The 57671-nt window shown below is 36.5% G+C and carries 60 protein-coding genes and 2 pseudogenes (1 of these 62 running past the window's edge); 34 read left to right on the top strand and 28 right to left on the bottom strand.

The window, feature by feature from the left end:
* The 4 genes from TE34_RS14340 to TE34_RS14325 all read left to right on the top strand — a co-directional run.
* Positions 1 to 286 carry the 3' end of a Cof-type HAD-IIB family hydrolase gene (locus TE34_RS14340; RefSeq protein WP_047985500.1) on the top strand. It extends 581 nt beyond the left edge of the window, so only the last 286 of its 867 coding nucleotides appear in the window; its start codon lies beyond the left edge, outside the window; the stop codon is at positions 284 to 286.
* Between the two features lie 34 nt (positions 287 to 320).
* Complete coding sequence (locus TE34_RS14335; protein ID WP_047985499.1) at positions 321 to 632, top strand: HAD family hydrolase; 312 nt, start codon at positions 321 to 323, stop codon at positions 630 to 632.
* A 148-nt stretch (positions 633 to 780) separates the two neighbouring features.
* Positions 781 to 1551 (top strand): hypothetical protein, encoded by a 771-nt coding sequence (locus TE34_RS14330; protein WP_047985498.1) that lies wholly within the window; start codon positions 781 to 783, stop codon positions 1549 to 1551.
* Positions 1552 to 1568: 17 nt separating this feature from the next.
* Entirely contained in the window at positions 1569 to 2033 is a 465-nt protein-coding gene (locus tag TE34_RS14325; RefSeq protein WP_047985497.1) for a hypothetical protein, read from the top strand.
* 71 nt (positions 2034 to 2104) lie between these two features.
* Here TE34_RS14325 and TE34_RS14320 read toward each other — a convergent pair whose 3' ends face one another.
* A complete protein-coding gene (locus TE34_RS14320; protein WP_047985496.1) occupies positions 2105 to 2518 on the bottom strand; it encodes a DUF4395 domain-containing protein in 414 nt (137 codons plus the stop codon).
* A 196-nt stretch (positions 2519 to 2714) separates the two neighbouring features.
* Between TE34_RS14320 and TE34_RS14315 the strand changes: the two genes are divergently transcribed.
* On the top strand, positions 2715 to 3029 hold the full coding sequence (locus tag TE34_RS14315) for a hypothetical protein (RefSeq protein WP_053075093.1): 315 nt from the start codon (positions 2715 to 2717) through the stop codon (positions 3027 to 3029).
* 72 nt (positions 3030 to 3101) lie between these two features.
* Here the strand turns inward: TE34_RS14315 and TE34_RS14310 are convergent, their stop codons facing one another.
* Positions 3102 to 3863, bottom strand: coding sequence for an SDR family oxidoreductase (locus TE34_RS14310; protein ID WP_047985495.1), 762 nt, complete (start codon positions 3861 to 3863; stop codon positions 3102 to 3104).
* A 155-nt stretch (positions 3864 to 4018) separates the two neighbouring features.
* On the opposite strand from TE34_RS14310, the gene TE34_RS14305 reads away from it, so the two are divergent.
* A complete protein-coding gene (locus TE34_RS14305; protein ID WP_053075092.1) occupies positions 4019 to 4609 on the top strand; it encodes a TetR/AcrR family transcriptional regulator in 591 nt (196 codons plus the stop codon).
* Between the two features lie 175 nt (positions 4610 to 4784).
* Positions 4785 to 6248 carry a methyl-accepting chemotaxis protein gene (locus tag TE34_RS14300; RefSeq protein WP_047985494.1) on the top strand — a complete coding sequence of 488 codons (1464 nt, stop codon included), beginning with the start codon at positions 4785 to 4787 and terminating at the stop codon, positions 6246 to 6248.
* A 71-nt stretch (positions 6249 to 6319) separates the two neighbouring features.
* Here the strand turns inward: TE34_RS14300 and TE34_RS14295 are convergent, their stop codons facing one another.
* Both TE34_RS14295 and TE34_RS14290 read right to left on the bottom strand, forming a co-directional pair.
* Complete coding sequence (locus TE34_RS14295; protein ID WP_047985493.1) at positions 6320 to 8572, bottom strand: EAL domain-containing protein; 2253 nt, start codon at positions 8570 to 8572, stop codon at positions 6320 to 6322.
* A gap of 88 nt (positions 8573 to 8660) precedes the next feature.
* Positions 8661 to 8972, bottom strand: coding sequence for a hypothetical protein (locus tag TE34_RS14290; RefSeq protein ID WP_047985492.1), 312 nt, complete (start codon positions 8970 to 8972; stop codon positions 8661 to 8663).
* Positions 8973 to 9080: 108 nt separating this feature from the next.
* Between TE34_RS14290 and TE34_RS14285 the strand changes: the two genes are divergently transcribed.
* Positions 9081 to 9950, top strand: a complete 870-nt coding sequence (locus TE34_RS14285) for an alpha/beta hydrolase (RefSeq protein ID WP_047985491.1) — start codon at positions 9081 to 9083, stop codon at positions 9948 to 9950.
* Positions 9951 to 10203: 253 nt separating this feature from the next.
* On the opposite strand, the gene TE34_RS14280 is transcribed toward TE34_RS14285, so the two are convergent.
* Together TE34_RS14280 and TE34_RS14275 are read right to left on the bottom strand one after the other, a co-directional pair.
* On the bottom strand, positions 10204 to 10983 hold the full coding sequence (locus TE34_RS14280; protein ID WP_047985490.1) for an ABC transporter substrate-binding protein: 780 nt from the start codon (positions 10981 to 10983) through the stop codon (positions 10204 to 10206).
* A gap of 8 nt (positions 10984 to 10991) precedes the next feature.
* A complete protein-coding gene (locus TE34_RS14275; RefSeq protein ID WP_047985489.1) occupies positions 10992 to 11861 on the bottom strand; it encodes a LysR family transcriptional regulator in 870 nt (289 codons plus the stop codon).
* Between the two features lie 178 nt (positions 11862 to 12039).
* On the opposite strand from TE34_RS14275, the gene TE34_RS14270 reads away from it, so the two are divergent.
* The gene (locus TE34_RS14270) at positions 12040 to 12918 is read left to right on the top strand and encodes a DMT family transporter (RefSeq protein ID WP_047985488.1); all 879 of its coding nucleotides are present in this window, start codon (positions 12040 to 12042) and stop codon (positions 12916 to 12918) included.
* A gap of 107 nt (positions 12919 to 13025) precedes the next feature.
* On the opposite strand, the gene TE34_RS14265 is transcribed toward TE34_RS14270, so the two are convergent.
* A complete protein-coding gene (locus tag TE34_RS14265; RefSeq protein WP_047985487.1) occupies positions 13026 to 13397 on the bottom strand; it encodes a VOC family protein in 372 nt (123 codons plus the stop codon).
* Between the two features lie 160 nt (positions 13398 to 13557).
* On the opposite strand from TE34_RS14265, the gene TE34_RS14260 reads away from it, so the two are divergent.
* A complete protein-coding gene (locus tag TE34_RS14260) occupies positions 13558 to 14475 on the top strand; it encodes a glycerophosphodiester phosphodiesterase (RefSeq protein WP_236687164.1) in 918 nt (305 codons plus the stop codon).
* Positions 14476 to 14772: 297 nt separating this feature from the next.
* Here TE34_RS14260 and TE34_RS21745 read toward each other — a convergent pair.
* The 4 genes and pseudogenes from TE34_RS21745 to TE34_RS14245 form a co-directional block, all read right to left on the bottom strand.
* Positions 14773 to 14865, bottom strand: a pseudogene (locus TE34_RS21745) (HRDC domain-containing protein); the annotation flags it as partial.
* Positions 14866 to 15228: 363 nt separating this feature from the next.
* Positions 15229 to 15759: a hypothetical protein gene (locus TE34_RS14255; RefSeq protein WP_047985486.1), complete on the bottom strand. Its 531-nt coding sequence runs from the start codon at positions 15757 to 15759 to the stop codon at positions 15229 to 15231.
* Positions 15760 to 16008: 249 nt separating this feature from the next.
* Entirely contained in the window at positions 16009 to 17127 is a 1119-nt protein-coding gene (locus TE34_RS14250; protein ID WP_157037641.1) for a hypothetical protein, read from the bottom strand.
* An 87-nt stretch (positions 17128 to 17214) separates the two neighbouring features.
* Entirely contained in the window at positions 17215 to 18420 is a 1206-nt protein-coding gene (locus TE34_RS14245; protein ID WP_053075089.1) for a DNA cytosine methyltransferase, read from the bottom strand.
* A gap of 287 nt (positions 18421 to 18707) precedes the next feature.
* Here TE34_RS14245 and dcm point away from each other — a divergent pair, with 287 nt between their 5' ends.
* The 5 genes from dcm to TE34_RS14225 all read left to right on the top strand — a co-directional run bounded on the left by dcm (position 18708) and on the right by TE34_RS14225 (position 23407).
* Complete coding sequence (gene dcm / locus TE34_RS14240; protein ID WP_047985484.1) at positions 18708 to 19961, top strand: DNA (cytosine-5-)-methyltransferase; 1254 nt, start codon at positions 18708 to 18710, stop codon at positions 19959 to 19961.
* A 59-nt stretch (positions 19962 to 20020) separates the two neighbouring features.
* Positions 20021 to 21400 (top strand): Sau3AI family type II restriction endonuclease, encoded by a 1380-nt coding sequence (locus tag TE34_RS14235; RefSeq protein ID WP_047985483.1) that lies wholly within the window; start codon positions 20021 to 20023, stop codon positions 21398 to 21400.
* Between the two features lie 72 nt (positions 21401 to 21472).
* Entirely contained in the window at positions 21473 to 21628 is a 156-nt protein-coding gene (locus tag TE34_RS21510) for a hypothetical protein (protein WP_236687163.1), read from the top strand.
* A gap of 8 nt (positions 21629 to 21636) precedes the next feature.
* Complete coding sequence (locus tag TE34_RS14230; protein WP_236687162.1) at positions 21637 to 22365, top strand: glycerol kinase; 729 nt, start codon at positions 21637 to 21639, stop codon at positions 22363 to 22365.
* A 457-nt stretch (positions 22366 to 22822) separates the two neighbouring features.
* Complete coding sequence (locus TE34_RS14225; protein WP_047985482.1) at positions 22823 to 23407, top strand: hypothetical protein; 585 nt, start codon at positions 22823 to 22825, stop codon at positions 23405 to 23407.
* A gap of 132 nt (positions 23408 to 23539) precedes the next feature.
* Here TE34_RS14225 and arr read toward each other — a convergent pair whose 3' ends face one another.
* A complete protein-coding gene (arr, locus tag TE34_RS14220; protein WP_047985481.1) occupies positions 23540 to 23956 on the bottom strand; it encodes an NAD(+)--rifampin ADP-ribosyltransferase in 417 nt (138 codons plus the stop codon).
* Positions 23957 to 24070: 114 nt separating this feature from the next.
* Entirely contained in the window at positions 24071 to 26335 is a 2265-nt protein-coding gene (locus tag TE34_RS14215; protein WP_047985480.1) for an ATP-dependent DNA helicase, read from the bottom strand.
* Between the two features lie 259 nt (positions 26336 to 26594).
* Between TE34_RS14215 and TE34_RS14210 the strand changes: the two genes are divergently transcribed.
* The 4 genes from TE34_RS14210 (at position 26595) to TE34_RS14195 (ending at position 29827) form a co-directional block, all read left to right on the top strand.
* Positions 26595 to 26876: a hypothetical protein gene (locus TE34_RS14210; protein ID WP_236687161.1), complete on the top strand. Its 282-nt coding sequence runs from the start codon at positions 26595 to 26597 to the stop codon at positions 26874 to 26876.
* A 120-nt stretch (positions 26877 to 26996) separates the two neighbouring features.
* Entirely contained in the window at positions 26997 to 27866 is an 870-nt protein-coding gene (locus tag TE34_RS14205; protein WP_047985478.1) for an RpnC/YadD family protein, read from the top strand.
* Positions 27867 to 27996: 130 nt separating this feature from the next.
* Entirely contained in the window at positions 27997 to 28989 is a 993-nt protein-coding gene (locus TE34_RS14200) for a hypothetical protein (RefSeq protein ID WP_047985477.1), read from the top strand.
* Between the two features lie 22 nt (positions 28990 to 29011).
* Positions 29012 to 29827 (top strand): nuclease-related domain-containing protein, encoded by an 816-nt coding sequence (locus TE34_RS14195; protein WP_047985476.1) that lies wholly within the window; start codon positions 29012 to 29014, stop codon positions 29825 to 29827.
* A gap of 64 nt (positions 29828 to 29891) precedes the next feature.
* On the opposite strand, the gene TE34_RS14190 is transcribed toward TE34_RS14195, so the two are convergent.
* Positions 29892 to 30674, bottom strand: coding sequence for a metal-dependent hydrolase (locus tag TE34_RS14190; RefSeq protein ID WP_053075088.1), 783 nt, complete (start codon positions 30672 to 30674; stop codon positions 29892 to 29894).
* A 151-nt stretch (positions 30675 to 30825) separates the two neighbouring features.
* Entirely contained in the window at positions 30826 to 31950 is a 1125-nt protein-coding gene (locus TE34_RS14185) for a CAP domain-containing protein (protein WP_053075087.1), read from the bottom strand.
* Positions 31951 to 32145: 195 nt separating this feature from the next.
* On the opposite strand from TE34_RS14185, the gene TE34_RS14180 reads away from it, so the two are divergent.
* Positions 32146 to 32685, top strand: coding sequence for a sigma-70 family RNA polymerase sigma factor (locus TE34_RS14180; protein ID WP_047985475.1), 540 nt, complete (start codon positions 32146 to 32148; stop codon positions 32683 to 32685).
* On the top strand, positions 32660 to 33982 hold the full coding sequence (locus TE34_RS14175) for a DUF4179 domain-containing protein (protein WP_047985474.1): 1323 nt from the start codon (positions 32660 to 32662) through the stop codon (positions 33980 to 33982). The genes TE34_RS14180 and TE34_RS14175 overlap by 26 nt, the downstream gene beginning before the upstream one ends.
* Before the next feature lie 115 nt (positions 33983 to 34097).
* Here the strand turns inward: TE34_RS14175 and TE34_RS14170 are convergent, their stop codons facing one another.
* Entirely contained in the window at positions 34098 to 34778 is a 681-nt protein-coding gene (locus TE34_RS14170) for a plasmid pRiA4b ORF-3 family protein (protein WP_047985473.1), read from the bottom strand.
* 148 nt (positions 34779 to 34926) lie between these two features.
* Between TE34_RS14170 and TE34_RS14165 the strand changes: the two genes are divergently transcribed.
* Positions 34927 to 35685, top strand: coding sequence for an AAA family ATPase (locus TE34_RS14165; protein WP_047985472.1), 759 nt, complete (start codon positions 34927 to 34929; stop codon positions 35683 to 35685).
* A gap of 42 nt (positions 35686 to 35727) precedes the next feature.
* On the opposite strand, the gene TE34_RS14160 is transcribed toward TE34_RS14165, so the two are convergent.
* The 3 genes from TE34_RS14160 to TE34_RS14150 all read right to left on the bottom strand — a co-directional run bounded on the left by TE34_RS14160 (position 35728) and on the right by TE34_RS14150 (position 39076).
* Entirely contained in the window at positions 35728 to 36672 is a 945-nt protein-coding gene (locus TE34_RS14160) for a hypothetical protein (RefSeq protein WP_047985471.1), read from the bottom strand.
* Positions 36665 to 37204 carry a sigma-70 family RNA polymerase sigma factor gene (locus tag TE34_RS14155; RefSeq protein WP_047985470.1) on the bottom strand — a complete coding sequence of 180 codons (540 nt, stop codon included), beginning with the start codon at positions 37202 to 37204 and terminating at the stop codon, positions 36665 to 36667. The genes TE34_RS14160 and TE34_RS14155 overlap by 8 nt, the downstream gene beginning before the upstream one ends.
* 105 nt (positions 37205 to 37309) lie before the next feature.
* Positions 37310 to 39076 carry a beta/alpha barrel domain-containing protein gene (locus tag TE34_RS14150; protein ID WP_047985469.1) on the bottom strand — a complete coding sequence of 589 codons (1767 nt, stop codon included), beginning with the start codon at positions 39074 to 39076 and terminating at the stop codon, positions 37310 to 37312.
* A gap of 138 nt (positions 39077 to 39214) precedes the next feature.
* Here TE34_RS14150 and TE34_RS21695 point away from each other — a divergent pair, with 138 nt between their 5' ends.
* Positions 39215 to 39328 (top strand): RAxF-45 family protein, encoded by a 114-nt coding sequence (locus tag TE34_RS21695; RefSeq protein WP_330218317.1) that lies wholly within the window; start codon positions 39215 to 39217, stop codon positions 39326 to 39328.
* Positions 39329 to 39484: 156 nt separating this feature from the next.
* A complete protein-coding gene (abc-f, locus tag TE34_RS14145) occupies positions 39485 to 41353 on the top strand; it encodes a ribosomal protection-like ABC-F family protein (protein WP_047985468.1) in 1869 nt (622 codons plus the stop codon).
* Positions 41354 to 41382: 29 nt separating this feature from the next.
* Here abc-f and TE34_RS14140 read toward each other — a convergent pair whose 3' ends face one another.
* Together TE34_RS14140 and TE34_RS21740 are read right to left on the bottom strand one after the other, a co-directional pair.
* Complete coding sequence (locus TE34_RS14140) at positions 41383 to 41622, bottom strand: formate/nitrite transporter family protein (protein ID WP_047985467.1); 240 nt, start codon at positions 41620 to 41622, stop codon at positions 41383 to 41385.
* Positions 41619 to 41888: pseudogene (locus TE34_RS21740) on the bottom strand (formate/nitrite transporter family protein); the annotation flags it as partial. The gene TE34_RS14140 and the pseudogene TE34_RS21740, both read right to left, overlap by 4 nt.
* A gap of 194 nt (positions 41889 to 42082) precedes the next feature.
* Between TE34_RS21740 and TE34_RS14130 the strand changes: the two are divergent.
* The 3 genes from TE34_RS14130 to TE34_RS14120 all read left to right on the top strand — a co-directional run bounded on the left by TE34_RS14130 (position 42083) and on the right by TE34_RS14120 (position 43805).
* Positions 42083 to 42373 carry a hypothetical protein gene (locus TE34_RS14130; protein ID WP_047985465.1) on the top strand — a complete coding sequence of 97 codons (291 nt, stop codon included), beginning with the start codon at positions 42083 to 42085 and terminating at the stop codon, positions 42371 to 42373.
* 136 nt (positions 42374 to 42509) lie between these two features.
* Complete coding sequence (locus TE34_RS14125) at positions 42510 to 42758, top strand: hypothetical protein (protein WP_047985464.1); 249 nt, start codon at positions 42510 to 42512, stop codon at positions 42756 to 42758.
* Positions 42759 to 42824: 66 nt separating this feature from the next.
* Entirely contained in the window at positions 42825 to 43805 is a 981-nt protein-coding gene (locus TE34_RS14120) for a quinone oxidoreductase family protein (RefSeq protein WP_047985463.1), read from the top strand.
* A gap of 253 nt (positions 43806 to 44058) precedes the next feature.
* Here the strand turns inward: TE34_RS14120 and TE34_RS14115 are convergent, their stop codons facing one another.
* A complete protein-coding gene (locus TE34_RS14115; protein WP_047985462.1) occupies positions 44059 to 44418 on the bottom strand; it encodes a hypothetical protein in 360 nt (119 codons plus the stop codon).
* Between the two features lie 157 nt (positions 44419 to 44575).
* Between TE34_RS14115 and TE34_RS14110 the strand changes: the two genes are divergently transcribed.
* From TE34_RS14110 to TE34_RS14100, 3 genes are all read left to right on the top strand, one after another.
* The gene (locus TE34_RS14110) at positions 44576 to 45040 is read left to right on the top strand and encodes a YkvA family protein (RefSeq protein WP_084710721.1); all 465 of its coding nucleotides are present in this window, start codon (positions 44576 to 44578) and stop codon (positions 45038 to 45040) included.
* Between the two features lie 38 nt (positions 45041 to 45078).
* The gene (locus tag TE34_RS14105; protein WP_047985461.1) at positions 45079 to 45630 is read left to right on the top strand and encodes a hypothetical protein; all 552 of its coding nucleotides are present in this window, start codon (positions 45079 to 45081) and stop codon (positions 45628 to 45630) included.
* 65 nt (positions 45631 to 45695) lie between these two features.
* Positions 45696 to 46118 (top strand): hypothetical protein, encoded by a 423-nt coding sequence (locus tag TE34_RS14100; protein WP_047985460.1) that lies wholly within the window; start codon positions 45696 to 45698, stop codon positions 46116 to 46118.
* Between the two features lie 462 nt (positions 46119 to 46580).
* Here TE34_RS14100 and TE34_RS14095 read toward each other — a convergent pair whose 3' ends face one another.
* Together TE34_RS14095 and TE34_RS14090 are read right to left on the bottom strand one after the other, a co-directional pair.
* A complete protein-coding gene (locus TE34_RS14095) occupies positions 46581 to 46889 on the bottom strand; it encodes a DUF3892 domain-containing protein (protein ID WP_047985459.1) in 309 nt (102 codons plus the stop codon).
* A 12-nt stretch (positions 46890 to 46901) separates the two neighbouring features.
* Entirely contained in the window at positions 46902 to 47090 is a 189-nt protein-coding gene (locus TE34_RS14090; protein ID WP_236687160.1) for a gamma-type small acid-soluble spore protein, read from the bottom strand.
* Positions 47091 to 47184: 94 nt separating this feature from the next.
* On the opposite strand from TE34_RS14090, the gene TE34_RS14085 reads away from it, so the two are divergent.
* Complete coding sequence (locus TE34_RS14085) at positions 47185 to 48063, top strand: DMT family transporter (protein ID WP_047985458.1); 879 nt, start codon at positions 47185 to 47187, stop codon at positions 48061 to 48063.
* Between the two features lie 258 nt (positions 48064 to 48321).
* Here the strand turns inward: TE34_RS14085 and TE34_RS14080 are convergent, their stop codons facing one another.
* Entirely contained in the window at positions 48322 to 49407 is a 1086-nt protein-coding gene (locus TE34_RS14080) for a putative glycoside hydrolase (protein WP_162200026.1), read from the bottom strand.
* 310 nt (positions 49408 to 49717) lie between these two features.
* Between TE34_RS14080 and TE34_RS14075 the strand changes: the two genes are divergently transcribed.
* Positions 49718 to 50686: a cation diffusion facilitator family transporter gene (locus TE34_RS14075; RefSeq protein ID WP_157037639.1), complete on the top strand. Its 969-nt coding sequence runs from the start codon at positions 49718 to 49720 to the stop codon at positions 50684 to 50686.
* A 9-nt stretch (positions 50687 to 50695) separates the two neighbouring features.
* Here the strand turns inward: TE34_RS14075 and TE34_RS14070 are convergent, their stop codons facing one another.
* Positions 50696 to 52696, bottom strand: a complete 2001-nt coding sequence (locus tag TE34_RS14070; RefSeq protein WP_047985456.1) for a putative bifunctional diguanylate cyclase/phosphodiesterase — start codon at positions 52694 to 52696, stop codon at positions 50696 to 50698.
* A gap of 341 nt (positions 52697 to 53037) precedes the next feature.
* On the opposite strand from TE34_RS14070, the gene TE34_RS14065 reads away from it, so the two are divergent.
* Positions 53038 to 54708 (top strand): sensor domain-containing diguanylate cyclase, encoded by a 1671-nt coding sequence (locus TE34_RS14065; protein WP_047985455.1) that lies wholly within the window; start codon positions 53038 to 53040, stop codon positions 54706 to 54708.
* A gap of 34 nt (positions 54709 to 54742) precedes the next feature.
* Here the strand turns inward: TE34_RS14065 and TE34_RS21630 are convergent, their stop codons facing one another.
* Complete coding sequence (locus TE34_RS21630) at positions 54743 to 54877, bottom strand: hypothetical protein (protein WP_269083188.1); 135 nt, start codon at positions 54875 to 54877, stop codon at positions 54743 to 54745.
* Between the two features lie 69 nt (positions 54878 to 54946).
* On the bottom strand, positions 54947 to 56059 hold the full coding sequence (locus tag TE34_RS14060; RefSeq protein WP_047985454.1) for an NAD(P)/FAD-dependent oxidoreductase: 1113 nt from the start codon (positions 56057 to 56059) through the stop codon (positions 54947 to 54949).
* Between the two features lie 169 nt (positions 56060 to 56228).
* Between TE34_RS14060 and TE34_RS14055 the strand changes: the two genes are divergently transcribed.
* Positions 56229 to 57161 carry a manganese-dependent inorganic pyrophosphatase gene (locus TE34_RS14055; protein WP_047985453.1) on the top strand — a complete coding sequence of 311 codons (933 nt, stop codon included), beginning with the start codon at positions 56229 to 56231 and terminating at the stop codon, positions 57159 to 57161.
* Positions 57162 to 57671 lie beyond the last annotated feature (510 nt).

Raw genomic sequence — 57671 nt, 5'->3', positions numbered from 1 at the left:
TATGGATATCATGCATCATCAAGCTAGTAAAGGCAATGCACTAAAATATATGGCGGAATATTTTAATATTCCCCACAAAGATACAGTTGCAATTGGAGATGAAGTTAATGATATTACCATGTTTAATATGGCAGGATTATCTATTGCTATGGGCAATGCTAGTGAGCAAGTGAAAAAGCATAGTGACGTTGTAACATTGACTAATGACGAACATGGTGTTGCTTATGCAATAAATAATTATGTGCTAAATGAAAAATATAGTTTTTATGAAAATGATAATTTATAAACTATTTAGTTGGTAATTCTATATAGAAAAACAAATGTTATCTCCATTCTTTGAATCAGCGTATTTTGTTGCATCAGAAGTTGCTTGGATAGACATTGTCAATGTGAATATTCATAAGGGTACTACAGTTGAACACTTACAAGATCTATTAGATGTTACTCCAGAGGAAACAATGGTATTCGGTGAAGGCTATAATGATATCAAGCTGATGACCCACAATAAGTATAGTTTCGCTGTTCGTAATGCAGTTCAGGAAGTGAAAGATGCTGCCATTTTCAAAACCCGTTCCAATGAGGAAGATGCGGTATTAAAAACGATTATTCAAATGCTAGCTTTACAAGATTAAGTTTTAATATCCTAATATGTTAATTGATTAATATCCCTTTGAAATTGGATATTCCAACTAAAAATGTAAATCCTATAGATAGGTAATATTGTGGTGAAAGTCACAGTACAACTAATCTATAGGATTTTTTGAATATGGGGTATTCGTATTGAGAAATTATACTAATAACAATACTGCTAGGAGATACATTGCGCACGTTAGTCAACTTGGGACTACACAACTACATTTGCGAAACCCATATATTATTGCATGGTGGTCGCTAGCCTATCCAGGATTTGGACATCTCTTACTTTCAAAGTACTTGAGAGGGATGGCCTTGTTTTTATGGGAAATGGTCATTAATTTAAATGCAAATATAAACGAGGCAATTGTTTTATCTTTTATAGGAGATTTTGAACAGGCGAAACTAGTTGTGGATACTAGGTGGTTAATGTTGTATATCCCAACGTACTTTTTTGCTACCTGGGATAGCTATCGAACGGCCGTTGATATGAATAAAATAACACTTCTGGCACAAAGAGAAAATCATCGCTTCAACTCTTTCGTTCTTGGCCCCATGGAGATAAACTATTTAGATAGAAGGAAACCTCTAACGGCATTATTATGGTCGTCTATCATGCCAGGGCTGGGACAACTATATATACATCGAATTATAATTGCTGGTTTCATACTAATATGGATGATCGTAATTGCTTATTTCTCTCACTTTGCAGAAGCAATGAACTATATGTTTATGGGTGAAATACAAAAGGCAACAAATGTATTGGATAAAAAATGGCTCTTGTTTTTACCTTCCATTTACGGATTTGCCATGTATGATGCGTATGTGAATACGGTTGAAAATAACAAACTTTATATTAGAGAACAGCGTGACTATTTTCGTGATAACTATCAACATCCTAGTTTTAGGGTGAAATGAAATTGGGGTAACAACACATGCAAGTGTTTTCTATCTTTGAACATTCGCCTTCAATTGAATTAGCGATTACTAAGTTAGAACAAGAGGGTGTAGAGAAGCGTAATATATTTGTAGTACCGATCGAAGAGTCCAATGAGTCTTTAAAGGTTTTCGATTCGATTCATGATGCAGATGGATTTTCATTTTTAGATAAATCAATGGCATTAGCGGTGGCACTTGGGGTTGTGGGAACGAGTCTGGGTTTCATCTTGGAATGGGGACCCATTATTTGGGGATTAATTGCGGCGTTTATAGGTTTTTCAATCGGTTTTATATGGGATATGTGCGTGATCAAATTTACTAAAAGCGGCAAACGAACAGAAAGAAGAATACTCCCTGTCGTTATTTTAATCGTAGAATGCGAAAAAGAAAATGTTAAAAATATAGAGTTCATCCTAAGAGAAAATTCAGCAATAGGTGTTACTACTCCTAATTATAAATGAAGTAAATTAGAATAGACTTTAATATGAAAACTCCAAAGCAATTCTGCATCGGAGTTTTTTTAGTAGGTGTATTATTGTTCTGCTTTCGTACGCTGATAACGCCACATCATAAACCGATAACGTATAAAACAACCAACACAAAAGCCGCAAAGTGCAATGGTGGATGCAGCTAGAACCATAATCGCAAATGAGTAAGCAAGAATCGTCATATTTACATAAAAGAAAATTAAAGATAGACCAATGCAACTAGTCGCTATCCACTGATTAAAAAGCTGTTGCTGTTTGTCTTCTTGTTTATACTGATTAGGTTTCTTCTTCAAAAACGACTTACTAAACTGGATAATTGGATTTTGCTTTGTAATTAACGTATATACCCCAATGACAAACGGTACGACCATAATCATGGGGTGGATTAGTAAACCTAGAAGTACTGTTATAGCAATAAACGCTTGATTTATTTGAACAAGTGGTTTTGGAATGCTCATGATAAAATCTCCCTTCCATTAATACCTATTATACATAGTAGTTTACTCGGAATAAAGAGAAAAGTTTCCACCTGAAGATGTTTTAGCATAGGATTTCCCTGAATTGGGACATTGCCCAGTACATTTATGACTATTTTCCATAGGCTATAGTGTAACAGGTTTAAGGCAGAAGACCAGATGGAAAAGGAGAATTCAAATGCAACATTTTAGAAATAATTTACCGATAAACCATCATCAAGACGAGAGATTTATAGGTCCATTGGCTGCAGGACTTATTGGAGCAGGAATAGGTTATATTGGTGGAGAATTATTTGACGGTCCTCATGGGTATGGTCCGGGATTCTGGGGATATGGTCCAGGCTATGGTGGATATCCAGGATATCCAGGCTACCCAGGATACGGTGGGTATGGCCCAGGATATCCAGGATACGGATACAATAATTTCCCAGGCTATCAAGGTTATCCAAGTGGATATGGCTATCAATCCGGATTTAAACCAGGTCCATATTAAAAAACACAGTAATCATTCCTTAGAAAAAGGGCGGTTCCTATTTGGGTTCCGCCCTTCCTGTTTACCTATTTATTAAAATGCCGCAGTCCAACCACCATCAGCAGTTATAACTGTACCATTGACAAAGCTTGACTCATCAGAAGCTAAGAATAGTGCAACTTGTGCAATATCATCAGGTTGTCCAATACTTGGAATAACACCTTGTACAACTTTTGCACGTTCCATACCGAACGGATTAATATTTTTCATTGATGCAGAAATGTTAGTTGCTACTGCACCTGGAGCGATCGCGTTACAACGGATTCCTTTTTGTGCATACATAAAACCAGTGTTTTTCGTTAAACCAATCACGGCATGTTTAGAAGCACCATATGTCGCACCAGCGTGAGCACCGTTTAATCCACCAGTTGAAGCGGTATTAATAATGTTTCCTTTACCTTTTTCTAAGAAAATAGGAAGGGCTTTACGCATAGCACGCATCACACCTTTTGTGTTTACGTCAAAAATCAAATCCCAACGCTCGTCTAGAATATCCCCAACCGGTTCAAATCCATCCATAATACCAGCATTATTTACCAAAATATCTAATGTTCCATATTCAGAAACTGCTGTGTCGATCATGTTATCAATATCTTCTTGTTTTGCTACGTTTACTTGAACAGCCTTGGCAACGCCACCGTTTGCAGTGATGCCGTTTACGACTTCTTCTGCACCTTCTATATTAAGGTCAGCAACAATTACTTTCGCACCTTCACTAGCATACAGTTCTGCAATAGCTTTACCCATTCCAGATGCAGCTCCGGTTACGACTGCTACTTTGTCTTGTAATTTCATCTTATTACCTCCTAGTGAAATTATAAAGATACTATACACGTGTACAATAAAATTGTAAGATAAAGAGAGAATTTCTACAAACAACGGAAAACAAGAAACTGTTCAATATTAGACGGAAATTGGAAAAAGTGTTCAATAAAGTGGGGGTGAAAATTTTGAAACAAGACTTGCGGGTTATTAAAACTCAAGAAAGTATTAGACAGGCACTATTAATTTTGTTAAAAACGAAGCCCTTGGATTCTATATCAGTAGCTGAATTATGCCGATTAGCTAAAATAAATCGAGGAACTTTTTATTCGCACTATAAAGATGTACATGGCGTATTTAAGCATTACGTAGAAGTGATTGTCTCCGATTTTAAGAAAGCCTATGAGCAGCCTTATTACCGGACAGGTTTTCGAATTCAGCATATTCGTCCAGAAATGATTAAAATATTTGATCATGTTAAGCGGTATAAGAAATTCTATCAGATTATTTTCGACGAGAAGATTCCGTTGATGTATTATAATCTACTATTTGATACGGTACGGACGTTTATGATGGAATCTATTCAAGAAAACCATCTGAAAACAGACAGCGAGATTCAAATAGAATACTTAACTAGCTATCAGGCTAATGCAATTCTCGGTTTGTTAATAGAGTGGTATCGCAGGGACTTTGAAACCCCAACAGAGGAAATGAATGAGCAACTGATTATGATATTATCCATGAGTAGTTCTTTCAGGAATCAGACATCAATTTCATAGTATTGGAAATACAAGAGGTAATTACCAATATAGTGTTGGTGATTGCTTCTTTTTCATAAGGAGACAAATAATTGTGTTGCAATTTTTGTCGTTTTTTGACAAAAAAACAATATTCATTTTGCATTTTTCTGCTAAAATTAAAGTTGTATATAGTACATATTAGGGGAGAATGTAAATGTCCATCCAAGAGTTAAACATCCAAACATTGAGAAAGAAAAATAGAACCGTATTAATTATGCTGATCATATCGACGGTTTTGGCTACAGTTGTTGAGGTTGGTTTAGACAAACCTTTAAATGTTATCTTGACGATAGCGATAGGTGGCTTCTTACTTTGTGCCACAATTGCCATTTTACATTTTAGTAAGCGTTTAACAAAGCTGATCCCATATATATCGATTGTTGGATTAATCTTTATTGTAGGAGCTATCATGTTAATTAGCCCTTCCGATAATAATCTACCATTAGTCTACTTTCTGTTAATTTGTTCAGCACTATTTATGAACCTCGTTTTATTTACCATAGGAACGATAAGTGGTCTAGGAATACTCGTCGTCGCGTTTTTGTATAATGGAGATATTTACACTACTGAAATTGGTACGTTTTTATTGATTTATTCATTAGCTGTTATCGTTTTATATGTCCAACAAAAAATTATGATCAATCTTGAAAAGAATCTCGAATCCCTGTCAGTGACGATGGGCGAAAAATTAGAAGAGGAGTCTAATAGACGGTTAGTCTTATCAGAGAACTCCGAAGTAATTGCACATAATATGCTACAGGTAGATGAGCAATCAGAAGCAGAGAAAATTGCATTTCATGAAATAAATGATGCCCTGCAAGAGGTAGCTTCTGGAACGCAAATTCAAGCAGATACGATAACGAATATCATGCAAGCAATTGAAAGCACTACGAACCAAGTAGCATCTATGAATGTTAGAGTAAATCAGATTAGTGATTATAGTAGTAAAATGACTGGAGAGATTGACGAGGGACGCTCTCAGTCACAAGTGTTAAGTGAGCAAATGGATGAATTTAAAGAATTTATTCGATTAACTGAAAACAATATGAACCAGTTAAGTGAGAATATTGAGTCTTCGCTAGGCTCTATTCAAGCTATTCAAGCGATCACTTCTCAAACGAATTTACTTGCTTTAAATGCATCGATTGAAGCAGCAAGAGCTGGGGAAGCAGGGAAAGGGTTCTCGGTTGTTGCTGAGGAAATACGAAAACTCGCGGAAACTACGGACAAAACAGCCGAACAAATTTCCATGACGTTAAACCAAGTGCATTTGAACAACGTGGAGACACAAGGGCAGATGAATGTGGTCGCAAGTAAGATGGATGAGAATATAGAAGGAACGAAGAAGAATCAGTCTATCTTTGACTCTATTCAACAATCTATCCTGCATTTGAAACAAGAGGTCCAGTCATTTGAGACGGTTGCAAAAACGATAGATGAGGAAACGGAATCTATTGAAAAAGCGATTAATGAATTTGCTTCCATCATACAAGAGGCTTCTGCGTCGCTTGAGGAAGTTTCTGCAACTGTTCAGTCACAGACTAATAATAAAGAACAACTTGCTCAATTAATACAAGAAACAAATAAAGCCACACAGAACTTGGCTAATCTAGTTTAATTGCGAAACAAGAGAAGAAGTAATCGAATCTCCAAGTAATAGGAGCGATTACTTCTTTTTCATTTCAAGCACTACTTCTTACATAAAACCTTTTCCAATGCTTCAGCTGGCAGTGGCTTACCAAATAAATAACCTTGACCATAAATAGTTCGATTACTAATCTCAAGCAGAGTAGTTAGTTGTTCTTCTGTTTCTATTCCCTCAATTACGACATTCAAATCTAGATTATTACCTATATCCATGATCGTTTTTACCATGGCGATATCTTTATCCTTCAAAACCTTAATAAATGATCGATCAATTTTAATTACTTGAATGGGCAAGTCTTTTAGGACAGAAAGGGAAGAATAGCCAGTTCCAAAGTCATCAATCGATGAGCGAATCCCCATATTACGAAGTTCATTCAAAATTCTGGTAGAATCCTTAAAATTTTGCATAATGCTTTCAGTAATTTCTAACTCTATATCTTTCGGATTAACTTCTGTCTCTTCCAATACTTTCTTCACAATTTTCAAGAAGTCCCCATGTTGAAACTGGCGTGCAGAAACATTGACACACATTAATAGATTTGAGTAGCCATTTTTATTCCAAGTATTTAACTGTTTAAAAGCTTTGTAGAGTACCCACTCCCCAATTTGGACAACATGACCAGTTTCTTCTGCAAGAGGGATAAACTCATCTGGTGGTATATCACCCAATATAGGATGTTTCCAGCGTAATAACGCTTCGACCCCAATAATTTCTCTTGATTGTAATTTTACTTTCGGCTGATAATGAAGTAGTAACTCATTATTGGCGAGTGCTTGGCTTAAGTCATTTTCTATCTGCATTTTTCTAGCCATTTTTTCATTTAATTCACTACTATACAGTTCATATTGATTTCTACCCTTGTTTTTGGCAAGATACATGGAAGTATCCGCATTCTTCAATAAAATTTCACTAGTATTTCCATTGTCAGGATAAATACTAATGCCAATGCTAGGCGTGATGGAGATTTGATAGTTATGAACAGATAATACTTTGGAAAAATTTTTTAAAATAGTATTTGCGACAGTCGTACAAATTTCCTCCGTTGCATCTTGAAGTATAATAATAAACTCGTCTCCCCCAACCCGGTATACACGATTATTTGGAGAAATAGATTGCTTTAATCGTACCGAGCATTCCTGTAACAGCCTATCACCAATTCCGTGTCCAAGGGTATCATTAATATTCTTAAATCGATCAAAATCCAGTAACATAATTGCGAATTTCTTCTGATGTTCCTCTGAAAATTGAATTAGACTCTTAATATCGAGTAAATAACTGGATCTGTTAAACAAGCCGGTAAGCTTATCGTGATAGGCATGATACCACAGATCATGTAATAGCTCACGGTGCTGCTTCATAACAAAAATCTGTCTAATAACAATGACGATGATGGAAGAGACAAGCCCGATAATTAGCGCATTCCATCTCCACCCGTTACCCTGCATCACGAGAAAGGCTAGGAAAATAACACTTAAGTTCAAAAATAAACCATTGTCTCCTTGTTGTGGGTAGGAATTTGAACTCCATTTTTTTTCTTCCTCATACTTATCGACATAGATGTTAGAAAACGCGAGGAATAAAATAGCTAGGGTCCATAAAGGATCAATCCAACTACCATTTTCATATTGACCACTGATTAATAAATAAATATATAACGTATCAGTAATAATCTGGGTCAAAAAACCGAGCGATAGAAAAAGAAATGCTTTATTTTCCACAGTATAACGAGTCATATAAAATATGTTAATGGATATAAAACCAATCCCGATATCGAGAATTGGATATAGTATAAAAAATGCTGCAAAGGATTGATGCTCTGCCGAAAGGGCAATAATCGGATTAATTAAATAATGAAAACTAATCGAAACTGCAGCTATCATAAAAATTGAAATATTAAATCGAAACGGTGCCATGGAAAGCGATTTGTATAATCTTTTTAGTTTATAGATTAAGGAAGCAAGAAAGAAAATATATACGGTAATCCAAATAATAAACGATAGATCAGGATAGTCTTTCTCTCCATTTATTAATAAATTCAGAAGCCAAATCAAATTAGATAAGAGATGAAGAAAAATTCCTAAAGTCAATAGTAAAATAAAGACGCGATGTTCCCATGATAAAATACGATAAGGTCTAATAAACGAACTTAGAGCAACCCCTGCACCAATAACAGGAAATAATGCAGCCCCAAATACATGTAACCAAGAATCATTAGTAAAGAACCATAGCCATCCATAGAAGGCAGTAAGGTATAAAATTATAAATATAATGGTATTTCTTTTTCGTTTCTGCATGACAGTTCCACCACTCTTTGGAAAGGTACTTAATAGTTAGTATCTAAGAAAAGAGTGTAGGTATACTTTAAAATGCGATATTAGCCATCTATTCAGTACCTTTGATTTCTTCTTCTGAAACGGATTGACCATTAATCTTCAAGTTTTTATGAAAGACAATCTTACCTTCGACTAAATCCTTCTCCGTTAATATACTAGGAATCGCATACTCCACAAGTTTTCCTTCGATATCATAGAAAAGATAGCCCTCTTTTTCATCGTGGATAAAGGAATTAATTTTCATATTTGGCGTGATAAGTAGAGTGATTTTCTCTTGCTCATTCCAAATGATTTTGATGATGACTTTTTTCTTTAATTTCTTTTCAACGAGTGCTTTCCATTCTAATAATGAGATTTCCATAGTTGTTTCCTCCAGACTTTTTCGGTATTCATAGTTTACCACGAAAATTGTAATACTATCTCTAACCATCAGGAGATTGGCAGTATCTCTAATTAGGGGGACTGTACAATGGAACATATTCATATTTCTGCGAGTGACGGATTAGCATTATCAGTCGTTTTGTTTGAAGCAATAGATACGAAAGCGCTTGTACAAATCATACACGGAGCTAATGAACATAAGGAACGGTACTATGATTTTATTGAGTTCCTAACAGCGAATGGATTAACGGTTATTATATCGGATACTCGTGGGCATGGTGCATCTATTAGTGAGCAGTATCCATTAGGCTACATGAACGGTGTGGATGAAATAATTGATGACCAACTGCGCATTACGAAATATATAAAGAGGCGATTTCCAAATAAGGATCTATATTTATTTGGTCATTCTTTAGGCTCTTTACTTGCGAGAATTTATATACAGGAGCATGATGATGAAGTAAAAAAGTTAGTATTAAGTGGAACGCCTAACTATGTTCCGGGGGTTACATTTGCCTATTTGATTGGGAAAGTCATTACTCTTTTCTCTGGTAAACATGGGTATAGTAAACTAATTCAAAATATGGGTGGTAATAGCCAGGATGATTCATGGCTTAGTGCTAACCAGGAAAACATTAAGAATTATCGAAAGGATCCATTATGCAACTATGCCTATCAAAATAATGCTACAGTAACCGTGTTTCAAGCGGATCGGGCGATGCATAGCTATCATAAATACAAGTGTAAGAACCCGGATTTAGCCATTCTTAGTATCGTCGGCGCTGGGGATCCGATTACTGGTGGGGAAAAAGGGTTGAAGGATTCGTTTGATTCATTGCGGAAAGAGGGTTATAGAAATATAACGAGTAAGGTATATTCCGGAATGAAGCATGAGGTGTTGAATGAGGTGGAGAAGCAGATTGTTTATCGGGATGTTTTGGAATTTTTGATAGGTTGATTATGCTTTATCGGCGTTGACACTATATAAATTAAAATCTATACTAATAAATAAGAAAAAGGTACTTAGTAGCTGGAACTACTAAGTACCACAACTACAAGCCGCATAAAGAGCATGTTGACCTTAAGAAGTAATCGCTAAAAAGAAGTAATCGCTACCAGTCGAGAGGGGCGGTTACTTCTTTTTATATAGAAGGACGACGATAGTTACAATTAGTGTTAATCCGGCTATTAGCGAATAGCTAAATCCTCATTTATATCTCTGGAAAAGTCTCTCTAAAATAAGCAGTAGCCTCTACCATTCTAGCCCCATACCAAAACATTTCACCATCGACGATAACTGGCTTTACATTCGGCAACATCTCTTGAAATTCTTCCAAATGCTTCTCACGGAAAGGATATGGTTCTGTAGCTAATAAGATATAATCAAGCTCAGCTTGTTGGAAGTCTTCTTCTGTTACTACTGGGTATCTTCCTTCATAGGTTACAAACGGATTAGCGAAGCCCATTTCTTGTAGTAGTGACTGGATATACGTATCTTTTCCTACTACCATGTATGGACGCTGCCAGATCACATATGCTGCTCGCTTGCCGTGGACATTTGGCAGCATGGAAAACGCATGTTGTATGTCCGCGACTAGTTTAGTAGATTCCTCTTCAAACTCCGTTAACATTCCTACGTCCTCAATCATCCGATAAACATCAGCGATCTTTTTCACTTCAAAAACAAAGACAGGATAGTACTGTTCTAACGTTTCTACGATTTCTTTCGTATTTTCTTCTTTCTCGGCAATAATTAAGTCAGGTTTCAGCTCATGGATTCGATCGAGCTTAATTTCTTTCGTTCCACCAATGTTCACAGCCTGTTTCACCTTATCTTTCGGATGGATACAAAACCGAGTTCTACCAATGATTTTGTCCTCCAGTCCTAAATGGTACATCGTATCTGTGATGGCGGGGACGAGGGAGATGATCCGTTTCGGTGGGTTTGGTAAGGTGACCGTTCTACCTAGGTGGTCTTGTATATTTAACATAGGAAAAATCACTCCTTCTTTCTATAAGATAAATATTCCAAAAACCTATTGGCCGAAAGTGAAAGGGATTGTTGGTCTCTCATCCCAATACCAATATTTCGAAAAGCAGGAACCTCAAGCTCTTTTGTGATGATTTGGTAAGGAACTCTTTGTAAAATCAATTCTGGTAGAATACTAATACCAAGCCCGTTTTCCACCATAGACATAATGGCATAATCATCCCATGTTGTAAAATGTACTGATGGGGAAATCTGATGCTTCTCGAAAATCTCAGAGATTTCAGCTTTTCCGCCTTTTTCTAATAGCATAAATGAATTATTCAATAATTCATTGATAGGAAACTTTTCGCAATTTGCAAATGGATGATCTGTAGGAAGCACTACCAACAAACGATCTTTCTCCAACAATATCGTTTCGATTTCTGTCCTTGTCGGTATTCGTAAAAATCCAAAGTCAACACGTCCTTCGATAATCCATGTTTCAATTTCGGTATAATCCCCTAAAAGTAGTTCAAAATCGATATTCGGATAGTCCTTTTGAAAGAATTTAATAATATTCGGCAACCAATGGGTAGCGACGCTTGAGAATGTCCCAATCCGAATCATTCCAGATTGTAAGTCTTTTAAGTCCTCTACTTGCCTCATCAGCATGTCGTGCTCATTACAAATTCGTTGTAACTGGGGCAGTAACTTTAAGCCATCTGATGTTAAGCTGATACCAGCACGACCTCTCTCAAAAAGAGGTATTCCCCAATCTGATTCTATATCGTTTATCATTCGACTTATACCAGACTGTGTATAGTTTAATGCATCAGCCGCTCTTGTGAAGCTACCGTATTCTGCTGCTTTTACAAAGGCCATATATTTTTGGATATTCACCAAACTTCCTCCATTGCATTCCAATTTGTCATATATACCATGAGAAACATTCAATTTTGTAATACCTACCTATATGCTATGCTATTTCTACCTGAATAAGCAAGTTTGAAGAGTTGCCTGTCATTCCCCGAAATTCGTCGAAGCGGAGACAGTTTACCAGTAGAAGTGGAGGAAGACCATGAGAAAAACCTATTTAAAATATATACTTGCTTTGCTACTCTTTGGCTCTAATGGAATAGTTGCAAGTTACATTCTATTAAGTAGTTATGAAATCGTATATTTACGGACAATGATTGGTAGCATATTCCTGATCATCGTGTTTGTATTAATGAAGGAGAAGGTACAGTTTTGGAAAAATAAACCACATTTCTTATATTTAGTATTTTCAGGTGTAGCGATGGGGGCAAGCTGGATCTTTTTATTTGAGGCATACACACAAATTGGTGTAAGTATTGCCACTCTTGCCTATTATTGTGGACCTGTCATTGTCATGATCCTCTCACCATTTCTGTTTAAGGAGAAAATGACAAGCGCCAAACTACTAGGATTTCTTGCAGTGATAATCGGAATGCTTTGTGTAAACGGGCAAGCATTTTCTCAAGGAAGAATTTCTTTGGGATTGATTTTCGGAATATTAGCAGCAGTCATGTATTTCATTATGGTCGTTTTTAATAAAAAGGCTACAAGCATTAAGGGACTTGAAAATGCTACATGCCAATTGTTCATTAGCTTTATAACGGTTGCAATATTTATGAGCTTTAAGCAAGGTTTTACTGTCCATATTATGGAGGGAAATTTACTTCCTGTATTAATACTAGGTGTTGTAAATACTGGAATTGGATGCTATTTATACTTTTCTTCCATTGGCCATCTGCCTGTTCAGTCTGTATCCATCCTTGGATATTTAGAACCTCTCTCGGCATTGATTTTCTCTGCTGCAATTCTAGGGGAGACGTTAAATCTTGTGCAAATAGTTGGGGCTGTGTTGATTTTGGGGGGAGCAGCTTATGGGGAATTGTTTCGGGGAGGAAATCAAGTAAAGAATGCAGCAGTATAAAATTGGAAGAAAAATGGGGCAGGTTTCTTAGTTGGATTAAGCCTACCTATCCTTCCAAAAAAAGAGCCTTTCAACTTATTATTATGATAAGTGAAAGGCTCTTTTTGCTATCTGTGTTGATCAACTAAAATTGGATTGCCGTCTGGGTCTACTATGGTGAAGTGACCAGGTCCTTCTGTTGTTTCATCTGCTTCTTGTTCAAACGTGATGCCTTTTGCTTTCAGTTCCTTCTGTAGGTCTCGGACATCGGTGAAAGGATCCACGTTTTCTGCATTTTGGTTCCAACCAGGGTTAAAAGTTAACATGTTCTTTTCAAACATTCCTTGGAAAAGTCCAATGACAGTTGACCCGTTTTTCAGAATTAACCAGTTTTGATTGATATCTCCGCCTAATGTTTCGAATCCAAGTGCTTCGTAAAATTCTTTGGACTTTTGGATGTCTTTGACATTGAGGCTCATGGAGAATGCGCCTAGGTTCATTGATTCGTCCTCCTTGATAGATTAAATGTTATGTAGATTATTATAGTTGTTACTATTATACCAAAGTTGTAATGATACGATACTTATTATGTTAAAATTAAGAAAATATGAATTAAAGCAAAAGGGAATATAGATGTCCATTGTCCCGGGAGGTTATCAAGTGGCTGCAAAAGCGAAAAGAAAAAAAGTATGGCGAGTAATTGGTTTTGTTTTAGGTATCATTCTTCTTATTTGGCTGGTTATCAGGTTCTTTCCAGTAGCGGAAAGTAAGGACTTACATAAGTTTGCTAGTGATAGACCGCTCGTCATTGCTCATGGTGGAGGAAATCACCTAGCACCATCCAACACACTAGCCGCATTCACGAATGCCTATGAGCTAGGTGTCGATGTGCTAGAGTTTGATATTCATATGACAAAGGATGGGCACTTGGTATCGATTCATGACCCAACCGTTGACCGCACGACAGACGGTACAGGTAGAGTGAATGAGATGACATTGGAAGAGGTACAAGCACTAGATGCAGCTGCAACATTCAAAGACTTGAATGGTGAATATAGCTTCCGTGGTAAAGGGGTTTACATTCCAACAGTGGATGAGATCTTTTCAACGATTAATGATCCGGAAATGCTGTATACCATTGAAATCAAGGACTCGAATGACCCTGAGCTGTATCAAACGATGAGTGAGAAATTGTGGAAACTTATTCAGCACTATGGCTTAGAAGAGAATGTCATAATTGCTGCTTTTGACCAGGCGATTATTGATATGGTAATTGAAGTATCCGAGGGAGAGGCACTTGTGAGTGGTGGGCGGGATGAGATTACGAAGTTCGTAGTTTTCCATAAGCTATTCTTGAACGGATTATACCAACAAAATGTTCATGCCCTACAAATTCCTACAGAGGATAGCGATATTAACCTGATGGATGGTAAGTTAATTCGTGGTGCGCAGAATAGGGGGATGGATGTGCATTATTGGACGATTAATGACCCGGAAACGATGAAGGAATTGATCGAGATAGGAGCGGATGGTATCATGACGGACCGGCCGGATTTGTTGATGGAGTTGTTGGATTAGAAGGCATAAAGTTAATTTTAAAGCTAATGAAAGGCAGCTGCGGTCAGACCTTAAACCGGAACTAGAACAAACTATCTAATCCAAAGTAGGCATCTATTTGGACAAGGTCTAACTACCTTGACAGTATAGAAGTGGAAATTTAAACTAATAATAAGAAAATAGGTACCTAGTAGCGGTAACTACTAAGTACCACAACTACAGACCGCATAAAGAGCGGTTGGCCAATTTGAAGTATAATTAAAAAAGAAGTAATCGCACACCATTGGACCTGGGGCGGTTACTTCTTTTATTCTACCCTTAACCATTTATTACCTCTAAAATATCCTTACCAAATTTTTCAGCTTTTTTGGGACCTATGCCTTCAACTTCTAGTAAATCTTGAATTGTACTAGGTTGTTATTCTTAAATGGCCTCTAATGTTTTATTATAGTAAAAACATAATATGTTTTAACGGCCATCTCTCTCGAACGATTATTTCTAAGGTTTTGTAGCTTTTTTCTTTGTTCTTCTATAGAAGTAATATTTTTTGACTCTACTGAGGCTTTAGATAGCTTTCCTCAATGAAAGGTATGTCTATATTATTTCATAACCATAACATGCCTTAATTCGTTGCTTAGGTAACTTTTTATCTAATCATGGCGAATAATTCTAGATTTAATATTCTTAGGTGCTTTAAGGGTTAATTATTATTATATTAAAGATTATGAAACTCTATATGGAAATTATTACCCTAATCCTGAGTGATAGGTTTTTTTATTTGAGTAAATATAGCAGTAATGAATTCTTCCAAGTTAAATTAAAGTATTCACTAGCGAAGTTCAATTCTAGTAAGAAATGTTCTAAGGCATAATTCAACTCATTAACTGTACGGTTATTTATACGGAATTCGATTAGGATACTTTCTAACTTGTCCATTAGTTGTTTATCTCTCTTACTAAGCATATACTTTCCTTTTTCTTTCATCAGGAACTTATTAATTTTTACCAGAGCATTATCTATTGGCATTGAGAACTTCACTTGTAAAAGGACATAATTCACTAGATTTTTTAACATAATATTGGAATCAACTTTTGTGGAAATAGTGAGTTTTATTACTGCATAAATCAGCAATTGGTACAAGACAAAATAAAACGCTGCATAAGATATATACGTAGGTGTTAATATTTCACCAACCCATTGAAAATACTCTCCGGAAATTAATTTTGAATGAATCATGGAAAACAGTACAATAGATAATAAAACTTCTAATATATAAATAATACTTTGCAAAATCACCTTAATCATAGCGCCATGCCCCCTTACACAATAAACCAATACTAATTCAATTATACTACAAACTTATCGATAAAATTAGTGATGGGCAAATGTGAAAAGGGTGTATGAAGTCCAAAGCGTTTATCTATTTAAATAGGTACCCAAGAAATTCTTTGGGCTGGACTAGTACAAACACATGGATTTTTCTGATATTGAAATGCCTTGAGATATGCTACCGAATTAGGAAATACGGAGTATCTAGTTGGAAACTAACCACGCTTAAGATACTCCGTTGTATATATTAATAATCCGATTCTTTAAGCTTTTAAAGGAGATTTCATTATCAAATGATTGGTTAAGCCCTGTATTAACAACATAAATATAACCCTCTTTAGTGTAGATGTATGATTTTTCTTTATTTTTAGCTAAATATGTTTCTATTGTATTCGACTTTGCAATTAAGCAAATAAGTTGATAATCCTTAGAGGTTATATGGGTATTATTATTAGGATGGGCTCTGGTAAAGTGTTGTTGAGGAGTAAGGAGTATAAGGTTTTCTAATTTAGCTGCAATTGTGGGATACTCACTTTGTGAAAATATATGATGCACCTGAGTTGCTTCACCTAAAGCAAATTCGTCGTTTACTTCACTTGAATTATGCATTCTTTTTATGATTTTTTTAGCTTTTTCAATATGATATTTTGTTAAGACTGCGCTATGTCTTTTTTCATCACTATATGATTTTCTAGTAACATTCTTTTCTTTGTTTTTATCACGGAAGTTTATTCTGTTGTAGCGAAGATCTGAGAAGGTAATTACTTTTGTAGAGAGGTTACCTAGAACGGTTCCGTGTATTTCATTTTTAGCTGCATATGGATTTAAAACTTTAGTAAAAATCCTGCTCGCTTCTGTTTTTTGATTGATCTTTGTATACAGTAAAATAAAGTCTAAAAATTTATTTTTTAAACTCGCAAATTCGTGTCTTGTATTGTTTTCTTTAAAATGCTCGAAGTCTTCTAAAAGACTACTATCCTTAAGTACTTTAAGTAAGTATAAATAGAGAAAGTCATAGGAATTCCTTTCTCGTAATGATATGAATTCCAATATATCTTTACTTTCTAATTTGTAGTAATTCGCTCTAGCTTTTCTCTTTGAAAGTATCTTAGCATAAGCTAGCATATTAAGTGGCTGTTGAATTACTTTATTATATTCATTTTTAGCGGTTTTTTCATGAACATCTGGCTTTGAAAAGACATCCTTAACAGTTTCATTAAAATAATCAGAATCCCATATATCTTTAACTGTAAACTCTCTTTCCTCATCTTGAAAACCTTGTAATAAATTAACCACACAATCAGCAATTATACAAAGAACATCTGGTGTTACCTTTTGATCCATAAATCTTTCTCCATTACTCTTTCTAATATCTAAGTCTAGTGAGTTTAGATGCGATTCAATTATGTTTAACACAATCTCACCTCGTGATTAATAGATTGCTATTTTCTCTTTTCTAGTCGTACCTTCCTTTCTAATCTCTAATTTAATTTTATTAGCAATTTGCTGGAAAATGATTGTTGGAACTGCATCTCCTATTGATTGTCGAACAAGTAATTCATGCTTTTTTAAGAAAAGTCTCTTTTCCTCAACTGGTAGCTTATTTAGCTCGTTTATGTCTTCTTCAAACCACTTAAAATGTTCTGGGATACCCATCAATAACATAAGCTCTCTAATACTAAATACGCGGTTATCTGAAGGGTGAATTGTATTCTGGCTAGAAAGTATATCATTTCTTGTATGAATGCAAGGACCCACTTTGGTCCAGCATTGTCTTTTATACTTGTCAGCATTTTTATTTTTGTTGAAAACGACTTTACCATCTATTATTCTATGAGGGACTCTAAAGGGGTCTTTATTGTCAAAAGCTGATTCGCCTTCATCTAGGTATTCTATCCAAGGAAGCATTCTTGGATCATATGAACGAAAGTTGTGTAAAAAGTCGTCTTTAGAAAATTCACCCATCTGTTCTAAGGGTGGAAGATGTCCGATAACCTCTGCTAACGTCATTTCTTCTCTAGGGTTTGGAATTAAATCATTAGGATTTATGTTAAGATCCTTTCTGACGCCGATTACTAAGGTTCTAGTTCTACTTGTCGGGTTTCCATAGTTTTTAAAGTTAATTACTATCTTAGTAATTTTATAATATTTATCTAAGTACTTGTTGATTACTTCTTCTATATTTCTATTTCTACCATCAGTATCTGTACAAACTGTGTTTAGGAAATTTCGTACATTTTCTATTACGAAAAATTTAGGGGATATATGTTCAATTATTTGGAGGGATTCAACTACCAACGAATTTCTTGCTTGGTCATTATCATTTTTTTTGTGGTTTGCCAGTGATATCCCCTGGCATGGTGGGGTTGCAATGATGACGTCAATTTCATTTACTTGTTCTTTTTTTGACCAATACATAATCTCATGTTTTATTTGACCTTTGATTTCCTTCTCTTTAATATCACCGGTAATATAACCCGAATCATATTTACATTTTTGATTATATTTTTGTATCGACATTCTCCTTTCAAGAATCTCATTTGTAGCTACGCATTCAAAACCTTCCTCTTTAAAACCGAAGCATCCAATTCCTGCGCTGCTAAATAGTGAAATATATGTTAAGTTTTCTTGACTCATAAGATTAGCCTCGTTTCTTAGGGGGATAGTAAATCGTATGCACAGAAACAAACTTAAATGACTAGGTGTTATGATTAGTAAAACAACAGAACTATAGCATTTATTTTATTGCTATAGTTTTCCTTTGTTATTTTGTTCCATAGAAAACGGCCTCCTAGTATGGTAAAATATTAATCTAGAATTTATTTAAATGTACTTTTGAGTAGAATAAAAAAATCAAAGCAAAGATCTTGATCTTTTATAAAAAATAGGTTATAATGGAACAAAAGGCGAAAGGATGTTCGTATATGGAGGACAATAAAAAAATTCGAGTTATCGAGATGTTTGCTGGTGTGGGTGGTTTTAGACTAGGTCTGGAAAAAGCCAATAAAGAACTATTTGAAGTTGTTTGGGGAAACCAGTGGGAACCAGCAAGAAAAGCTCAAGATGCTTTTGAATGTTATACTCGTAACTTTAATAGTGGAATCCATAGTAACGAAGATATTGCTACCGTTCCTGATGATGTATTCCAACAGTTAAGGCCAGATTTGGTAGTCGGTGGTTTTCCGTGCCAAGATTATTCTGTAGCAAGGTCACTATCTGGTGAAAAGGGTATCCAAGGTAAAAAAGGAGTATTATTTTGGGAGATTGAAAGAGTACTTAAGAATTCTCATCCAAAATACGTGTTACTAGAGAATGTAGATAGATTATTGAAATCCCCATCCAAACAAAGAGGACGAGATTTTGCAGTAATGCTAGCGACTTTACGCAATTTGGACTACACTGTGGAGTGGCGTGTAATTAATGCAGCTGACTATGGATTTGCACAAAAGAGAAGAAGAGTATTTATTTTTGCATATAAAAATGATATTTCTTTTGGTCAATTACAGGAAAAATATACAGAACATGAAATTGTTTTTAATGAAGGATTCTTTGCAAAGGCCTTTCCGGTATTGGGTGAACCTTATAAAGGGCGTATAGCACAAGAAGATTTACCAATTGATAGAGTTGATATCTCAGATAATTTTACTTTTGGCTTTCATACTGCTGGGATTATGAGAAATGGTAGAGTTTATACTGCACACACTGAACCTATTCCGATGGAACCCACTCCTTTAGGGGATGTCCTAGTAGATGAGGACGTAGTTGATGAAAAATTCTACCTAACTAAGGAAATGGAAAAGAAATTTGAATATCTACGTGGTGCTAAAAAAGTAGAGAGAAAGACTGCAGATGGGCATACTTATTATTTCTCAGAAGGTGGAATGTCTCCTACGGATTTATTGGACAAGCCGGGGAGGACTATGCTTACAAGTGAAGGATCAATTAATAGAAGTACCCATATTGTTGAAGTAAATGGGAGAAAAAGATTTCTAACACCTATTGAATGTGAAAGATTAAATGGTTTTGATGATGATTGGACAAATGGTATGACCGACAGAATGAGATACTTCTGTATGGGAAATGCATTAGTTGTTAACCTTATTGAGATTATGGGAAATAGGATTGAGGAAATAGAGAAATCTAATAAAACTGAATTAATTCAATTAGAACTGCTATAAGCTGATACATTTGTATCAGCTTTTTTGTTAGAATATAAGTAATTAAGGGGGTTACGTATATGTTGTATAACACACAGGAAGAATTACTCTTCAAGTCAAAACAAGCAGAAGGAAAGACCTTCGGTGAAATTGATAATAGTGGTAGGATCTATAATCAAAGAGCGAAAGGTGGATTGGGTCAGATAGTAGAAGAAAGCTTTTTTGGTTATGAAGTAAATTCTAAGAGTGAAGCAGATTTTACAAATTTAGGTATAGAGCTTAAAGTAACTCCTATTAAGGAAAATAAAAATGGAAGCCTTTCCGCAAAAGAAAGACTTGTATTAAATATAATTAATTATCACAAAGAAGCACTCGCTGAATTTTATACCTCTAGTTTTTGGAAGAAAAATGAAAAGCTCCTCATTATGTTTTATGAATGGATCCCAGATATTAATAGAGCAGATTATAAAATAATTAAATCTCACTTACATACTTATTCAGAAGAGGATCTTGAAATTATTAAACAAGACTGGGAAACTATTGTTGGGAAAATAAGGAAGGGGTTAGCTCATGAATTATCTGAAGCAGACACGAATTATTTGGGAGCGTGTCCTAAAGGTGCAAATAAGAGTTCGTTGCGTACCCAACCTTATAGTGATGAATTAGCAATGCAGCGTGCTTTCTCCTTAAAACAAAGCTATATGACAACAATGGTAAGAAAGCTAATAAGTGAAGAAGACCTTATAAGGTTTACTTCTCCTGGTGAACTAAAGCATAATTCATTAATAGATATTCTCTATCAACGATTTAATCCGTATAAGGAAAAGTCGTTGCAAGAAATTGGAGATTTAACAGGGCTAAACATTAACTATAAATCAAAAAGTTTTTTGCAGGAGTTTATTAGCGGTTTACTTGGAATACAGGGGACAAAGCTCAATCAGATAGAAGAGTTTGAGAAGGCAAATATTGAGGTCAAAACTATTAGATTAGAACCTAATGGAAACCCGAAAGAACACATGTCTTTTAAGAATATTAGATTTAAAGAATGGTCCAGTGGAGATTGGTATAACAGTTGGGTAAGAAATTATTTCGCAGAGACTAAGCTACTTTTTGTAGTTTTCCAATACAAAGAAACAGAAAAAGAAAATAAGAATAGGCAACTTTACTTTAAGGGGATTGTCCTTTGGAATATGCCAAATAACGAGATTGAAGGGAGATTAAAGAACTTTTGGTATGATGTAAAGTCATTAATTGCTAAAGGAATAAAATTAACTCCGGTTAAACAAAAGAATAAAGTAATAGTCAGGAATGATTTACCGAAGCCTGGAGAAAACGGGCTTTGCCATATTAGACCTAAGGCCAAAGATGGTAATGACAAAGTTCCATTACCTGATGGAAGAATGATAACGAAACAGGCGTTTTGGTTGGATAGAGAATACATTTCAGAGATTGTTAGGTAAATGTGAGGATGTTGCTTGCAATATAGTCGAATTTTTAAATAAAATTGTAAAAATTCTATCAGGGGGATAACAATGACAATTACTACTAAAACTAAATTTCTATCATCTACAGCGCTATCTAAAGAACTAAATATGCCTACAAAGGCAGTGTTTGAAATTCTTCAAACCAATGGATTAATAGTTAGAGAGAATAACAACTGGATTTTAACTGAAGATGGTAAAAAATAGGTGGGGTAATGAAAACCCATCCAAAAGTGGGAGAGTACATTGCTTGGGCAGAAGATATTAAAAGTAGTTCAATATTTATACATAAAGAAGAGAAATACATAAATGCTACCTCGCTAAGTGATCATTTTGGAATATCCAAGTTTAAAATGAATCCGATCTTATCTGAGCTAGGCTTTGTTCAGAAGGCAGTAAAAGGCTGGACTGTAACCAAATTGGGTTTAAGTATGGGAGGTAAACAACTAGAGTACGATAAAACCGGAGTACCATATGTTAATTGGCCAGAAAGCATATTGCAAAATAAAAGGTTAATTGAAACTGTTAACGAAATTAACGGCGTTGAAGTAGAGGAAGTAACTTCTGAAAATCATTCCAGTCCAAAAGAATTTAGAGATAAATACATAGCAAAACACAGAACAGCAGACGGTCATTATGTCCGTTCAAGAGCTGAGATGTTGATAGATAACTGGCTTTATATGTCAGAAATCGTTCATGCTTATGAAAGAAAGTTGCCGGTAGAAGAGGATGTTTATACTGATTTTTATCTACCAGTTGGTAAAGTCTATATTGAATATTGGGGTCTTGAAAATGATCCAAAATACCAAAAGAGGAAAGAAGAGAAGCTCGAAATCTATGAAAAGTATGGCTTTAACTTGATAGAAATACATGATGAAGATATAAAGAATCTAGATGATATTTTACCGAAGAAATTACTTAAATTTGGGATACAGGCTTATTAATTAATGCTCTAATAGAAATGAGTTTAACTTAAGAATGGCTTCACCTTAGATAAAGAGATAAACAAATAAAAACTTCATAACTAGGAAGTGGAAAATATCTGAAGGAAGTCTCCATAAAATCGAGACTTCTTTTTTCTTGTGCAAAAAGCATTTCATTCCACACCCAAACCACTTATTCCAGAAAAACATAAAAAATTCCCTCCCCAATGCCACCTTTTCAAATCTCCCTACGATTATATAAGTGAGAAGAATAACACCAACCAAATCAGAAACCAACAAAAAGAGAAGGAGGAACCCTAGTTCAAAGACAAAACCAAAAGTAAAAGAAAGTAACCATACATATAAAGCTAGTGCGAATTGATTTTTCTTCACTTAGACTTAGTTGGTTGAACCATAGAAACAACTTACCCAATTAATAATGTATCGAAATAAATAAAAATATATAGGAGGAAATGAAATGCCAGGTTTATGTGGAACACTATCACAACGTGAAAGGGATCTTATATTTATGAGGTTAAATGAAAAGCAAACTAAGTATGTTCATACACAATTGAAAGGGTTAAAACAAAGGATTTTTGAAGAGAAATTAGATAATTGGCAGCTAATAGATTTCTTAGATGCTGGTCCTTTTTGGAGGAGGGAACCTTGGTTTTACTGTGAATGTGGGAAAGCAATACGTTATCAATATATTATTCGAAATAAAGAGACAGGAGAAGTGAAGAAGATAGGGATGTCACATATTCAGATGCATACTGGTATCACGCCCGAGCAAGCTCGAGAATTCAGAAGGGCGATTATGGAGATTTATGATGAATTAGGCGAATTATTATGGAAATTTAACACTGGATGGTCACTTGAAGATGAAGGTATACAGCATATTCCAACCGATTTAGAAGTTCCTGAATACATTCAGGAGACACTCGATCTAGGTTTACCACTATCGTATTTACAGCTATGCATCCTAAAGGTAATGATTTATAACCATCAGAGTGGAAGGGTAAGTAGAATTTTTGGGGAGGAGAGGCTGAAGAAGGTATTTTGAGTGCATAGAGTAGTTGGTAGTTAGATTTTATTTACCAGATTTTGAAGAGAGACGGATATGGTTATCGTCTATAAGTAGAACCCCAAAACCAAAGGCACAATTGGTTTTGGGTTCACTCATTATTCTGTAGTATTAATCGTATATAACATCCTTACCCTGTTCACGTAACTGATTTAATGATGTAAGCATTTGATTTATCTCTTCATCCGTATGTCTTTCCCAAGATCTTAATTCAGCAACAATTTTCAAAGGAGATTTAGACCGATAAGAACGAGTTGGGTTTCCTGGGAATCTTTTGTCTGTCACGTTTGGGCCATTTTCGAATTCACCTAATGGTTCCACAATGTAGATTCTTTCTTTTGCTTGGGATTTTGCTAATTCAGCACCCCATTTAGCTGCATTTAAAGTTGCTGTAAAGTATATATAGTTTGATTTCTTATCTTGGTAATTGGATAGGTATTGCGGTTCTAATAACTCTCCAATTTTCAGTTCTGCCTTAGTTCCATGGAAGAAAGGGCCGGGATCTAAAACATCTTTTTTGCCGTTCATACGGATACACCTCTTTTTAGATTTGTGTATAACAGTATAGTATAGGCACTACTCAAAGAGTAGTCTATAAATGTACTAAAAATCGTAGTATAATGTAATTAGGGAGACAAGCTATTATCTCTCAACCACTCTATAATGCTGCCACTCATAAGGCAATAACGCCTGATACTTCCTCTGTAAAAACCGATCATCCACCAATGCAATCACACCAGTATCTGAATCCGAACGAATCAGCCGCCCGCCAGCCTGCAGTACTTTATTCATCCCAGGATACACATACGCATAATCGAAGCCATTCTTTCCAACCGATTGGAAATAGTCCTTCATAATATTTCGTTCAAAACCAATCTGTGGCATGCCGACCCCAACTACGATCACGCCTTGCAGTCTGTCTCCTTTTAAGTCCACACCCTCTGAAAAGATCCCACCAAGCACGGCAAAGCCTACCAATCTTTCGGTTCGCTCCGAGTCAAACTCTGCTAAGAAGTCTTCTCTTTCTACTTCCGACATCCCTACATCTTGAATAATCGTTTTTACATCTGGATATGTCTCAATAAATTGCTCATATGCATCTCTCATATATTGATAGGAAGGGAAGAAGATTAAGAAATTGCCATCTTTCTTGTCTAATACATCCTTGAAAAAGTCCACCATTGGCTTAAGTGTATGTTCTCTATCCCGGTACCTCGTCGATAACGGTTGGATGATAACCTCTGCATTTTCTCTTGCAAAAGGGGATGGAATGGAGATGACATAGTCACCAGCTTGTCCGCCAAGTAAATCTGTATAATAATCAGCAGGGATTAGCGTAGCTGAAAAGAACACTCTAGCTTTAAATCCTTTTCCCATTTTTAGAATTTGCTCGGATGGATCCAGACAGAATAATTTCAGCTTTACTTCACTTTTTTGAACGTCAACATAGGTGACAAATTTATCATTGTACAGCTGTGCAATTTTTACAAAGTTTTGAGCAGAAAAATACGTCTCTAGTAATAATTCATGATCATTCCGAACCAGTTCTACCTCTGTCTCTATAATAAATGTTTCTAGTAATTCTACTAGTGCCTCATCTAATTCCTTCCGCAGGTAATCCTCTGACTTTTTAATGGTTAATAAATGGTCATTGATTGCTTTAGAGGCCGCTGCAATCGGGTTCGTATTAAAATCTCTTTTTAACTGCAAGAAGTTGGATTTATTGATTTCAGCAGAATACATTTCTCTAGCACGGTCTACTAGATTATGTGCTTCGTCGACTAGGATGGCAGTTTTCTTTTTCTGGTCTTCCATCAATCGCTTCAGAGATACTCTTGGGTCAAACACATAATTATAATCACAAATAACAGCATCCACTGCATAGGCGAGCTCAATGGAAAATTCAAACGGACAAACGCGATGCTTCCTAGCGTAAAGCTCGATAACGCCACGATTCATCATCTTCTCATGCTCTAGAATATCGATTATCGCTCCATTAATCCGATCATAAAACCCATTCGCAAAGGGGCAATCTACACTCGTACAAATCGTTTCCTCTTGAAAGCAAATCTTATCTTTGGCGGTTAGAGTTAGCACATGGATATCTAGACCTTGATCAATCAGTAGTCGAAATGCTTCTTCTGCAGCTGTTCGCGTGATTGTTTTTGCCGTTAAATAAAACATCTTCTCTAATTTACCTTCACCGATTGCTTTGATAGCAGGGAAGATGGTCGATATTGTTTTGCCAATCCCAGTAGAAGCCCTAGCAAATATCGTTTTTTTATCTGCAATAGTTTTATAGACGGCACCAGCAAGTTTTCGCTGACCTTCTCGATAGGTTTCAAATGGAAATTCTAGTGCTTTGCTCGTCTCATTTCGCTTTACCTTATGTTTTAGCTTCACTCTTAGAAATGCAGCATATTCCTTAATCACGTCATAGACGAAAGCTTCCATTTCCTCATAGGTCATCACACGCTGAAATTGCTTTTGTTCCTGCGATTTTACTTGAACATACGTAAGTTGAATGGTCACATCTGATAGATTATGGTCTAACGCATAAATATAGCCATAAAAAATAGCCTGTGCCCAGTGGACAGGATGCGTGTCCGCTTGCACTTCATCTAAGGAATGCACAGTTGACTTTATTTCATCAATGGTAATCGCGTCGCCATCTTTCAGCAATCCATCACAACGCCCATCTACCCGAACAACGAAGTCTTCATAAGGAATCTCTGCTTCCAAAAAGACTTCCTTTTCATCCTGTTCACGATAGCCTTTTTGAATTAATTGATGGATTCTAGTTCCTTCTGTCATCGTGGAAGATGTACGGAAACCAGACTCGATACTACCACTGCGATATACGTATTCTACTAGATTTCTTACTGAGATTTTTACTACGTTTGTCATCATATCACCTAACGTCTTTCGTTACTTTTAGTTTATCAGGTAATGGGGTAGAAGGGGTAAGATTTTTATAAATAGATACATAGCTAAAAACGTGATAAATCAGCTTTTCACAAAAAATGAAGGTTTTTCCATAGTATAGTGTGATGTTTTAATTTAATGTTTTACATAATTTACATATGTTATAGTATGGGTGATAGATTCTAAGAAGAAAATTATAGTTCATAGGGATGTGATTTCATTGTTAAGATGTGCTTGGTGTATGAAAAAAGTTAAAGATAACAATCCAGTATTTGGATTAAGTGTTAAGTTTGTTGAAGGCTTGGATTACTCGGATAGCGAAGGAAAGATTATTCAATTATGGCTAAATACTCGTAATACTAGTGTGCCTATGATTGTGACTGCGAGTGATTCAGAAGCAAAGCTTCAAGGAACGGATGGAATCTTTGCTATATGTAGTGAAAAGTGTGGCGGGAAAATGAAACAAACATTATCGAAGGAAATAACTACGTTTAAAGAGACTAAGGATATATCTTTAAACTAGAGAGATTTATAAGAATAAAGCTACACAAGAACCCTTGTTCCGTTTCGGTGTGGATGATATAATAATCATTAGAAAAACTCCTAAGATATTCCCCCACAATTACCACAAGGATGTGTAAATATGTCTTTATCTCTACTAGTGAAAGAAGACACCAATGATTACACACACCATGATCAATTATTTAAAGAGTTAATCCACCACTTTTTTGAGGACTTCCTTAAAGCATTTTTCCCACAAGTACATCATCATATTGACTTTACAACCATTAAAGCATTATCTGAAGAAATGTTTACAGATATTTTTGAGGGTGAAAGCCGTAGAGCGGATATTGTAATCGAAGCAAAACATAAGGGTGAGGATACCGTTTTGATTATTCATGTTGAGCCACAAAGTTATTATCAAACTAATCCACCTTTTCATGAGCGAATGTATCTTTACTATAGTCTTTTATATAATAAATATAGGAAACCAATTCTGCCAATTGCTGTTTTTAGCTATGATGAAGCTAGAACTGAGAAGGATGAATTTAATATCAAATTTCCGTATTTTCATGTTTTAAAATTCAACTTTCTTAAATTAGAGCTACGTAAAACGAATTGGCGTGAATATATAGAATCTAATAATCCAGTTGCAGCTGCATTACTAAGCAAAATGGGTTATAAGAGAGAAGAAAGAGTTCAAGTTCGTATGGAATTTTTACGAATGATGACCAAAATGGAGTTAAATCCTGCAAAATCGAGGTTGATTTATGGATTCTTTGAACGGTATTTAAAATTAAATAGAAGGGAGGAGGCTCTACTAATGGAAAATATTAAACACTTAGAAGAGGCTGATAAGATTATGGAACTCCCAATTTCTTGGGAAGAGAAGGCGAAAGTTGAGGAAAAGAAGAATATTGCACGTAAAATGCTGAAAAAAGGGTACCCCATTGAGTCGATTGAAGAAATAACCGATCTTAATCATGACGAGATAGAGAAGCTGCACAAATAAGTTAATAGGGAGGCACTAGGAGGTAGGAAGATATTTGAAGGATTTTCCACATTTGTGTCGAATTATGTAATAAGACAAAAGCCTTAGGTAGGCGCTGAGCTATATTACATATCAGACAGGAGTTATCTAAATGAAAAAAGTTTTAATTCTAGTGTTCTTCATTGTTATTTCAATTGCAGGATGTTCGAAAGGTGAATTGGTATTATCCGATCCGACCGAGTTAGATGCACCAGTACAGGATGCGAGATTAATTGGTTCACTCGGTAAAGATGAGCTTGTCTTCTTTACTGAAAGTGGGAAAAAGATTTATACATATGATTTGAAAGAGGAACAACAGAAGGAAGTTGCTAAGGATGCGGAATCTTACTTTGTTGATCCAAATACAGGTGTCATATTTTACTCGAGGATGAGTAAGGAAAGCACGTTAATTAAAGAGGTTATGGCCATTGTGGATGGTTCCGAGCAATCTCTAGGAAAACTAGAGGAATGGGACTATGTAGAAAATCATGGTTCAACGACCTCAGCTTACTTTAAAGGAATGTATTTCTTTGTGATAGAGGATCAAGATGGTAATTATGAAGGCATCGAGGTGTTCCCGGTGGATGGGGAATACGACCCAAAATTATTTGAGAAAATGCAGCAAGCTTTTGAGAATAACACCTATCACGGAGTCGTTTCAGACGGAGAAAGGCTAATTGTACTTTCAAACTTAGAACAGAAAATCTATGATTATTCAACAGGGGAAAAAGAAGTATTAGTAGATTTAAGTGATGTAAGTGATTATGATTATGGTCTTTTAGTTGATGTTTCTGAAGAGAAAGTAGTTTACACGGTGTTCCAAGGCGGGGATGAAAACCGAAAAGCAAGTACTCATATCGTAACGGATGATGGAGAAGAAGAGTTTGATGGTCTCTGGGGAAATACATTAGATTATCTAGATGAGAGTCGTATTGTTGCTTGGCAAGGGTTTGAATTTGATGGCTTTTTATACTCTGTCAGTACAAATACTGGGATTAAGTATGAACTAGATACTAGTGTTCTTGGATATACCATTTTAGATGATAAGATAGTTTACCAAGTAAGAGGTGGAGGATTACGTTATATTGAAATTGGTTATGAGTGATTAGTTACTAGGGGAGTTGAAGATGGTATTTAACTTATTCAAGAAAAAAGAAGAAAAAGCAATACAGAAAAAGCCAGCACAGACCAATAAATCTACCAATGAAAAGGTTGCAACTAGAAAAGGTGAAATAGGAGAATATAAGATAGATATACAACTATCCCAGCTCCCACAAGAATATAAGTACTTAAATGATCTATTAATTGAAAATCCAAAATCAGCATCTGGTTATTCCCAGGTAGATCATGTTGTTATAAGCCCTTATGGAATCTTTGTAATAGAAACGAAGAACTATCAGGGAACGATATACGGAGGAAAAGACCGGAAAACATGGCTTGTGAATGGGAAATTCAAGATGTTAAGTCCATTAGTTCAAAATTATGGACATATCGAGGCACTGAAAGGATATATTGACCAAAGGTATCATGATAAATTTATCTCATTAGTATCGTTTACCAAACGTTGCACCTTAAAAATTGATATGGATTTAAGAGATATTCATTCGGATGAATTGGTCATCTACGACATCCTACTTACAGAAACGATAAATAGAAAAGTAGCTATAAGTAAATTGAAAAATAGTACACCCTTACTTAGTGATAAGGACAGCTTAGTAATCTATGAGTCATTTAATAATGCTAATATCACGGATATAAAAATTAGAGAAAAACACAATCGGTTGCTAAAAGAAAAGCAAGAGTCACAACCAACTAAAGAAAAGAGTACTACAACATGTACCGTATGTCATAAACCTGTATCTGATAAAGTAGTTTCGTATTGTATATCTAATAAGAAGTTTAAAGGTAAAGTTTATTGTTATGAGCACCAGAAAACCGTCTAAGACTCTGTAGTGAGCAAAGAGCCAGTTTCCTTTAGTGGAAACTGGCTACATTTAAATTCTCCAATTATTTTTGAAAAGTCTTCTCCTGACCATACGCCATGATAACTACTTCTGTTCCTTCATAATCCTTCAGTAACTCACCGAATTCACTGTCCCTATCAATCATATTTTCCACTATTGGAAAGGCTTGTAGTAGATTTGTTAACGTTTCTTTTGATGTAGCTGTTTCATTTGAGGGGAAGGAGTGACTTGGGATGACATATTTTACATCAAGTAAATGTTTTACCGCATACGCTGCTTCTTTTGGACCCATCGTTAACTGTCCTGCGGAGGATAGAATGGCAATTTCTGGTTGATAGACGTCTTGGATCAATTTCATATCATACATTAATGCTGTATCGCCTGAGAAATACAAGGTGTAATCATCTGTGAAATCAAAAATATAACCAGCAGCCTCCCCAGCATACATCGGGCTATTTTCTGTTTCTCTGTAAGAGGAAGTATGCTTTGCCTGCACCATAGTTGCCGTTACATCGCCTAATGAAACAGAACCACCTAAGTTAATCGGAAGTACATTTTTAATGCCTTGCTGTAGTAGTATCATTGCTAATTCATATTGTGCAACAATCAGTACATCGGGCTGATGCTCTACTAATTTAGCGAGTCCGCTTGTATGGTCAAAATGCCCATGTGTCAAAAACAGACCATCAATAGATTGATAGAAGTCCTCCTGATTGTACTCAACTGGAAAACCAGGATTCATATCGAAAAATGGATCAATTAAATAATTTTTCTCCTCTTTACTCTTTAATAGGTACATCGCGTGACCAAGTCGTTGGATTCTCATAAAATCTCCCCCAAAATTGTAATTTATTTACTTTTACTAAATGTATTCTACAAAGTAGGGAAAAAGAAGTAGGGCTTTATTCAAAGTAGGGGGGACTGTCCCTCATTATGTTAACTAGCTTGGGACAAGTTTTTTTGCCCCACCTCTTGTTTTACTTGATCAAAAAGTTTTCCGTATAAAAAGGCTGTGCATCCTGGTTAAATGCAACACCAACTGCTAAGTATTCAAAATCAGACTTTAGAATATTCTCCCGATGGCCAAGTGAATTCATCAAGCCTTCATGAGCAAATATACTGCTTGGCTGACCGGTTGCGAGATTTTCACCAGCACCACGGTAGGCAATCGCATCCTCCGTCATTCTGTCAAATGGTGATTGTCCTTCTAAGTTTTGATGGCTAAAATAGTTATTCACCGCCATGTCTTCACTGTGGTCTCGTGCGGTTTTTCGTAAGGGGTCTTCCCAAGTTAGAACAGATAACCCATGATTTGCTCGAGCAGCATTGGTTAAATCGAATAACTGATATTCTAATCCTTCTTTGAGCGCTTCACTAGGCTCAGCGAAATATGCTTTCTTTTGTTTTTCCAGTTCTACACTAATAATTTGAATGGCCGTGACGGTATTATTTTCGTGTTTATCATAGAAAATCGTGACGTAATTATTATCGATGAGAAACGTATTATTTTCCCCATTGTCCTGTAGTTGATAGAGGACAAGCCCTTTCCGTATTGCTTTCAATGGTTCACCCAACTTTGCTAAAACTTCATCTTTTGAATTAGCAAAGGTAATTCCGAGTGTAGACGTAAGTAAATCATTATTCGTATACAGTCCAGCTACCTGATCCTGTTCATCATAGGCAACCATGATAAAGTTATAGTAATTCTCATGATACGTGTGCCACTCGACGCCATATTCATTTAAAGTCGAGCGTTTGGGCTTTCCAAGCTGACTCTCGACATCAGCCCGTGGTTCCCCTATTTCAATATTATAGATAGAAAACGACTGGCTTGTTGGTTGGTCCAGATTAGGTTTACTTGGTTCGGGTTGCGGCGTATTAGATTGTTCATCTTTCGTGAATTGGTTCCATAATAGTTGGATTTCTTGTTTTAACGTATCCAATGTGGCGGATACTTTTGGATTCTCTATGATGTTCTCTGCATCGCCTTTAATCTCTTCAAAAGCCCCACGCACCCCAGACTGCTTGAAGGTGTCACCATAAAAATGCCAAAGTATCCCGAACAGTAATAAAAGCATCAGTATTCTTCTAACTTTTGACATGTGCTCACCCCAAACTAGTTTTATAGATACATTATGAACAAAAATAAAAGAATTTAAAAATCTAAAGTATCTTAGTTGAACTATTGTTCTTTTAAAATATATTGGAACGTTTTACAAATCTTCCATGTCTAATGAGTAGAATTACAAAGATTCAATCACCTTTATAGTAAAATATAAACGAGAGGAGGGGACTCCATGCCTATTTTTAAATCAAGAAATGAAAGTACAGATGAAGAATCGTTTGAAACGTTAGTTAAGAATGAACAAAATAAGCTGTATCGAGTGGCATACTCCTATGTAAAGAATGAACAAGACGCTTTAGATATCGTTCAGGAGACGATTATCAAAGGGTACAAGTCGTTTCATAAATTAAAGGAGAAGCATTATTTTTCAACGTGGATTACTAGGATTTTAATTAATTCTGCTCTTGATCATATTAGAAGCAAGAGAAATGTTATACCACTTGATACTACTTGGTATGACCCGGATATAAACGAAGAGAGCAAGTCTGTCCTTTCGATGGATATTGCTCATTTATTTGAACAGCTGAAACCAAATCAGAAATCATTAATATTACTTCGTTTTTACTATGGATATTCTGTCCCGGAAATAGCAGATATTCTAGAAAAACCGGTGGGAACAGTGAAATCCCAATTACATAGAACACTTCAATTTCTTAAAGGGAAATTAGAGAATGGAGGAGATGTTTATGGAGAAGCTTCAACAAGAAATTGAAATGATGGTCGATCAAATAGCTATACCTGACCAAAAACTAAATGCTGCCGTGCAAGATTCGCTTCAAAAGGCAAGAAGAAAACGAAAACGTTTTTCGATAAGTAAGCAAAATTTGATAGCAACTTTTGCAGCGGTTTTTGTCTTAAGTTTTGGCGTGTTGTTATTTCAATCTTCTCAAGAATTTACGAGCGGGGAAAACACACAGAGTACTATGTACAGTCAGGGAGATGAAGGGTTACAAAGGCTGGTAAACGAAGGAAAAGTACAAAATCTTTCATTAGAAGCAGAAGATCAAGGAATAAAAGTGTTGCTACAGGAAGGGTATCTTGATAACCACCAACTGGCAGTTTCCTTCCAATTAGATGTAGAAAGTAATGTTAAATTGCCTGAAGAGGCATCGTTATCGTATGAATGGGTTGTAAATGGAAATAAACTTGGAGGGACTAGTTGGGGTGGTATTCGAACAGATGACTTGCTGGAAAACGGTGAAATTTTACCTTTTCCTGATGCAGAAAACTTCCCAGCGTCTTCCGATTTTGAACTTCGCATAACTAACATTAATGAGGTGGAAGGGGATTGGTCCTTCCGATTTCATTTAGATAAACAAGAAGAGTATATTGTAAAAGACGATTTCCCTGAAACAACAGATGCTTTAGGAAATTTCTTTCATGTAAGAAAGGCAGTATTAACTCCTTCTCAGCTAGAGCTTAAAACAAATGCCAATCTTAGTGTAAGTAAAGCGGAGTCAGGCTATCAACTTTACGAAGTGGCTGTAATAGGAATTGGGGAAGACGATACCAGGCATTTAACCGGATCCATGAGGATGAGCAGTGATAGGAGGCCAAAAGTAGAAAACTTAAAAAACTTTTATAGTAGTTTTGAAGTGCCTAGAGGTGCAAATGTGTATTCCTATGAAGTTATACCATATGTAGCAACCTACCAAGGTGAGGAAGTACCAGTTGAACATGGAGTGGCTCATGATTTTTATAAAATAACGGTACCATTTGCTGAAGATGAGGTATTAGGATCAGAGTCTCCTATCAAGGTACAGCAAATTAAACAAGAAGCAAAAGCAACCGTTGTTACGTATGCCATGGATCCGTCCATACCAGAATTCCCAAGGATTTATAATAGGGAAGCTGATGAAATGATTAGCGCGGTTTCCTATAAAAATAGCGGTAATAATTACGAGGTAACCTATCCAAAAGTTAATAAGAACAAGAACCTAGAGTTTCTAATTTATGATGTTAGTTATCAACTATTTCCGGATTTAGCAACCAAAATAGAATTAAAATAACCACGGGACATGGGGACAGGTTTGCTGTCCCCATTTATAAAATATGGGTTAAATCTGCCCCGCCGCCCCGTAGTCATTCGACATTATTCCATTATTTCCGAGGAAATAATAGGAGTTATTTATCTGCGTTAATCTTTTCCCACTCCGTCTTTTTATACTTTACAGATTTGAGAATGTAATTTATAAATTCAGGGTCATAGTCTCTATAATATTGCTCCTCAGCCCATTCCCTAACTTCCTTGTGTTCAGGATGTTTAGGATTGTGAAAAACCTTTAAAAACTCACGGTACCCATCAAAGCCTCCAACATCCTCAGGGGGAGCGGTTCCTTCACCATCCATTAGGGTTGGATATCCATAGTAGTAATCCTCAATTATCTTCTCAAGCGTAATTACTATACGCCAATCATCTCCGTAATCATACGTATAGTGAAGTTCATTATATTCTTCTATATATTTATCGATTTTGATACCAGTTGGATAGCGGATAATGGTGCGTAAGCGTTCTAAATGTCTCTTTTCAAACTTGGCAAATTCAGGAGGGATATCTTTTAATTGATCCTCCAATTCTTTTCTATTCTTTTTATAGTGTTGATGCTCTAGATAAGCTTCTTCATTGTTCGTAACTTTCATATTGTCTTTTGATAAATCAAAATCAAATAAATGATAGTCGCGAAAGTTAAATACGGTTTGGATAACATCATGCAACCGTCTAAATGTCGCATCGCTTGGCATAACGACTCTTCTCCAAATACTTGGAGAGTCTACCATTTCAATTTTAATTTGGTATGCTTTCATGACAGCACCTCATTTCCTTGTATAGAATCAATTATACCAATAGTCATTATAGGAGTGCCAAAATCTGATATAAGATAACGATTGGAAATTTAGTCTTTTTACCGTAACATTATTAGTAGAGAAATAGAAAAAGGAGCTAGATGTTCTAGTGCAACTAAACAAAGACACGCAATATCTAAAAAGTATCGATCTAAAGTCCGATGAGATTCATTCCCACGATAAGTTTCCATTAAATTTGCCTGTCATTAGGCATTTCGAAAAGATTGACTTCCATCCAAACGTTACTTATATCGTCGGAGAGAATGGCATGGGGAAATCAACTCTATTAGAAGGAATCGCGGTAGGATTAGGATTTAACCCAGAGGGAGGTACCTTAAACTTTAATTTTTCAAACTATGATTCTCATTCTGACTTACATCATTATTTACGGATAGCAAAAGCAGGGTATCGTCCGAAAAATAGTTTTTTCTTTCGAGCGGAGTCATTTTATAACTTGGCAACAAATATTGAGGAGTTAGATAGGGAAATGAGTTATGGTGGAAAAATCATCGATTCCTTTGGAGGAAAGTCCTTGCACGAACAGTCTCATGGGGAGTCCTTTTTTGCAGCATTTATCCATCGTTTTGGGGAGAATGGATTATATATCTTAGATGAACCAGAAGCTGCATTATCGCCGTTAAGGCAGATGTCGATGTTAGCTCGCATTCATGAACTTGTGAACGAAGAATCGCAATTCATTGTTTCAACGCACTCACCACTCATCATGGCCTATCCGAATGCTAAAATCATTCAACTGACAGAGGATGGGATGGAAGAGTTGAAATTAGAAGAAACCAATCATTACCAAACAATGCAGCAGTTTTTTGAGAATAAGGATCGGTTGTTGCATCATTTGTTAGGGGAGTAAGGGGGAAAGCTCAGAATTATGTTCTGAGCTTTTTATATGATACTACTCTAGGAGGCTCCACATTTTTGAGAATTGGACCTCATCCATTTGAAAATAAACAGCCATAGATCCATAATAGATATACCCATCTTTAAGGAGTTTAAGACTAACAGTAGAACCGTCATTTATTGTAATGAGTAGTTCCCTAAATTGTTCATCAGTTCGTGAATCGCCTATTGGGTCTGAATGTTCACTGCGCGGCAGCGGTTTAGTCTTGTCTAGTTCTGCAACGAACGTATTCAATGTCTCCATATCTGTGATGGGTTGGTAGTTTTCAATACTGTTATCCCAATCACTTAAGGTTCTATACTGTGCTGATGTTACATTACCATCCATATTTAACTTACCAAATATATCGTTACCACTATCTACCGTTATACCATTAAGGTTTTCAAAATACTCGGCGTATAGCTGACCATCTTGTTCTAGGTATGCCATGATTCGAAATTCTTTATCATATCCTTTTACAGCATAAACATCTGCTTTCCCAATAGTAGAAGCAAACCCCTTATCATAAGCATCTTGGCTGCTCCATTCATCAATGGTACCTTTTGTAGTTCCGAGTTTTTCACCTAGAATCACTTTTGCATTCTCAGCCTCAATTTCTGTGCTTGTTTGTGTATAAATTTTCCCATTATATACAATTAAACCAATCATACTAGCATTGGATGTGTCTTTAGGTATCTCAATAGCGGGTATATCTACACTACCATCTTCATTTATAACTAGTTCACTACCCGCAGTATTATCCGGAGAATTGTTAATAAATAAAGCAAATGCACCAACTGCCACTACTAAAGCAGCTGCAATTCCAATGCCTTTAACATTCCATCTTTTTCTACTACCTGTCATTTCTCTCTTTGCTTGGGACACGCCTAACTTACTTCGTTCACTTAAATCCTTAGGAATTTCTATTTTATTCATTTCTTGCTTAATCTTCTTATTCATCCCAATCATCTCCTTTCATCACATTACGAAGCTTGTGTAACGCTCTGTATAACAATGTCTTCGCCGTTCCTAAGGGAATGCCTAACGTTTCTGATATTTCTTTAAAGGTTAAATCCTCATAGAATCGTAAAATAATTATTCCTTTTTCATCTTCGGTTAAATGGTCGACTAAATCACGAACTGTTATTTCTAATTCCATATCCTCATTGATCTCACCCGGCAAGCTTTCCTCGTGTTCTGGCGTTAATTGCACTACTTTATTCTGCTTTTGAAGTAAATCTAACGAACAGTTAATAGCTATTCGAATCAACCAAGTTTTAACGTATTTAGGGTCTTTTAGATTTTTGATTGTTTTAAAGGAACGATATGCTGTTTCTTGAACGACATCAAGTGCGTCACTTTGATTTTTTACATATACAAAAGCCATTCGATAAATATCTTGTTCATATTCTTGAAATAACGTCAGAAAGGCTTTATCATTACCTTTTTGAGCTTTCTGCACTAATTCTAGCAATATAGTCACCTCTTTCATTCCCTTCTCCTATTAGACGGACAATAGATTCATTTGGCTTTAATTTTTCCAAAAAAAATAGAGATACGAAATCAGTAGCGATTTGTACCCCTTTGCTATCCAATCTTATTTCTGTTTTGTCAAAAACCGATAGGAAAGCACCAACCCGATTAAAAATAACCCAAGCGCAAAATAAGCAGGTAGTAAATGAATAAAAGTCGTATATCCTATAGCGAAATGAATATAAATTCCCGCATAAAACGCTGGAAGACCGCCAACTAAATAGGTCCACCATACCCAACGGTTTCCTTGTTGGTATCCCCATAGCGACATCGTAAGCACCAGTAGTCCAACACTCAGTAAAGCACTTCCAAATCCTGCTCGATCATGTGCCAAAACAGGGAGTAGGTTTTCATTAAAATCTTTCATCATTTCTGGAGTCATACATATATAAAGTAGGTCTGTTGGGACGAAAATAGAAGTTACCCCGATAATAGATATGATAATACCACCGAGTACAAATGAAAAACCTAATAAGACAAAAGCTAGCTGTCCGTAAATGCCTCTTTTAAACGTCTTGTTATTTCTTCGATTTTTAGAGGATGGGGTACCGCGTATTCCTCGTGTTTTTCTAAATCCATCGATGTAAAAAGGTAGTAACACGATCCAAAAAATCAGATGGAGCCAATCAAAGTAGCCATAACCTATAAACGCAAGTATTCCAAGGAAGCCTATAATTGCAGCTATATCAATTGCTTGCTTCGCCCATCGTAGGCCTCGTTTCACTCCATACTTAGCAAGTTGCATATAGACTATCCCACCAGAAATCATCGTTCCGGCTAGAGTCATTCGGTCATGGGCCATAAATAACATAATCCGTTCGTTGAATGCCCATAGCGCTTGTCGTTCCATGTTCAAGAAGCTCTCGTCATAGGGAAGGATAATGGTCGTAATACTGAACAGGAAAGCAAGCATTCCACCAAGCATAATGAATAAGCCAAAAAGCCAATAGGAAAACCAACCGGCTTGTGGGGGGATGCTCATCTCTAACCGGTCGACAAGTGCCTCGTTGATCCGTTTCGTAAGACCAGGTCCAGCAAAAACATACCCGTCAGACAACATGACTAAATTAGCACCCGCATCTAGTAGTTGAAGTGCTTGTTCTGGTTCAAAGATTCCACCTGAAGTGATAATTGTATTGGGATACCCATTTTTACGTAAGTTATTGATTTCTTCTATAAAACTAGCAAAATTATCGGCATGCTCTAAAACTATACCAGTATAGGGACTCTTCATTATCTCATCATTTACTTTTGAAGTAGCTAAGTAGATTGGTTTGGTTGTCTCGCTTACTAGGTCAGGTAAATGTGATTCTATAATAAAAGCATCGGCGTAACTATCAAGCGCCTGTAACATACTTACTAGTTCATCTTTCGTGCCGGTTAATCTAATAAAAACAGGTTGTTTCTGTCTTACCTTTTTCAATTTCTTAATGGTCTTTTCGAGTCCAATAGATTCTGCTATGGATGGAAAATAGATTTTTTGTTTATTTTTATCAACGATTGGACTCGTAAAAATGTCTGTTTCCGATACGGTCACTGGTCCAATCTCTAGAAAACCAAACCCTAAGTTTGTAAACGCTTTTGTACCAGAAAGTAGTGGGTCAATTTTTCCAGATAACCCAACCGGATTTGAAAATACGATTCTATCAATATCCTTCTTCAAGTATGTGGAACTTTCTTCTCTACCTAGAAAATTAATGATATGTGAGCCGATACCAAATGGTAGTGAAGCAATCGTACTCATTCCACGGTGGATAAATTCCCTCGACACCGTTGGAGGTAACTTGGATAACAATGGCTTGAAAATACCATGGTAGGACCAATCAGGCATGTCCATTCCTCCTTACATCCCGACTTTTCTCCATTGTATCATGCGCGGTTATGCCAGTACGAGTTAAAAAGAGGACTTGAAAAAATATTCAAAAAAAGATAAACTTAAGATAATTATTCAGAACGGAGGTGTAAAAAGATGTTGAATACTGTTTTAGTGCACGGATTTTGGACTGATTTCCTATATTTCACCCGTGCAAAATTTGCTGATTTTGTTATTAACGGGATACGTATGCCCTTTTTTAGCAACTAAATAGCAAATCTAAAACAGTAGAAATATCTTTTTACCCATATATAAGTAGGTAGAAGGGGAGCTCTCATGCTCTCTTTTCTTATGCTTTTATTAAACCATGGGAGAAGTGTATTCTCTTGTGGTTTTTTATTTTTTAGAAAGAAAGGAAAATGAATAATGATAACGTGTAGTGTAAATGATGTGAAAAAAATGTACGGTGGAAATACTATTTTTGAAAATATAACGTTTGAGATAAAAGAAAAAGAACGTGTCGGCCTCGTTGGACGGAATGGTAGCGGGAAGACAACGCTATTTAAATTACTAGCTGGAAAGGAAACGCCGGATGCCGGACAGATTCATTGGAAAAAAGGTTTGCAAATCGGTTATTTGGAACAGATTCCAGACTATCAGAAGGATGTCATAGTAAGAGAGGTATTAAAGACAGCATTTGCTCATCTATTACTGGTCGAAGGAAAGATGAATCAATTAGAAAAGCAGATGAGCGAACAACGCCAGGAGGACGACTTGCAAAAACTGATGCAAGACTATGGTAACCTGCAGGATCAGTTTACCTTACAGGGTGGATATGAAATCGAGGCTACAATTGAAAAAGTGGTGCATGGTCTTCATATTCAAGCATTATTAGATAAACCATTCTCCACACTAAGTGGTGGTGAAAAAACGAAGGTAGGTCTTGCGCTATCGCTACTGAAAGAGCCCGATTTACTCCTATTAGATGAACCGACAAATCACCTGGATTTGATGGCAGTTGAGTGGCTAGGTACGTTTTTAAAAGACTATAGCGGGACAGTTGTTATCATTTCCCATGACCGATATTTCTTGGATGAAGTGGCAAACCGGATATTGGATATGGAAGACGGGGAAATCACTAGCTACCATACCAATTTCTCTGGCTTTGTAAAAGAAAAAGAAGAGCGTCTATTGCGAGAGTTCCAGGCCTATGAAGAGCAACAGAAGAAAATAAAGAAAATGAAAGAGGCGATTAAGCGGTTAAAAGAGTGGGCGAATCGGGCAAATCCACCGAATGAAGGCTTGCATAAGCGGGCACGAAACATGGAAAGAGCGCTAGAAAGAATGGAAAAACTGAATCGTCCCGTGCTGAACCGGAAGAAGATGAATCTGGAGATGGAAGCTGCTGATCGCAGTGGGAAAGACGTTATTTCCATAAACGATGTGGCAAAGCAGTTTGGAGATAAGCAATTATTTAAAAATGTAAACATGCATGTTTCCTACCAGGACCGAGTAGCTATTATTGGTGAAAATGGTACGGGGAAATCCACACTAATTAAGATGGTACTTAGTCATGTGGAAGCCGATGAAGGAGAAGTACGGATTGGCAGTAACGTAAAGATTGGTTACTTATCCCAACATATTTTTGCGGACATCGGTGAGGAAACGGTTATGGAAGTATTTCGTGATGAGGTCCACGTTACGGAGGGAGAGGCTAGAGGAATTTTAGCCAAATTCTTGTTTTACGGCCCTGCGGTATTCCGTAAAGTATCCCAGCTAAGTGGTGGGGAAAGAATGCGCCTTCGGTTAGCACAGCTAATGTATCAAGATGTGAATTTACTCGTATTAGATGAGCCGACGAACCACCTGGATATTGAATCACGAGAGGTATTAGAGGACACTCTTGAGGACTTTAACGGAACCATCTTAGCGGTTTCCCATGACCGGTATTTCCTCAACAAACTATTTGAAAAGATTTACTGGATTCATGACAAACGTATGGAAAGCTTTGTTGGCAACTATACGTATGCGAAAAAGAAGATGGATGAAAAATTGATTGGAAAGAGTGAGTCTACTGTTCCTACTAGAAAAAAAGAGGTTAGTCTACCAAAGGAAAAAGAATCCAAAGCTACTCCTCATCATCTAGAGAAAGAATTACTAACAGTGGAAAATAAAATTGTAGAAATTGATCAATTACTAGAAGAAATAAATGAAGTAGAACGACTGCAAGAGTTATACCTGGAAAAAGAAAAACTAGAGAAACAGTGGGAAGCACTTTGCAATCAAATAGGATGATGTGGGGGAACATTCCCCCCACTTAGTAGTTAACTGGCTGATTTTTGAGTTTTTAACTCTGTCAGAACCGGTTCTTTTGTCACAAGATGTAAGGCAAGTCCGGTAAATAAAAAGCCACTTAATAAGTTTCCTAGTGTGACGATTACCTGGTTCCACACCCACCAATTAGCAAGGGTAATATCTGCCCCAAGGGTAACCATCCAGTTACAAAGAAGAGCTTTGGTAAACATTACACCAATACCGGCGGCGCCATACTCCTTATAGCTCAAAGTTCTGCTTTCTGCTGCTTGGGTAATTTTATGTATGATATAAAACTTGTAATGTGCCCGAATTTTGTAATATACATACTGAACAACAAGGCGAAGAATAAGCTCCCGATAAGGTTACCGATAAATGCCCAAAAGAAGTTATACAAAATGTTAGGTACGGCAGTTTTCTTCCGGAGACCGGCAATTGGAAGCATGGCGAAGTTACCAGTAACCAATTCTAAATTTAAAAGTAAAATCATTACAAAACCTATATGAAAAAAGTCACTCGTAACAAGTGACTTTTTGACGACTTATCATGATCTTATTCGTACTATATGAAGAAAAAGTTAAGAATTGCTTCATAATAAAGGATTTTAGTATTTTTTGTAGAATATTATCTGTAGAACTTATTACCCAACTAGAAAACCAGAAGTAAGTCCATATGGATACTTCTGCTTTTTTTAAGAAAGAGGGGGAAGAGATGTCTAATGTTATTAAAAGTACTGATTACTGTGATTTATTAAAGCAAGCAATTGTACAAGAAGGTTCTGATATTTCGGCAGTAGAGAAAATATATGTAAAAGCGCAAGGTCGTGAGGAGATACGATTTACTTGGTATACCGAAAAAGAGGGGAAAACAAGATTCCAGCTAAGACCACTAGATCTTCCAGAAGAGGAATTATTAGAGCTAATGAAAGTTGGTTTTGAAAAGGAAGTATTTTCTCCAGAATTTAGAAATGATTTAAAGCGAATCTTGGCGGAGTTTGATTAATAGATTAATAATGTAGCCTTCGACAAGAGGAGTGATAGCTCATGAGAAATTGTGCGATTGGAACAACTCAGGCAAAATAACAGAGAAAAGCTAGACGATATTAAGTAGATAATAGACTTTTCAGGGGGTTGATCTTTTGACACAGATCGAAGCAATTATCGACGCATTTCATAATTTAGGTGGCGAACGGACGGCTAGAGAAATTGAAGATTGGGTTACGAAAAAATATGGGTCTCGGTGGAAGGATTATAGTACTTCCATGGCAGACATGGTTCCAGTCTCTCATGGAGGGAATAATTCATCGGAAGTGCCTGATTATTATAGGGTGTTAAATCGAGTGGAACGAGGCAGATATTGCTTGATTGAGGAGAAGGATTTTTTCTGAGATATCTCTTCTACGTTCTAGTATAGGAACATTGTGGCAACGGTTGAAAGGTTAGGGTGAAGATCAATGAAAGCTGTGGTAATTGAAGAATTTGGAGGACCTGAGGTATTACAATATACAGAAGTACCAACACCAACTCCGGGTAAGCATGAAGTATTAATTAAAGTTATAAAAACAAGTGTTAATTTTGCCGACATCAAAAATAGAACTGGTAAAAAGGGTAAAGGGAAATTCCCTTTAATTTTAGGATTGGATTTAGTAGGAACGATTGTAGAAACTGGAGAAGGTGTAGAGGGATTAGTTGAAGGACAGCGGGTGATTGCTTTTCCAAGAACAGGTTCTTATGCGGAATATGCAGTTGCAAATGAACATCTAACGTTTCCTATTCCTAATGAAATTGGAACTGATTTAGCAGCAGCAAGCCCAATAGTTTCCTTCCTGCCTTATAAGCTTTTAAATGACATAGGTAGGATAGCCAAGGGGGAAACAGTTTTAGTTCACTCTGCTGCAGGTGGTGTAGGAACGACTGCCATTCAAATAGCCAAGTTACTTGGGGCAGGAACCGTTATTGGTACAGTAGGTAATATCAATAAAACTACTGTTGTTAAACAAGCTGGTGCGGACCATGTTTTTACTTACGAAGACTTTTCGGAGAAAGTACTCCATGTTACAGAAGGGATAGGCGCTGATGTAATTCTTGATTCAATGTCTGGTAAGGTTTCCGAGGAGAGCATGAAATGTTTAGCTGAGTTTGGGAGACTAGTCCATTTTGGGAACTCTAGTGGAGATGTGGGCCATTTTATAACAAAAGATCTTCACAATAGTTGCCGTTCTGTGTTAGGATTTAGTCTTGGAAATACGCGTAAAAAGAGACCATATTTACTAAAGGAAGCTGCAGAGCAAGTTATTAGTTTTTTGGCAAAAGATAAATTGGATATTATTATCGGGGCTGAATTTTTACTAAGTAATGTTGCAGAAGCACATCAGATGATAGAAAATCGAGAGCATACGGGTAAGGTTTTGTTGAATGTTATGGAACAAACTTAAAACACCTTCACTCTGTACATGGAGTGAAGGTGTTTCTTATTCCACAGCATGAACGGCTGCAAACCCTTTTGTTATTGGAAGTGCATATTGTGCGGAAAATAAACGAAAACGTCCCCCATGAAATCCTCTCCATTCTTTTGATTATGGATAGTTATAGTCTTTCAAGTGAGTGTAATATTATAAATAAAAAACACCTTCACTCCAGTAATTCGAGTGAAGGTATTAGATTACTGGAACTTGCAGCTTGAGGGAATTAGCGTTGCTGCTGGGATAGTTCTAGAAGTTTGTTATCGTGGTCTGCGATTTTTTTAAGTAGATAGTTGGTAGTTTGTTGAGTATCTGTTAAATCCATTCGAATCCCATCAACTTTTTTCTCAAGTCGGTCAAAACGCTTGTCCATTTCATCAAAACGCTTCTCGAATTTTTCATCCATTTCGTCAAAACGCTTCTCAAAATTTGCATCCATTTCAGCAAATTTCTTCTCAAACTTTTCATCCATTTCAACAAATTTCTTCTCAAACTTCGCATCCATTTCAACAAATTGCTTGTTCATATGTTCACCATGAAGCTTAACAGCATGTAAAATCTCTTTAAGTATTGTTTCCTGTTCCACACTATTCACCTCCTTATCATTAGTATAGTAAAATATCGCGAAAAAACAAGGAGAAAATTAGAGCATCCTGTCGAAGAAAACTTCACGGATAGAACTATAACGTTTATAATTAAACTAGGACAAGCTTTTCAAAATCTATACACAGAGGTGATATGTCATGTTTGAAAAGTTCAAGAAGAAGAGAGCAGTTAATCAAGAGCAAATCGAAGAGATTAAACATGAAGTTGAAAATATTGATGAAGAAGAAATTCAAAAGCATGGTGAGCATTTTTCAGATGAAAAGTTTTGGGAAAAGCTAGGAAAATTTGCCAAAAAGGCTGGTTCATCTGTTGTTTATGTTGTATTAATTCTTTATTATACATTACAGAAGCCTGAGATTCCGATGAAGGTAAAAGCTACCATTGTTGGTGCATTGGGATACTTTATTCTTCCGATTGACTTAATCCCAGATGTTGCGCTCGGTGTAGGTTTTATCGATGACCTTGGTGTTCTAACTGCTGCCTTATTACAGGTTGCTGTTCATGTGGACGACGAGGTAAAAGCGAAGGCAAAAGAAAAGCTGCAACGTTGGTTTGGTGAGAAAGTTGATACAACAGAAATTGATGAGAAACTACAAGGGTAGTCACTAGTGGCTACCTTTTCTTATAAGGAGTGAATGCAATGGATACTGCGATACAATCGCATTTTGATCATCTTCATGCTGAAGATAAAGAAAAGCAATATGAAGCGTTTCATGCAATCATGAAAGCTATGGATCAACCAGTCGATTGGGCTTATGACGTTTGGGATGAATTGGTAGCAAACCTTACCCATAAGAGTAATCATGAGCGCTCTCGTGCAGCACAGTTTCTATGTGGTTTAGCAAAAAGTGATCCAGAAAAAAGAATGCTAGCTGATTTTAATGCTGTATGGAAAGTGACTTATGATGAGAAATTTGTAACTGCCCGCCATACCATCCAATCTATTTGGAAGATTGGCCTAGCAGGTGAGGAACAGAAGGCATTGTTACTCGAGCACTTGGTAGACCGATTTAAGAATGGTACTTCAGAAAAAAATTACACATTAATTCGTAACGACATCCTTCAAGGGTTACGCAATCTCTACGATGAAATAAAGGATGAACAAATCAAAGAAATAGCTCTTTCACTGATTGAAGAAGTAGAGGATGAAAAATATAAAAAGAAGTATGAAAAAATCTGGAAAAATGCATAATTCATGGATGTAGAACATATAAAAGTTAAGTACGGTCCTATTTAAAAAAAAAAGGATGTCGGATCATGCTTGTACAATTAGCTGAACCTATCTGGAGAAGTTTTGGTATTCGAATCCCGATTACTGAAAAGACAGTTCAGAAACTAATTGACAAGCATGTATCTAGGCGTCCTTTTTTTATGGATGTAGTAGTTACGTTTGAACAAAATTTTATTCGTCTCTCTGGAAAGTTTAGCGGAGTAAAAGTTACTGTAGAGATTGTACCTTTAGTTGTGTATAGAGGAACCGTATATATTTGGATACGAAAAGTACGACCAATTAATTGGAACTGGTTACTAAGTAAACTACTGAAACGATATTCTTATCTAGAACTACAGGGTCAGCTCTTGATGGTTGATTTGCATCAAATAAAAGCAATTAGTGGATATCCTGTTGGGTTGCGGAAGACTTTTGAAATGAAACATAATAAGTTGTGGGTTGGGATGTAAGAGGTTTATGGCTCTCATTCATCATATTGGAATGGAATCATGGTTGAAAAGAAGAATAGAAGAGCTCTATTCTTCTTATTGGAATGTAATCATAGTTGAAAAGAAGAATGGGAGACCTTTATTCATCATATTGGAATGAAAAGATGGTTGAAAAGAAGAATAAAAGCCCTCTATTCATCATTTTGACATGAAATCATAATTGAAAAAGAAGAATGGAAGACCTTTATTCATCATTTTGGAATGAAATGATGGATGAAATGAAGAATAAAAGCCCTCTATTCATCATTTTGGGATCGAATCATGGTTGAAGTGAAGAATAGTAACCCTCAATTCATCATCTTAGTATGAAATCATGGTTGAAATGAAGATAAGAAGCGCGCAAAAACGTCACTATGATACATGCTTAGTAAGCACAATTAAAAAAGGCAAAAATCCCACGGGATTTCGCCTTTTTAAGAGTGTTTAAAACTCCGGCAATTGATCCAAATTATTCTCCTTAATCCCATCCGGTTCACTTCGAATAATATCTCGTCCATATTTGTGAAACACATCGATATGGGCAATGTTTCCAGCCTTTGCTTCATCTAAGGCTGTGACATAGTCTAACTCTCGACCGGAAGCTGTTTTGAATGCGATAATGTCTCCATCATCATTTTTGCGAACTGAAACGATTTGTTCTTTTCCAGATGTATCCGCTGGAGTGATTTCCGCAGCTTGCTCGGTTTGATTTCGGTATTCATTATAAATTTGTTCAAAATCCTTCTCTGGCATTAGTATACCTCCTTATTGAAGTGGTGTATTTGGATGGATTTGTTTTTTTACTTCCTCTGGATTGGTGTCACTAAATTGTGCTGTTCCTTGACCACCTGTTTTTGCTAATACAGCCTTCACCTCATTGTAGGACAAGCCAGAGTTAGCATTTCTTCGCTTTACTTCTTCTATATCCGTTCCTGAAACTGTATATTTTTTCACAATGATTTCTCCCTTCCAGTTTTTATTCTGTGCTAATCTAATATGGAATATGAGATAATGGGAAAATACATAAATGGAATTAGGGGGAAGCATCATGGGGGCAAAAGCTACATTTATTATGGTTATGCTTATTTTTGGGAGTCTTGGTTTATTTGTGAAAAATATTGATTTATCCTCAAGTGAGATTGCCCTTTTCCGAGGAGCAATTGGTAGTGTTTTTCTAATTGCTGCAAGCTTTATTATCAAGCAAAAGGTGAACTTTCGAATTTCGAAGCGGAATTTAACCTTATTGCTTATCTCTGGGGCAGCAATGGGATTCAACTGGATTTTTCTATTTGAAGCCTATCTCTTTACAACGATTTCCAATGCGACGTTAAGTTATTACTTCGCACCGATTTTTGTAATGCTGCTTGCACCAATTTTATTAAAAGAGAAGTGGACTTCAAAAAAGGCGGTTAGTATCTTGCTTGCGTTTATTGGATTGTTTTTAGTTGTCCAACCTGGGGTATCATCATTGGTTGGAGCGTATAATCATCCAGTTGGGATTGGATATGGCTTGTTAGCTGCTGGGCTCTATGCAAGTGTGATTTTAATTAATAAATTTATCAGGGGTTTATCTGATTTTGAAACGACCATCATGCAGTTAGCTATGGCCACGGTTGTCATGTTGCCGTATGTCTTTATGACAGAGGAGATGAGCTATGGTGGTCTAGGGGTTCAGTCGATTGTGTTAATCGCCATATTTGGGGTAGTCCATACTGGTGTTGCCTATTTATTATATTTCTCTTCCATGAAAAAATTAAAAGGACAAACGATTGCGGTGATGAGCTACATTGATCCGATATCCGCCGTCTTAATGGCAGCCTTATTCTTGAGTGAAAGTATGACATTCGTGCAGGTTATTGGTGGGATTTTAATATTGGGGTCTACTTTTTTGAGTGAGATACGGATTGGAAGGAAAAAGGTAGCTTAAAGAAGTTTGAGCGCATGTCCAGCTTGATTGGGTAGATGTTAAATCTGGTGGGCGCATGTCCAGCAGGATTGGGTAGATGTTCATTCTGTTTGGTCACATGTCCAGCAGGATTGGGTAGAACTTCAAACTGAATGGTCACATGTACTACAGGTTTGGGCAGATGCCCCAAAGTAAAGTCACATATACAGCAAAATTGGTCATATGTCCCAACCATAAATATTCTATGTACACCGCTGAAAACTCAGCGGTTTTTTCCATCTATTTAAAAGCCTCGACTGTATACACATTTCCAGCGTTCCATATCAAGTATTGTGAAATGCCTGCATCTTCTAACGCTTGGATTTGCTTTTGTACGTCTGCGGCAGTGTAGTTACTTTTATAATCAAAATCTTGTACCCAAGGTCGGATGGTTGCTGCTTCTTTGCCTTGTTCTGTTAGTTCACCATTTCGGCTCTTAGCGTCCTTCATTGCTTGGAGCATGATTTCGTATGGTGCTCGGTCTGGGTTCGGTACGCCGTATGAACCAGGTGCATAGTGAGAAGGATAGGTCATTGGTGAGATGTAATCCACGTTCGGTGAAATATTTTCCCAAACTTGTCCAATTCCCATATCATCTGAAGCGGTTGTGACTAAGCCAAATACATCAGCAGAGACATATACTGGTTCGTTTTTTAATTGTTCTTCGGAGTGCTTTAGGAAAGCTAAAATATTGTCTGCTTTAGAAAGTCCGTTAGGGTTGTCGAATGCTACTTCTTGATCAACCTGTTTTGCTCGTTCTGGGAAGCGGATGTAGTCATATTGGATTTCGTCAAAACCACTTTCACTTGCTTCTTTTGCGATATCGGTAATGTAGTTCCACACTTCTTGTTTGTATGGATCTACCCATTTCGTTCCGGAAGGGTCTTGCCAGACTGTACCGTTTTTCCGTTTTAGGGCGAAGTCGCTCTTGTTAGCAGCTAGATAGGGGTCTTTGAAAACTACGATACGTGCGATGGTGTATATTCCTGCATCTTTGAATCGTTGGATTAGTTTTTCTAAATCTTTCGTTGCTGGATTACTGTCGGATCCGATTTCATTAGCGAGTTCTAACTGTGAGTCATAGGTCAATTTTCCGTAGTCATCTTTAACATCGATCACGGCAGCATTGAGGTTTGAGCTTTTTATGAGGTCAATATACTTTTGGACGTTATCCTCCGTTATGGAAGTGCGATTGAGATATATTCCCCGGACATCAACTTTTTCTGGTTTTTCTACAGGTGTTTCTTTTGGTTTTACTTTCTCCTCAGCATATTCTAATGATTGTAGATCTTTTTTTGTATCATTCGTTGAGGACAGCTTTCTCACATGATTATCTAAGTTTTCACTTGTGTTTTTCAGACTATTACCAATTGTGGTATTATTATCTATAGGCTTATCACCTGGACTTTCAGGCGGTGCTCCTTGTTCATTGGAACAGGCGACAAGGATGAGTAAAAGTATAATGGATACTAATTTTTGTTTCAGCTTTATCCCCTCCTTTACTCTTACGTTGTGCGCCTTTCGTGTCTTTGATTCGAGTCATTAATTAGCAATTCCGTGTTAATTTTCTTGTACATTAAATGGAGGAATAAGGGGAAATTAAGAGGAAACTTATGAAATTATTGGGGGGATGAATATGGGTTTGATGCAACTTGTCAAAAAAGGGAACACATCCTCAGGTGTAGCTGCATTAGGGAATACGTTTTTAGCGATTATAAAAGCAGTAGCAGCTGGTATCAGTGGTAGTGGTACAATGTTTGCTTCTGCGATGCACTCATTTGCAGATGCGGTAAACCAGGGATTTGTCTTCTTTGGTAGCGTTCTATCCGAGATGAAGCCGTCTAAGCGGTTCCCGGTTGGATTTGGACGAGTAATCAATATCTTTTGTATGGTAGCGGTTATTGTTGTTACGGTCATGGCTTATGAGACAATTAAGGAAGGCTGGCATATTATCCAGCATCCTGAAGAAGCTAGTAACTTTTGGCTTAATATTGGAATATTAGTTGCAGCATTTATAGTGGATGGATTTATTTTATTGAAAGCAATGAAAGAGATTAAGGAAGAATCGAAAATAGCAGATGAGGGGAACATTTTCACAACCGCCTTTAAGGGAGCGAAGAAAGCCTCTCCTGCAACACGATTAGTTTTCTATGAAGATTTAGTTGCTACATCAAGTGCGGTGCTTGCTATTATCGGTATCGTCTTGGCACAGTATTTTGGCATATTAGAAGCGGATGGATTTATCTCGATCATAATAGGTCTCCTTATGCTATTTGTCGCATTCCGGGTTGGCTATGATAACATGGTTGGACTTATTGGAGTATCTGCGCCTGCAGATGTAGAAAACACAATTGCTGAGGATTTATTAGCGGATGAGTCTGTTGTTGATATTTACAAGCTACGTGTAATTCAGGAAGGTAGAACTTTCCATGTAGAAGTAACAGTGGAACTTGTAAAAGGTTTAACGCTTGCTGAGGCAGATGATATTAAATTCCGGCTATCGGATAAACTACTACGCGAACCGGATATTGCGGATGTTGTCTTAGGTATAATAGAAGATGATGACACGAAATCATGGCAAGATCGAAAAGAAGATAAAAAATAAGCGAAGAGTCTAGAAACTCTTCGCTTTTTTCTTTGCCTGAAGGCACCAGTCTTCAAATTCCTCGATAGGAAGAGGTTTACTATAAAAGTATCCTTGCCCCAAAACATCATAAACGGTTAGTATATCAATTTGTTCCTTCGTTTCAATTCCTTCGACGACAACCTTCGTATTAATTTTCTTACCAATTTGTATAATTGCTTCTAACAAGGAACGGACCCGGTTGTTTTTTATCGAATCATTTAAGAAAGAACGATCGATTTTCAATTCATCGATTTCAATGTTTCGTATCATACTTAAGGATGAATAGCCAATTCCGAAGTCATCTAAGGAAACGCCAACTCCTAAATTACGAAGCGCGAGAATATTTTCCTTGGCATCTTCATAGTAAAGAAACGCACTTTCTGTGATTTCTAGTGTTAACAGTTTCGGATTAACTTGTTCTTCTTCAATTATTGTTTGAACACGTTCAATGAAGTTAGGAGCCATTAATTGCCTCGTCGAAATATTAACCGAAATTGGGAATGTCTCTAATCCATTTGCTTTAAAACGTTTCACATCTTGACAAGCTTGGCGCAATACCCATTCACCTATTGGAATAATTAATCCTGTTTCTTCCGCAATAGGGATAAATTCATCTGGTGGAATTTTACCCATTTCGCATTCCCAGCGTAGTAGAGCTTCAGCACCTACAATATGATAGGAAGCTAAATCAAACTGTGGCTGGTAGTGAACGGTTAATTCATTTAGTTCAATCGCTTTATGTAAATACGTTTCTAATATCATCTTCCGTTTCATTTTTTGATTCAGTTCATCATTATAAAACTGATAATTATTCTTTCCGTTTTCTTTTGCTAAGTACATCGCAAAGTCTGCCTTTTTGATTAATGCTTCGGCGTCATCCTCATAATCGAGATTGATACTGATACCAATGCTAGGAGTTGAAATTATCTCTGTACTATTGATGGAATAAGGTTCATTCATCTTTGTTATTATGTCTTTTGCTAATTGTTCGATTTCGTCAAGGTTTCGATTTTCAATAAGAACTAAAAATTCATCACCACTCTGTCTCGATACAATATCGCTCTCCCGTAAAAATGACTTTAGACGATTTGCAATCCGAATCAATAATTGATCTCCGGCACTATGTCCGAGTGTATCGTTAACTCGTTTAAAGTTATCAAAATCAATAAACATAACTGCTACGGAACGGCCATATTTATTTGTCGATATTAAAGCAGTATCTAAGTAGTTCTTAAACCAAACTCGGTTTGTCAATCCAGTTAATGAATCGTAGTGGATTAATTGGTTCATCTTCTGTTCTGCTTGCTTTTGATTGGTTATATCCAAGATAACGCCATCTACTCTGGTAACGATGCCATTTCTATCTAAATGAGGTGTTGCGGAATCTTGTAACCATCTTACTTCACCGCTGCTATGAAAGAAACGGTATGTAATGTTTGTTTTCTTTCCTGCTTTCTGCTGCTCATGGGCATCCATGAGCATATATTTATCATCTGGATGCACAACATCCTTCCAGTGATAAGGGTTATCTCTTATCGATTCTCTAGTCACACCATAAATCTTTGCGTACCCCTCAGAGAAGGTATGTTCATCGTTTTCTAAATCCCATGTCCAAAACGTAATATCATTGTTTTCGAACAGCTTATTCAAGTGGACTTCGTTCGTACGAATTTTCCAGCCAAGAATACCAATGGAAAAAGATATGAACAATCCAATAACATAAGGGAATAAGTTCTGTACAGATAGGTCATTAGGTGTAGAGAAAATTCCCGTCACTAAGTAGATACCACTAAGAAGCAGGAGGTAGAGAATACCACCGTAGAACCCTCCGTAATAAGTAAACAACGCAATCATAACCGTATTCGCAGTCCAAAAGAGGCCTTCCGTTTCCATTAAGGAACTAGTCTCCATATAAATAGAACCAGCTAAAACAGCAGCACCAAAAAACCAGAGTATGGTAGGAATCTTTTTTAAGCTTAGTCTCGTCATCAGTTTTCACCTGTCAAATTTTGTCGAAATTAGTATTTAATACATAGAGTGTAACATAATTATTAAAAATTGAAAAATTATAATTTTAGTACATGTTTTATGGTGAAACTATCAATTTCCATATTATGGAGTATTTTACAATAGATAAATATTTCTATTTCGAGATTATTTTGTATAATAGTAAATTGACGAATATTAGATACTTCAACGCTTTATAGGTCTATAGTCCTATTGTGTTCTATAGGGAAATCTAGTATTTTTTAACTATATTTGATGTAATTTCTGAAACCGATTACTGTTATATTGGTAATTTACGTCATAAGGATAAAGAGTGGGGTCCGATGATTATTCATAAAGAGCAATTTTTAAATAATGTGCTATTAAATGGAATTCAAGATATGGTCTATATTATGGAAGTTCGAGCAGATGGAAATTTTATCTATCATTTTATTAATCTAGCAGTAAAGAAATATGCTGGATTAACTAATGAGATAATTGGTAAATCCTTTCAAGACGTATTACAAGAATCAAAGGCGAAATTCTTGTTAAAGAAATATCAAGAGGCAGTAGAAACAAAAAATGTTGTTGTCTATGAGGATCTATATCCATCCCCACTTGGAGAAGAAAGATTCGGCGAAAATGTGTTGACTCCACTTTTTGACGACAATGGTCGATGTACACATGTCGTAGCAGTTGTTAAGGATATTACAGAGCGTAGAAGGGCTGAAGAAGCAGCTAGTAAAGCTCGTGAAATGCTGATAGTAGGTAAGCAACGCTACCAATCACTATTTGATTATAATTTAGACGGTGTTATTGCTATTGATGATAAAGGGTTAATTGTAACTGTTAACCGGTCCCTGGAGTTGATTACAGGGTATTCAAAGGACAATCTGATTGGCATTCACTATACAACGCTTTTATTACAAGAAGATGTTGCGACTGCTGAGAAATATTTTGGCGTTGCAATTAATGGTATTTTAGAAGAATTTAGTGTGCGAATGCGCAGTAAAAATGGTAAAAATATTGAAACAATTATTAAATTCACGCCAATCATTGTTAATGATGAAACGGTTGGAATATATGCAATTTGTAAGGATATTACCGAACAGATTAAGATTCAACATAAGTATACAGAGAGTGAAAATAAGTTTGAAATTATTGCGGAGTATTCAGGAGACTTAATTACGATGCTAGATAAGGATGGAAAGATTACTTATGTATCGCCATCTTACCGTGATGTATTAAACTTTAATCCAGATGAGTATATTGGCAAGGACTTCTATTATAATGTGCATCCTGATGATATTGAAAGTTTACTTGAATCGTTTGCACAGAGTAAGAATACTGGAAAGCCTTGGGTGGCGCAATTTAGACAAAAGCATCAGACGATGGGTTGGATCTGGTCGGAACTGAAAGGCTCACCGGTCTACAAACAGGATAACGTGTTTAAACAGATGGTAGTTTTATCACGGGATATCTCTACGAGAAAGAATTACGAAGATAAACTGAAGTATTTTGCCTATCATGATACGTTAACTGGATTGCCAAATCGCCGTTATTTTTCAATGAAATTAAAAGAGGCATTAGATGCTTATGAAAAAACGGGTGAAAAAATTGCCATTATCATTATGGACTTAGACCATTTTAAATCTATTAATGATACGTTCGGTCATGATATTGGTGACAAGGCGATTTCCGAATTTGCTTTGCGGGTTGGTAAACGGATTCGTAGTGTGGATACTCTTGCAAGGCTTGGTGGCGATGAATTCGTACTTCTACTACGTGAGATAGAATGTAGAGATGATGCGATTCAAGTTGCGAAGGATATTATTGAGGTTGTGAGTGCGCCATGGCAAATTGATCATGCAGAGTTTGTCACAACTACTAGTATCGGAATTTCGCTTTTATCGCAGGATAAATTTAACACGTTTGAGTCCTTGTTTAGAAACGCTGACCAAGCATTATATGAAGCAAAAGATGCTGGTGGAAATCAATATGCTATTAAAATGTAAAAGCCAGTGCAGAGGACTGATCCCTGCACTGGCTTTAGTTTGTATGTGTAATTTCACTTTCAATGTTTCCTTCTGGTGTATAAACGTCTAATAGTAAGAAAGCTAATCCAGTCATTAGAATGGTTGCTAGGATTATTAGTAATACTGCTATTTTTCCTTTTGAATTCAAATTTAATCACCCTTTGTATCATCGGTTCCTGATTAAACATTAGCAAATCTACTAATTAATGTAAATACCTTATTCAATAGCCCCGCTAACATCGTAGTCCTCTAGAGAAATTTCTATTGCTTCATCAAGAGCTAATTTTGCTAATTGTGTTCCAACAAATGGACCTGTAGTTAGTCCAGAAGAGCCAAGCCCATTAGCAACTAGCAGCCCCTCTACACCAGGTATCGGTCCAATGACAGGAAGGAAGTCAGGTGTGAACGGTCTAAAACCGACTCTTGTCTCTAATAATGTACTATCTGCAAGTTGAGGTAATACATCTAATGCTTTGGTTAAGATATCTTGTACTCCTCCAGCGGTTACGCGAAGATCAAATCCTTTGTCATTCTCATGAGTAGCCCCGATTACAATATGGTTTTCAAAAGGTACAACGGATTGATTAGTTGGAGGCATAATAACAGGCCAATTTTTACTATCTATACCTGGTAGCTCTAAATGGATAAGTTGCCCTTTTTGACCGGTAGATTGAAAATTAATTCCTAAAGGTGCTAAAAGTTCATTCATCCAAGCTCCACAAGTAGCAATAACTTGATCTGCTTCATAGCGTTCTTTTTCTACATATACACCAAGGACTTGATTGTCCTTTTGATATAGTGTTGCTGTGCCGTCGATTACCTTTGCACCGTATTTTTGGGCTGCATTTAATAGTGCTGAACGGAATGTTTGTCCATCTAGTTTTGCGCCTCCACTAACAAGAACAGAGGAATACCCTCCATCAATAAGTGGTACAAGCTCTTTGGTTTGAGAGGCATTTAATAACGTAACTTCGCCAATTTCAGGGGCATCTTCTCTACGTTTTAATGCTCTTTCCTGCATTGCTAGTAGCTTCTTTTCTTCTTTATGAAGACTGAGTGCACCGACTTGGGCATAGCCTGTTTCAATTTGCCCATCATTCATTAGTTCCTGTACTAATTCGGGGTACATTTTTGCTCCGCTTTTAGCAAGATGATACCACTTTTTGTTTCGGCGTTGGGATAGCCACGGGCAAATAATACCAGCCGCTGCTTCTGTTGCTTGACCTATTCCAGGCTTATCGATTACCGTAACTTTAGCGCCACTTTTCGCAAGTCTGTATGCAGTAGTTGCTCCTAGAATACCTGCACCCACAATAATATAGCTTTTCATATATCTTAAACCTTCTTTGTCGTTAGAGTTATTCTATTATAACTATAAGAAGTAAAAGAGAAAATGTAAAATGTCACATGGCAAAAATATTCAATCCAACTCGATTTTATGATAATCTTGTAACTAGGATAAATTGATAGTAATGCTATACATATAAAGGAGAATGAAAATGGATAAAACACTTGTCTTTGGACACAAAAACCCAGATACAGATACTATTTGTTCAGCTGTTGCTTATGCTAATTTGAAGAATAAATTAGGCGTGAATGCAGAGCCTGCAAGACTAGGTGAAGTAAATAAAGAAACAGCATTTGCATTAGATTACTTTAATGTCGAAGCACCTCAACTTATTGAGGCGGTCCCTGCTGAAGTGAAGGATGTCATTTTAGTAGACCATAATGAATTTCAACAAAGTGTAAGCAATATTAAAGATGTTCGTATTGCTGAAGTTATCGATCACCACCGTGTATCAAACTTTGAAACAAAAGAACCGCTATACTTCCGTGCAGAGCCAGTTGGCTGTACAGCAACCATTTTAAATAAAATGTACAAAGAAAATGGGGTAGAAGTAACGAAAGAGATTGCTGGTTTACTGTTATCTGCAATTATTTCTGACTCTCTATTACTGAAATCACCTACATGCACACAGGAAGATGTCGATGCTGCACATGAGCTAGCAGGCATTGCTGGTGTTGAATTAGAAAAGTATGGTCTAGATATGCTTCAAGCTGGTGCTGACCTAAGTGACAAGTCACCACAAGAGTTAATCACAATGGATGCAAAAGAATTTGCGATGGGCGATGCAAAAGTAGAAATCGCACAAGTCAATACAGTAGATGCAAGCAAAGTATATGAGTTACAAGCTCAACTAGAAGAAGTAATGGACAAGGCAGTTAATGAAAAAGGATTAAATCTATTCTTGTTCGTAGTTACAGATATCTTGAATAATGATTCTGAAGTACTAGCACGTGGAGCTAACGTAGAAAAAGTTGCTGAAGCATTTAATGTACAACTTGATGCCAATAACCGCGCATTGTTAAAAGGTGTTGTTTCACGTAAGAAGCAAATCGTAACAGCACTTACTGATGCTTTTGTGAAGTAATTTAAAATAGTATAATTTTTGTTGACGCACTGCGGACTCTACCCATGGATCTGCAGTGCGTTTTTTTGGGTAAACATCATTTTTCAGTGGAAATAGGGGTGGATTGAAAATAAGAGTGGTTGCAATCATTATTTTCACTTGAAATTAGTGCTGAAATGATTATTAGAAGGGCTGTAAACATCATTTGGCGAGGGGTTAGAGGATGAAATGAAGTTAAGGGGAGCCTTTTAACATCATTTCCGCTTGAAATTGGTGCTGAAATGATTATTAGAAGGGCTGTAAACATCATTTGGCGAGGGATTAGAGGATGAAATGAAGTTAAGGAAGGCTACTAACATCATTTCCGCTTGAAATTAGTGCTGAAATGATTATTAGAAGGGCTGTAAACATCATTTCACGTGGAGTCAAAGGATGAAATGAAGTTAAGAAGGCTTATTAACATCATTCTGCTTGAAATTAGTGCTGAAATGATTATTAGAAGGGCTGTAAACATCATTTGGCGAGGGGTTA

The sequence above is a fragment of the Ornithinibacillus californiensis genome, assembly GCF_001038485.1.
Lineage (GTDB): Bacteria > Bacillota > Bacilli > Bacillales > Amphibacillaceae > Ornithinibacillus > Ornithinibacillus californiensis.
Note: the sequence above shows the minus strand (reverse complement) of the source record. Positions and strands in the feature narration are given on the sequence as shown.

Bases quoted from the DNA above. Each gene is read 5' to 3' on its own strand.
- TE34_RS14335 (WP_047985499.1), top strand. From the start codon at position 321: ATGTTATCTCCATTCTTTGAATCAGCGTATTTTGTTGCATCAGAAGTT.
- TE34_RS14325 (WP_047985497.1), top strand. From the start codon at position 1,569: ATGCAAGTGTTTTCTATCTTTGAACATTCGCCTTCAATTGAATTAGCG.
- TE34_RS14320 (WP_047985496.1), bottom strand. From the start codon at position 2,518: ATGAGCATTCCAAAACCACTTGTTCAAATAAATCAAGCGTTTATTGCT.
- TE34_RS14315 (WP_053075093.1), top strand. From the start codon at position 2,715: ATGCAACATTTTAGAAATAATTTACCGATAAACCATCATCAAGACGAG.
- TE34_RS14310 (WP_047985495.1), bottom strand. From the start codon at position 3,863: ATGAAATTACAAGACAAAGTAGCAGTCGTAACCGGAGCTGCATCTGGA.
- TE34_RS14300 (WP_047985494.1), top strand. From the start codon at position 4,785: ATGTCCATCCAAGAGTTAAACATCCAAACATTGAGAAAGAAAAATAGA.
- TE34_RS14295 (WP_047985493.1), bottom strand. From the start codon at position 8,572: ATGCAGAAACGAAAAAGAAATACCATTATATTTATAATTTTATACCTT.
- TE34_RS14290 (WP_047985492.1), bottom strand. From the start codon at position 8,972: ATGGAAATCTCATTATTAGAATGGAAAGCACTCGTTGAAAAGAAATTA.
- TE34_RS14285 (WP_047985491.1), top strand. From the start codon at position 9,081: ATGGAACATATTCATATTTCTGCGAGTGACGGATTAGCATTATCAGTC.
- TE34_RS14280 (WP_047985490.1), bottom strand. From the start codon at position 10,983: ATGTTAAATATACAAGACCACCTAGGTAGAACGGTCACCTTACCAAAC.
- TE34_RS14270 (WP_047985488.1), top strand. From the start codon at position 12,040: ATGAGAAAAACCTATTTAAAATATATACTTGCTTTGCTACTCTTTGGC.
- TE34_RS14265 (WP_047985487.1), bottom strand. From the start codon at position 13,397: ATGAACCTAGGCGCATTCTCCATGAGCCTCAATGTCAAAGACATCCAA.
- TE34_RS14255 (WP_047985486.1), bottom strand. From the start codon at position 15,759: ATGATTAAGGTGATTTTGCAAAGTATTATTTATATATTAGAAGTTTTA.
- TE34_RS14250 (WP_157037641.1), bottom strand. From the start codon at position 17,127: ATGGATCAAAAGGTAACACCAGATGTTCTTTGTATAATTGCTGATTGT.
- TE34_RS14245 (WP_053075089.1), bottom strand. From the start codon at position 18,420: ATGAGTCAAGAAAACTTAACATATATTTCACTATTTAGCAGCGCAGGA.
- dcm (WP_047985484.1), top strand. From the start codon at position 18,708: ATGGAGGACAATAAAAAAATTCGAGTTATCGAGATGTTTGCTGGTGTG.
- TE34_RS14235 (WP_047985483.1), top strand. From the start codon at position 20,021: ATGTTGTATAACACACAGGAAGAATTACTCTTCAAGTCAAAACAAGCA.
- TE34_RS21510 (WP_236687163.1), top strand. From the start codon at position 21,473: ATGACAATTACTACTAAAACTAAATTTCTATCATCTACAGCGCTATCT.
- TE34_RS14230 (WP_236687162.1), top strand. From the start codon at position 21,637: ATGAAAACCCATCCAAAAGTGGGAGAGTACATTGCTTGGGCAGAAGAT.
- TE34_RS14225 (WP_047985482.1), top strand. From the start codon at position 22,823: ATGCCAGGTTTATGTGGAACACTATCACAACGTGAAAGGGATCTTATA.
- arr (WP_047985481.1), bottom strand. From the start codon at position 23,956: ATGAACGGCAAAAAAGATGTTTTAGATCCCGGCCCTTTCTTCCATGGA.
- TE34_RS14215 (WP_047985480.1), bottom strand. From the start codon at position 26,335: ATGACAAACGTAGTAAAAATCTCAGTAAGAAATCTAGTAGAATACGTA.
- TE34_RS14210 (WP_236687161.1), top strand. From the start codon at position 26,595: ATGAAAAAAGTTAAAGATAACAATCCAGTATTTGGATTAAGTGTTAAG.
- TE34_RS14205 (WP_047985478.1), top strand. From the start codon at position 26,997: ATGTCTTTATCTCTACTAGTGAAAGAAGACACCAATGATTACACACAC.
- TE34_RS14200 (WP_047985477.1), top strand. From the start codon at position 27,997: ATGAAAAAAGTTTTAATTCTAGTGTTCTTCATTGTTATTTCAATTGCA.
- TE34_RS14195 (WP_047985476.1), top strand. From the start codon at position 29,012: ATGGTATTTAACTTATTCAAGAAAAAAGAAGAAAAAGCAATACAGAAA.
- TE34_RS14190 (WP_053075088.1), bottom strand. From the start codon at position 30,674: ATGAGAATCCAACGACTTGGTCACGCGATGTACCTATTAAAGAGTAAA.
- TE34_RS14185 (WP_053075087.1), bottom strand. From the start codon at position 31,950: ATGTCAAAAGTTAGAAGAATACTGATGCTTTTATTACTGTTCGGGATA.
- TE34_RS14180 (WP_047985475.1), top strand. From the start codon at position 32,146: ATGCCTATTTTTAAATCAAGAAATGAAAGTACAGATGAAGAATCGTTT.
- TE34_RS14175 (WP_047985474.1), top strand. From the start codon at position 32,660: ATGGAGAAGCTTCAACAAGAAATTGAAATGATGGTCGATCAAATAGCT.
- TE34_RS14170 (WP_047985473.1), bottom strand. From the start codon at position 34,778: ATGAAAGCATACCAAATTAAAATTGAAATGGTAGACTCTCCAAGTATT.
- TE34_RS14160 (WP_047985471.1), bottom strand. From the start codon at position 36,672: ATGAATAAGAAGATTAAGCAAGAAATGAATAAAATAGAAATTCCTAAG.
- TE34_RS14155 (WP_047985470.1), bottom strand. From the start codon at position 37,204: ATGAAAGAGGTGACTATATTGCTAGAATTAGTGCAGAAAGCTCAAAAA.
- TE34_RS14150 (WP_047985469.1), bottom strand. From the start codon at position 39,076: ATGCCTGATTGGTCCTACCATGGTATTTTCAAGCCATTGTTATCCAAG.
- TE34_RS21695 (WP_330218317.1), top strand. From the start codon at position 39,215: ATGTTGAATACTGTTTTAGTGCACGGATTTTGGACTGATTTCCTATAT.
- abc-f (WP_047985468.1), top strand. From the start codon at position 39,485: ATGATAACGTGTAGTGTAAATGATGTGAAAAAAATGTACGGTGGAAAT.
- TE34_RS14130 (WP_047985465.1), top strand. From the start codon at position 42,083: ATGTCTAATGTTATTAAAAGTACTGATTACTGTGATTTATTAAAGCAA.
- TE34_RS14120 (WP_047985463.1), top strand. From the start codon at position 42,825: ATGAAAGCTGTGGTAATTGAAGAATTTGGAGGACCTGAGGTATTACAA.
- TE34_RS14110 (WP_084710721.1), top strand. From the start codon at position 44,576: ATGTTTGAAAAGTTCAAGAAGAAGAGAGCAGTTAATCAAGAGCAAATC.
- TE34_RS14105 (WP_047985461.1), top strand. From the start codon at position 45,079: ATGGATACTGCGATACAATCGCATTTTGATCATCTTCATGCTGAAGAT.
- TE34_RS14100 (WP_047985460.1), top strand. From the start codon at position 45,696: ATGCTTGTACAATTAGCTGAACCTATCTGGAGAAGTTTTGGTATTCGA.
- TE34_RS14095 (WP_047985459.1), bottom strand. From the start codon at position 46,889: ATGCCAGAGAAGGATTTTGAACAAATTTATAATGAATACCGAAATCAA.
- TE34_RS14085 (WP_047985458.1), top strand. From the start codon at position 47,185: ATGGGGGCAAAAGCTACATTTATTATGGTTATGCTTATTTTTGGGAGT.
- TE34_RS14075 (WP_157037639.1), top strand. From the start codon at position 49,718: ATGGGTTTGATGCAACTTGTCAAAAAAGGGAACACATCCTCAGGTGTA.
- TE34_RS14070 (WP_047985456.1), bottom strand. From the start codon at position 52,696: ATGACGAGACTAAGCTTAAAAAAGATTCCTACCATACTCTGGTTTTTT.
- TE34_RS14065 (WP_047985455.1), top strand. From the start codon at position 53,038: ATGATTATTCATAAAGAGCAATTTTTAAATAATGTGCTATTAAATGGA.
- TE34_RS14060 (WP_047985454.1), bottom strand. From the start codon at position 56,059: ATGAAAAGCTATATTATTGTGGGTGCAGGTATTCTAGGAGCAACTACT.
- TE34_RS14055 (WP_047985453.1), top strand. From the start codon at position 56,229: ATGGATAAAACACTTGTCTTTGGACACAAAAACCCAGATACAGATACT.